The sequence below is a fragment of the Dyella tabacisoli genome (assembly GCF_003350925.1).
GTDB lineage: Bacteria > Pseudomonadota > Gammaproteobacteria > Xanthomonadales > Rhodanobacteraceae > Dyella_C > Dyella_C tabacisoli.
Genome location: NZ_KZ857182.1, coordinates 118,138 through 175,808, shown reverse-complemented (window position 1 = coordinate 175,808; position 57,671 = coordinate 118,138). Strand labels below are relative to the sequence as shown.

39 protein-coding genes (1 of these 39 running past the window's edge) are annotated in these 57,671 nt (G+C 60.5%); 15 read left to right on the top strand and 24 right to left on the bottom strand.

Annotation, left to right across the window (positions count from 1 at the left end; all coding sequences use genetic code 11):
• Together DVJ77_RS18315 and DVJ77_RS18310 are read left to right on the top strand one after the other, a co-directional pair.
• Nucleotides 1-1,264, top strand: the 3' portion of a protein-coding gene (locus DVJ77_RS18315) for a TonB-dependent receptor family protein (protein WP_114846981.1). The gene continues 848 nt to the left of window position 1, outside the view; only the last 1,264 of its 2,112 coding nucleotides appear in the window; its start codon lies beyond the left edge, outside the window; the stop codon is at nucleotides 1,262-1,264.
• Between the two features lie 130 nt (nucleotides 1,265-1,394).
• Entirely contained in the window at nucleotides 1,395-1,700 is a 306-nt protein-coding gene (locus DVJ77_RS18310; protein ID WP_114846963.1) for a hypothetical protein, read from the top strand.
• Between the two features lie 55 nt (nucleotides 1,701-1,755).
• Here the strand turns inward: DVJ77_RS18310 and DVJ77_RS18305 are convergent, their stop codons facing one another.
• The 6 genes from DVJ77_RS18305 to DVJ77_RS18280 all read right to left on the bottom strand — a co-directional run bounded on the left by DVJ77_RS18305 (nucleotide 1,756) and on the right by DVJ77_RS18280 (nucleotide 10,959).
• Nucleotides 1,756-2,028 (bottom strand): hypothetical protein, encoded by a 273-nt coding sequence (locus tag DVJ77_RS18305; RefSeq protein WP_114846962.1) that lies wholly within the window; start codon nucleotides 2,026-2,028, stop codon nucleotides 1,756-1,758.
• A gap of 484 nt (nucleotides 2,029-2,512) precedes the next feature.
• Nucleotides 2,513-2,890 (bottom strand): hypothetical protein, encoded by a 378-nt coding sequence (locus tag DVJ77_RS18300; RefSeq protein ID WP_114846961.1) that lies wholly within the window; start codon nucleotides 2,888-2,890, stop codon nucleotides 2,513-2,515.
• A gap of 2 nt (nucleotides 2,891-2,892) precedes the next feature.
• On the bottom strand, nucleotides 2,893-5,694 hold the full coding sequence (locus DVJ77_RS18295) for an RHS repeat-associated core domain-containing protein (protein ID WP_162791560.1): 2,802 nt from the start codon (nucleotides 5,692-5,694) through the stop codon (nucleotides 2,893-2,895).
• Nucleotides 5,695-5,699: 5 nt separating this feature from the next.
• Nucleotides 5,700-7,256, bottom strand: coding sequence for an RHS repeat protein (locus DVJ77_RS18290; RefSeq protein ID WP_162791559.1), 1,557 nt, complete (start codon nucleotides 7,254-7,256; stop codon nucleotides 5,700-5,702).
• 582 nt (nucleotides 7,257-7,838) lie between these two features.
• Nucleotides 7,839-8,570: a phosphatase PAP2 family protein gene (locus DVJ77_RS18285; protein ID WP_114846958.1), complete on the bottom strand. Its 732-nt coding sequence runs from the start codon at nucleotides 8,568-8,570 to the stop codon at nucleotides 7,839-7,841.
• 73 nt (nucleotides 8,571-8,643) lie between these two features.
• Complete coding sequence (locus DVJ77_RS18280) at nucleotides 8,644-10,959, bottom strand: TonB-dependent receptor (protein ID WP_225428079.1); 2,316 nt, start codon at nucleotides 10,957-10,959, stop codon at nucleotides 8,644-8,646.
• 500 nt (nucleotides 10,960-11,459) lie between these two features.
• Between DVJ77_RS18280 and DVJ77_RS18275 the strand changes: the two genes are divergently transcribed.
• The 7 genes from DVJ77_RS18275 (at nucleotide 11,460) to DVJ77_RS18245 (ending at nucleotide 27,795) form a co-directional block, all read left to right on the top strand.
• Nucleotides 11,460-14,264 (top strand): TonB-dependent receptor plug domain-containing protein, encoded by a 2,805-nt coding sequence (locus tag DVJ77_RS18275; protein WP_114846957.1) that lies wholly within the window; start codon nucleotides 11,460-11,462, stop codon nucleotides 14,262-14,264.
• A gap of 249 nt (nucleotides 14,265-14,513) precedes the next feature.
• A complete protein-coding gene (gltB, locus tag DVJ77_RS18270) occupies nucleotides 14,514-19,013 on the top strand; it encodes a glutamate synthase large subunit (protein WP_114846956.1) in 4,500 nt (1,499 codons plus the stop codon).
• 79 nt (nucleotides 19,014-19,092) lie between these two features.
• Nucleotides 19,093-20,529 (top strand): FAD-dependent oxidoreductase, encoded by a 1,437-nt coding sequence (locus DVJ77_RS18265; RefSeq protein ID WP_114846955.1) that lies wholly within the window; start codon nucleotides 19,093-19,095, stop codon nucleotides 20,527-20,529.
• A 160-nt stretch (nucleotides 20,530-20,689) separates the two neighbouring features.
• Entirely contained in the window at nucleotides 20,690-22,159 is a 1,470-nt protein-coding gene (locus DVJ77_RS18260; RefSeq protein WP_114846954.1) for a DUF3375 domain-containing protein, read from the top strand.
• Nucleotides 22,146-22,922 carry a DUF4194 domain-containing protein gene (locus DVJ77_RS18255; protein ID WP_114846953.1) on the top strand — a complete coding sequence of 259 codons (777 nt, stop codon included), beginning with the start codon at nucleotides 22,146-22,148 and terminating at the stop codon, nucleotides 22,920-22,922. The genes DVJ77_RS18260 and DVJ77_RS18255 overlap by 14 nt, the downstream gene beginning before the upstream one ends.
• Nucleotides 22,919-26,317: an ATP-binding protein gene (locus DVJ77_RS18250; RefSeq protein ID WP_114846952.1), complete on the top strand. Its 3,399-nt coding sequence runs from the start codon at nucleotides 22,919-22,921 to the stop codon at nucleotides 26,315-26,317. Before DVJ77_RS18255 ends, DVJ77_RS18250 begins: the two co-directional genes overlap by 4 nt.
• 110 nt (nucleotides 26,318-26,427) lie before the next feature.
• Nucleotides 26,428-27,795 (top strand): porin, encoded by a 1,368-nt coding sequence (locus DVJ77_RS18245; RefSeq protein ID WP_114846951.1) that lies wholly within the window; start codon nucleotides 26,428-26,430, stop codon nucleotides 27,793-27,795.
• A 131-nt stretch (nucleotides 27,796-27,926) separates the two neighbouring features.
• On the opposite strand, the gene DVJ77_RS18240 is transcribed toward DVJ77_RS18245, so the two are convergent.
• Complete coding sequence (locus DVJ77_RS18240) at nucleotides 27,927-29,540, bottom strand: eCIS core domain-containing protein (protein WP_225428078.1); 1,614 nt, start codon at nucleotides 29,538-29,540, stop codon at nucleotides 27,927-27,929.
• 371 nt (nucleotides 29,541-29,911) lie between these two features.
• Complete coding sequence (locus tag DVJ77_RS21505; RefSeq protein ID WP_114846950.1) at nucleotides 29,912-30,130, bottom strand: GDCCVxC domain-containing (seleno)protein; 219 nt, start codon at nucleotides 30,128-30,130, stop codon at nucleotides 29,912-29,914.
• A 206-nt stretch (nucleotides 30,131-30,336) separates the two neighbouring features.
• Here DVJ77_RS21505 and DVJ77_RS18230 point away from each other — a divergent pair, with 206 nt between their 5' ends.
• Nucleotides 30,337-31,566 carry a nucleoside recognition domain-containing protein gene (locus DVJ77_RS18230; RefSeq protein ID WP_114846949.1) on the top strand — a complete coding sequence of 410 codons (1,230 nt, stop codon included), beginning with the start codon at nucleotides 30,337-30,339 and terminating at the stop codon, nucleotides 31,564-31,566.
• An 87-nt stretch (nucleotides 31,567-31,653) separates the two neighbouring features.
• Here DVJ77_RS18230 and DVJ77_RS18225 read toward each other — a convergent pair whose 3' ends face one another.
• Both DVJ77_RS18225 and DVJ77_RS21500 read right to left on the bottom strand, forming a co-directional pair.
• Nucleotides 31,654-32,667, bottom strand: coding sequence for a hypothetical protein (locus tag DVJ77_RS18225; protein WP_114846948.1), 1,014 nt, complete (start codon nucleotides 32,665-32,667; stop codon nucleotides 31,654-31,656).
• 194 nt (nucleotides 32,668-32,861) lie between these two features.
• Complete coding sequence (locus tag DVJ77_RS21500) at nucleotides 32,862-33,890, bottom strand: hypothetical protein (protein ID WP_225428077.1); 1,029 nt, start codon at nucleotides 33,888-33,890, stop codon at nucleotides 32,862-32,864.
• A gap of 281 nt (nucleotides 33,891-34,171) precedes the next feature.
• Between DVJ77_RS21500 and DVJ77_RS18215 the strand changes: the two genes are divergently transcribed.
• Complete coding sequence (locus DVJ77_RS18215) at nucleotides 34,172-34,960, top strand: NRDE family protein (RefSeq protein WP_114846947.1); 789 nt, start codon at nucleotides 34,172-34,174, stop codon at nucleotides 34,958-34,960.
• On the opposite strand, the gene DVJ77_RS18210 is transcribed toward DVJ77_RS18215, so the two are convergent.
• Nucleotides 34,930-35,364, bottom strand: coding sequence for a YchJ family protein (locus tag DVJ77_RS18210; RefSeq protein WP_225428076.1), 435 nt, complete (start codon nucleotides 35,362-35,364; stop codon nucleotides 34,930-34,932). The two genes, DVJ77_RS18215 and DVJ77_RS18210, sit on opposite strands and share 31 nt — an antisense overlap.
• Before the next feature lie 141 nt (nucleotides 35,365-35,505).
• On the opposite strand from DVJ77_RS18210, the gene DVJ77_RS18205 reads away from it, so the two are divergent.
• Nucleotides 35,506-37,413: a CocE/NonD family hydrolase gene (locus DVJ77_RS18205; protein ID WP_114846946.1), complete on the top strand. Its 1,908-nt coding sequence runs from the start codon at nucleotides 35,506-35,508 to the stop codon at nucleotides 37,411-37,413.
• 36 nt (nucleotides 37,414-37,449) lie between these two features.
• On the opposite strand, the gene DVJ77_RS18200 is transcribed toward DVJ77_RS18205, so the two are convergent.
• The 5 genes from DVJ77_RS18200 to dinG form a co-directional block, all read right to left on the bottom strand.
• Nucleotides 37,450-38,049, bottom strand: coding sequence for a DUF938 domain-containing protein (locus DVJ77_RS18200; RefSeq protein WP_114846976.1), 600 nt, complete (start codon nucleotides 38,047-38,049; stop codon nucleotides 37,450-37,452).
• 6 nt (nucleotides 38,050-38,055) lie between these two features.
• Nucleotides 38,056-38,253, bottom strand: coding sequence for a hypothetical protein (locus tag DVJ77_RS18195; RefSeq protein WP_114846945.1), 198 nt, complete (start codon nucleotides 38,251-38,253; stop codon nucleotides 38,056-38,058).
• 36 nt (nucleotides 38,254-38,289) lie between these two features.
• Nucleotides 38,290-38,868 carry an NnrU family protein gene (locus DVJ77_RS18190; RefSeq protein ID WP_114846944.1) on the bottom strand — a complete coding sequence of 193 codons (579 nt, stop codon included), beginning with the start codon at nucleotides 38,866-38,868 and terminating at the stop codon, nucleotides 38,290-38,292.
• A 164-nt stretch (nucleotides 38,869-39,032) separates the two neighbouring features.
• Entirely contained in the window at nucleotides 39,033-39,596 is a 564-nt protein-coding gene (locus DVJ77_RS18185; protein ID WP_114846943.1) for a HutD/Ves family protein, read from the bottom strand.
• The gene (gene dinG / locus DVJ77_RS18180) at nucleotides 39,593-41,698 is read right to left on the bottom strand and encodes an ATP-dependent DNA helicase DinG (protein WP_114846942.1); all 2,106 of its coding nucleotides are present in this window, start codon (nucleotides 41,696-41,698) and stop codon (nucleotides 39,593-39,595) included. Before dinG ends, DVJ77_RS18185 begins: the two co-directional genes overlap by 4 nt.
• A gap of 201 nt (nucleotides 41,699-41,899) precedes the next feature.
• On the opposite strand from dinG, the gene DVJ77_RS18175 reads away from it, so the two are divergent.
• Nucleotides 41,900-42,721, top strand: coding sequence for an alpha/beta fold hydrolase (locus tag DVJ77_RS18175; RefSeq protein WP_114846941.1), 822 nt, complete (start codon nucleotides 41,900-41,902; stop codon nucleotides 42,719-42,721).
• Between the two features lie 391 nt (nucleotides 42,722-43,112).
• Nucleotides 43,113-45,527 (top strand): hypothetical protein, encoded by a 2,415-nt coding sequence (locus DVJ77_RS18170; RefSeq protein WP_114846940.1) that lies wholly within the window; start codon nucleotides 43,113-43,115, stop codon nucleotides 45,525-45,527.
• A 42-nt stretch (nucleotides 45,528-45,569) separates the two neighbouring features.
• On the opposite strand, the gene DVJ77_RS18165 is transcribed toward DVJ77_RS18170, so the two are convergent.
• The 7 genes from DVJ77_RS18165 to DVJ77_RS18130 all read right to left on the bottom strand — a co-directional run bounded on the left by DVJ77_RS18165 (nucleotide 45,570) and on the right by DVJ77_RS18130 (nucleotide 54,145).
• Nucleotides 45,570-46,223 (bottom strand): DsbA family oxidoreductase, encoded by a 654-nt coding sequence (locus DVJ77_RS18165; RefSeq protein ID WP_114846939.1) that lies wholly within the window; start codon nucleotides 46,221-46,223, stop codon nucleotides 45,570-45,572.
• 106 nt (nucleotides 46,224-46,329) lie between these two features.
• A complete protein-coding gene (locus DVJ77_RS18160) occupies nucleotides 46,330-49,266 on the bottom strand; it encodes a TonB-dependent receptor plug domain-containing protein (RefSeq protein WP_114846938.1) in 2,937 nt (978 codons plus the stop codon).
• A gap of 289 nt (nucleotides 49,267-49,555) precedes the next feature.
• A complete protein-coding gene (locus tag DVJ77_RS18155; protein WP_114846937.1) occupies nucleotides 49,556-50,062 on the bottom strand; it encodes a DUF1993 domain-containing protein in 507 nt (168 codons plus the stop codon).
• Nucleotides 50,059-51,378 carry a TCR/Tet family MFS transporter gene (locus tag DVJ77_RS18150; RefSeq protein ID WP_114846936.1) on the bottom strand — a complete coding sequence of 440 codons (1,320 nt, stop codon included), beginning with the start codon at nucleotides 51,376-51,378 and terminating at the stop codon, nucleotides 50,059-50,061. Before DVJ77_RS18150 ends, DVJ77_RS18155 begins: the two co-directional genes overlap by 4 nt.
• 63 nt (nucleotides 51,379-51,441) lie before the next feature.
• Complete coding sequence (locus DVJ77_RS18145) at nucleotides 51,442-51,774, bottom strand: EF-hand domain-containing protein (RefSeq protein WP_114846935.1); 333 nt, start codon at nucleotides 51,772-51,774, stop codon at nucleotides 51,442-51,444.
• A 5-nt stretch (nucleotides 51,775-51,779) separates the two neighbouring features.
• A complete protein-coding gene (gene folE / locus DVJ77_RS18140; protein WP_114846934.1) occupies nucleotides 51,780-52,382 on the bottom strand; it encodes a GTP cyclohydrolase I FolE in 603 nt (200 codons plus the stop codon).
• Between the two features lie 320 nt (nucleotides 52,383-52,702).
• A complete protein-coding gene (locus DVJ77_RS18130) occupies nucleotides 52,703-54,145 on the bottom strand; it encodes a DNA recombination protein RmuC (RefSeq protein ID WP_114846932.1) in 1,443 nt (480 codons plus the stop codon).
• A gap of 193 nt (nucleotides 54,146-54,338) precedes the next feature.
• Between DVJ77_RS18130 and alaC the strand changes: the two genes are divergently transcribed.
• Nucleotides 54,339-55,571 carry an alanine transaminase gene (alaC, locus tag DVJ77_RS18125; RefSeq protein WP_114846931.1) on the top strand — a complete coding sequence of 411 codons (1,233 nt, stop codon included), beginning with the start codon at nucleotides 54,339-54,341 and terminating at the stop codon, nucleotides 55,569-55,571.
• A gap of 745 nt (nucleotides 55,572-56,316) precedes the next feature.
• Here alaC and DVJ77_RS18115 read toward each other — a convergent pair.
• Nucleotides 56,317-57,537: a DUF2252 domain-containing protein gene (locus tag DVJ77_RS18115; RefSeq protein WP_114846929.1), complete on the bottom strand. Its 1,221-nt coding sequence runs from the start codon at nucleotides 57,535-57,537 to the stop codon at nucleotides 56,317-56,319.
• Nucleotides 57,538-57,671: the final 134 nt, after the last annotated feature.

Here is a 57,671-nt window from a genome sequence, read left to right as displayed (position 1 = left end):
GCAATCGTTTCATGCCACCGAACAACTGCGCGTCATGGGCTATTACGGTCAGCGCGGGGTGCAGCAGGTGCTGTCGATACCGGTGTCGGCCCAGCGCAACCCGCTCAGCGCCGGTGGCGTGGTGGATTTAGCCAGCGACTACTGCGGCCTCGACGCGCGTTGGACGCATCGAGGCGAGTGGTTGGGGCAACCGTTGGAGTGGGTGCTTGGCGGCAGCTATGACGCGCAGAATCAACGCCGTCGCGGCTTCGAAAATTTTATCGGCAACACGCTGGGTGTCACGGGTCGGCTGCGCCGCGATGAGGACGATCGCGTTTGGAATCTCGACCAGTACACGCAACTGTACTGGCACTTTGCCAACCAGTGGTCGTTACTGGCCGGCCTGCGTCATAGCGAAGTGCATTTCAGCGTGCGCGACGATTACGTGGCGACAACCAACCCCGACGACAGCGGCCGCGTGCGCTATGCCGCTACGACGCCGGTGTTGGGTTTGCAATATCGCCCAACCGAACAATGGCGCATCTACGCCAGCCTCGGCGGCGGTTTCGAAACACCGACCTTCAACGAGTTGGGCTATCGCGCCGACGGTGGTGCCGGCCTGGCTTTCAACCTGCGCTCTTCGCGCAGTCGTAACGGCGAGTTCGGTGCCAAGTGGGAGCTTGGGCGCGATTGGGCCTGGGACGCCGCGTTGTTTCGCGCCGATACGCGCAACGAGCTGGCGGTGGCGAGCAATTTCGGCGGTCGTTCCAGCTATCGCAATGTCGGGCAAAGCCGGCGCCAAGGTGTGGAAACGTCGCTGCGTGGCGAGCTGGGTGATGGCTGGCGCTTGGCGCTGGGGCTGACCCATCTGCAAGCAAGTTTTCGCAGCGCCTTTCGCACCTGCGTGAGTAGTGGTTGCACGGTGCCCGATACCTGGGTGCATGCCGGCGCGCGCATCCCTGGCGTGCCGAGTAATTACGGATCGTTGCGGCTGGAGCGCGGCGCTGCCATGGGCTGGCGTTACGGTGCCGAGATCAACGGTGTGAGTGCGGTGTCGGTGGATGACATCAATAGTAGTCGCGCGGCCGGCTATGCCTTGCTTGGCCTCGATGCCGGCTATGGCATGTCCCTGAGTACGACGACGCGACTGCACTTGAGTGCGCGCATCGACAACCTGTTCGACCATCGCTACATCGGCTCGGTCATCGTCAACGAAAGCAATCGTCGCTACTACGAGCCCGGCCCCGGCCGCCGTTTGATGCTAGGTGCGCAGTTGGATTTTTGAGACGTTTACGACGGGCGTGTCGGGCAAGCCTCGGCTTGGCCGGGTTCGTGTTTCCTCGGTTTTCCACCCCGGCACGTCCGCCACCCTGTGTTCGACAGGGCGGCGGCTCCATCTAAAAAGGAGCTTCAAGATGGCCGCAATTCATCTCACCGCGACCGAGCGGCGGATTCGCCTTAACGAAAGCTACGACATCAACCCGGACGCCACACCCGAGCGTTTGTTCGACGATGTCAACGAACTACTCGACCACGCCCGCGCCATCGCCCTGTCGTTGTGCCACGCGCTTACGCCGAATGCCCAGGTCGATTACAACCACCTCTCCAGCGTTTTCGCCGCCATCGCCAACATGATCGACATGGCCCAAAACGCCACCGAGCACGCTCACTTTCAGTTACTGAGCAAGCGCGTCAAATCCAAATCCAAATCCAAACTTTAAAATCCGGTAGGTTGGGGTGAGCGCAAGCGAACCCCAACATCCGTCACGTTCAGCATCACTCCGTCTCTTCAGAAGATTCGACTGAAGGCTGGCAAGATGCCTCCGCTGGATAAACGAGTGAAGCAAGAAAGGGGGCGAATTTGATTAATACAAAGCCAACAAGCAGATGCAGTACAGCCTGATTGACAATGGCCATTACCTGAGTTGACGCCGACGTATATAAGCCGTGCGTCATATTGAAACTGGTGAGGAAATACTCAACAGCACTGAACGTCACCCATGCGCCGATAATGCGAAGCGCCAAGCTAAACATAACAAACGGCGTCATTTATTTCTCCAGATCATCCATGGATTGGGCTTTCGGGAAGCGATGCCGAGGCGGCATATCAAAGCGGTAGCGAGATGTTTCAAGTGTCTCTGATCCTTGATTTCAATCGCTATAAAATGGTTGCCACAGCCGTTCGCACGGCTCCTTCGTACAGTTCGAAGGTGGAACCGGCTATTAAACGATCGGTTGGGGCTAAGGGCATGAGAAAGCGCGCCGTGGCTTCGAAGTATTCAGAGCAAGAAGACAGTGATGACTCGAATTCAAGCACGATGCTCCAAGCTTCGTGGGGCCAGGAGGCATCATCCTGGGCAAACCTTGCTACCGTTGAGTAGCGGGTGCTGGACGGGAGATTTGTCATCTTTGCCGGACTCCATTGAACCTGCACTCGAACTGACTTAGTCATATTCATTTCGCCTTCGCGAATCAAAGGAATCAGGGTGGACTACCCAATCCCTTTGACTCTATGGTCGTCAATTCGACTTTTTCACGAACTCAAAACGAAAGTGATCAGATCGCGAATCGTCCGTGGCGGGCTTTTAAGATGCAGGACGCCGTTGTCTTTCAGCCACTTTTCAAGCGCTTCTTGCCCTCGACCAAGGCTCCATGAATCTATCGCGCCAAGCGCCGAAAAAGGATCATCCAGCCTGAGAATTTCCGGTTTCAGGCCATATGATTCGCCAATCGCTCGAAGCACTCTCTCAGCCGCGCGACGATCAGTGCCGTCCGGTAGTCCATTCACAATGTCCGCCGTTGCCATGGCACTTCTTCCTTGCACTATTTTCCGGCGAGACCAATGGCGGCCCGCAAAATAGGACAGCGCAACAACCAAAACAATCGGCACTAAGATTTCGGCACTAGTCATGGCTAATTCCCGCATAGACATTTGGAACTCGGAGACGGAGCATCTTTAGCAGCATAGTAGAAACCCTCTACCTCAATGGTGGCGTCGTACATGCCAATCCCAACTGTGGCAACCCCAATCCCAGCCGCCCCTCCCTGTACTAGTGCAGAACTTCCACCAGGCATACCGAACGCACGCGGAACACTTGTCAGAACGTTTCTAGAGCCTAGGAGCGGACCACGGAACCCTCCGGCAGGTGCCCAGGACTTGGGCCAAACACCACCAGCTAACGCAGTAGCGGCCGGGCCAACGTTGATCGCGTAGTCAGATACAAAGGTCCGATAACGGTCCCAATAGGCACTGTCATTGCACCACGCCGGGGGCGCCTTGGGAATGTCCCCGCAATTTGCCCATGCAGAAGTTCCTGGGCCGCCACCGCACGCAGCACTAGGAGACTCCAGGCCAAGAGGGTCAATATTGCTCAGCGGATTTCCACTCACATAGGCATATGTGCTGGGTCCTGCCTGAGGGCCTAACGGATCGCTTTGTATGTACCGCCCCGTGCTGGACGCATAGTCCCGGTTGACGTTGTAATGCAGGCCCGTCTCGACATCGTAGTACTGCCCAGGAAAGCGTAGATTGAAGGTATAACCGGTACTCGATGTCGGCTGCTGCTCGCCAAATGGATTGCTCTGGTAGGACCACTGCCACTGTGTCACGCCGCTCGCATCGCTGATGGCACGTGGTGTCCCCAGACCATCCGCGTGCACGTAGTTCATCGTGTTAGTTGTGCCATTGGTATCCACTACAGCTACCGGCAAATTACCTAACCAAATGTAGTCGCGATTGGTCGTACCGTACTCACCCATCAACTGACTGGCTTCGTCATAGACAAAGCGCTGACTGATCGCCTGCGGTAGCGTGGCCGTCTTGGCAATGCGCTGGCCCAGGGCGTTATAGCTATAGCTGCCAACGGTGACACCGTTGCGCTGCACGACAATCAAGCGGTTCCGGCCGTTGTAGCCGTAGCCATAGGTATCACCACCGGTCGCGCTGGCGGTGGTATTGCCGTTCGCATCATATGTGCGTGCGGCATTGCCGATGCTGGTCAGCCAGTGCGTGCTGCTCTGATAGCCGTAAGTGCCGGTCGCCAAGCCACTGCTGGTCTTGCTTAGGCGGTCGCCCGTCTTGTTATAGGTGTAAGCCTCGATGGCCGTACCTGCGGCACTGTTGACGGCACCGAGGCGATACAGCGGGTCATAGCTGTAGGTTTCAGTGGCCGGATTAGCACCAGGGGTATTGCCCAAGGCGGTGATGTTGCCCATTGCGTCACGTGCGAAGTGCAGATTCAGCGCGGGACTGGTGATATCGGTCAGCAGATAGTTCGCGTCATAGCTACGGGCAACGGTTTGGCCGTTACCGAGGGTGTAACTGGTGATGGGGCCGAACGGCAGATAGCTGATCGCACTGACCACCGTTTGTCCGGCACTGCCAGATGGAGTCACCGACACACCGCTGATCTGGCCCAGCGCATCGCGGCTGTATTGGGTGACGACCAGGCTAGGACTGGTCACGCTGCTCAAGCGACCCGCCAAGGTATAGCCGTAGCGTGTGGTATCGCTCTGGCTGCCCTGGATTTGACGTTTCTGCGTGATGTTGCCGCGTGCGTCATAGCAGAACACGGTAGTGACCGCGTTCTCGATCAAACGGGTGAGGCGACCGAGCGGAAACGAACTGGTGCAACCGGTGGTCGCATTAGCTTCGTCGTACGCATAGGTGATGTTGAGTGTGGTGTCGCCGTAGCTCACCGAGGTCGCCCGGTTAAGGGCGTCGTAGGCGATGGTGCTGACGGTACCCTTGGCGTCGGTTCGCTGCGTTACGTTGCCTGCCGCGTCGTAAAGGTAGGTCGAGGTGCCCGTGTCCGGGCTGTGCAACCCGGTCAGGTTGCCCAGGCCGTCGTGATCGTAGATGGTGTTCAACCCATCGGGGTCGCTGACGCCTTCGAGGTTGTCGCTAGCGTCGTACGAGGAGACCGATTGCGTGTTCTGGGTGGCCGTGTCGGTGCCGTTGTAGTTACTGATGGTGCTGACTAAACGATCGAGTGCGTCATAGCCCTGTTTGCGCTGGACGCCGGCGGCATCCGAACTATGTTTCGGGTGACCCGCCGCATCGTAACCATCCGTCGTGTCATAGCTGAGCACGGTGCGATTGAGCGCATCGACCACCGTCAACACTTGACTCAGGCTGTTATAGGTTCGCGTGACGGTGCGCCTGACCTGCTTGGTGCTGTCAAAGGTCTCTTCCTTGAGTCGATTGCCCGCCGCATCGAGGGTGTAATGGATGTAATTGCCAGCCCCATCGGTGATATCCGTCAATCGGCGCGCATCGTCGTAGGTGTAGTTGACCACCACGCCGTCGGCATCCTTGCTCTGGATGACGTCGCCCACCTCGCTGTAAGTCAAGGTCGTGGTCGCAGGTGTACCGGTGCTATCGCGCGTGGTCGTCGCCAGCCAGCCTTGCGGGGTGTAGGTCATGACGGTGACGACCTGGTTCGGATCAACGACGCGCCCAGGATTGCCGTAGCTGTTGTAGGTGTCGTACGTGGTTACGCGCCCCAACGCATCAGTCAGTGTCCATAGGCGACCTTGTGCGTCATAGGTGTAATGCGTGATATCAGTGACATCGGTACGCGGGCCATCAACGGTATCGATCAGCCCTTGAGGGTTGTAGGTGATCGTCGAGGTGCGATCAGGTGTGCTGGCATGCGTACCGAAAGCAACCAACAAACCTAGAGCGATAAGACTCCAACGGAATCCGTTCTTCATGGTCATTATCCTTTGATCGCATGGACGCTCGTGGACTGCAAGCGCCCTTGAGTGTCGTAGGTGTAGGTGGTGACACGATCGGATGTCGTGACCGTCTTAGGCAGAAAGCGGGTGTCATACCAGGTAGTGGTCGTGGTGCGCTCTTGTGGCGTGCCTTGCGCTTCGATACGTGTCAGTTCACGCCCCAGCGTGTCGTAGGTGTACGCCGTGACGTGGCCCAGCGCGTCGGTCTTGGTCTGGACTTGGCCATTCGCGGTATAGGTGTAGCTGGAATTGCTGGCCGGACACCCAGCGGCGGGCGAGCCTTGGATCGCGGTTACTCGCTTGACACCTTGGATTACTTGATAGGTATAGACGGCGGTATTGCCGAGGGCGTTGGTGACCGTGGTCGAGCCATCACTGTTGTAGGTCATCGTGGTTTTCTCGGCACCTTTGGCGTGTTCGCTGGACAGTGCCCGGCCTTGGGCGTCGTAGGTCCACGTGGCATAGCGCACGCCACGCTCGTCGATGATGCCGGTAAGCAGCCTGGGGTTATGCGTATCTTCGTAGGCATACGTGCGTGTGGCGGTGTGTCCAGGCCACGTGCGCGTCACCGTCGTCAGTCGGCTGGACGTATCGAAGGTATAAGCCACGGCCAAGCCATTGGCTACGAAGCCTTTCGGCACTCCGTAATTTGACCTGGTGAACTGCAGTGTGTGTCCGCGCGAATCCGTGATGGTCGTAATGACATCGCCATTGGCAGCGGTCCCATAGGTCAAGGTCTGTGCGAGGCCGTTGGCTTGTTGCCAGCGTGTCAGATGGCCCTGCGCATCAAAGCTGAATTGCTCATTGGTGGGTGAGGTGTAAACCCACAGGCCATTGACCTGCGTCATGGCTCCCAGTTCGGTGGCTTCAGGGGTTGCCACACCGTTACTCAAGGTGAAGAGCGATGAACGGCCATCTTCGAAGGTGATGCTCAATCCTTTAGAGTCGATATACAACGACGTCGTATAACTGCGTAGCCATCCAGCCTTGGCGCTATTGTAATTACGGACGTAGCGCAGTTCGCCATCGCTATCTTGATAGTCGGTTTCAGACTCGAACAGATTGCCTATCCCCGCGTTAATGGGGTCGCCGCACGACACGATTCCGCTGACGAGCGGATCACTTGGATCACCTAACTCCTTGCGTGCCTGATCCTGATCGGGCGATTCGCAATAGCCGGTTTGAGGGTTATAGGTCTGCTTGGGTGTGCAGCCGTCCCCCTTGCGGGTAATGCCGTAGGAGGGTGTCGCCACTTCACCGGTTTTCGGGTTTTGGCCTCCTATGACGCAGCCATAGATTAAATACTTCGGCGGCTGGGAAAGAGTGATCGTCGGGTCTTTATAGGGGAACACCACCGTGAAACCGAGGCTTTGCATCGGCCCCGTTGTTTGGTAATCGTAGGCCGCGTGGCAGGCTGCGTCGGGCGACGGATAGTGGATATCGGCGAGTGGCGGAACTGCAGAGAGAACGTAGTAATAGTCCTCTGCGCTAGCTGATGCACTGGCGAGCGCCAATACGGAAAACAACAGGGCTCTCATATCCTTCCTTAGCATTTGTGGAGTTCAGTGATGATGGAAGATAGGCGTCTCGCGGCTTGCGACGAATGCACTTAACCGTCGCAAGCCTTTGACGATAAATCTCTGATCGGGCCGAATAACTGGCCGCGCCACCGCGTTGCGCGGCGGGGATAAAACCCAGTGCAAATGCTCATCCCTGACATATGCAATTCCTTGGCCCCTGAGTAGCAAGCGAATACGTCTGCGTGACGGCGATCGCCCACGCCTTGTATCGGGACGCATAGCTACATGCGACGGCGCAGTATCCGCGAGAGCCCATGCTCTTCGATGTAGGGGTTTTCTGAAAGCGCTGTCAGCCTTGAGCACGACCACTGGGCTGCTGTGATGGATTTCACTGTGCGCGATCCATCGTCGTATCGACCGCTGCGTACACGAATCACTTCGATAATCGCCGTAGGCACTGGCCTACATTGATATCAGGCAAGAGCTGATGGAACGTGGGCTGGATAATCCACAACGCACGTGCCGGGCGTTGTAGGTTGGGGTGAGCGCAAGCGAACCCCAACGTTGCGCAACGTTGGGTATCACTTCGTTCAACCCAACCTACTCTGCGATACCAGCGGCTTTGAGTTCGGCGGCTGCTTCATCGAGATCGTGCTGCAAGTTTGGGTTGGCCAGGAAATCTCTGGCTAAGGCCTGGCCGAATACGCGGCCGGCATAGATATCTTGCGGGGTATGCGCGCCGCGCACGACGCGGCGCCAGCCGACGTCGTGGGCGTACATGGCGAGTGCATCGGTTTTTTGCGGCAGCAGTTTGCCGAGCAGGGCGGCGAACACGGCCGCGCGACTGCTGTGGCCGCTGGGATAGCCAAAGCTTTTTTTCTTGGCGCTTTTCGCGTCGCCTTCGGGGTCGGTACTACAGGCGTCGAGTGGGCACGGGCGTGCGCGCTGATAGTAGTCCTTGGCTTCTTTGACGGCCTTGGCGGTTTCTTTCTGCACTTCGGTGAATAGCGCGGCGGTATGCGGTAGATGCTTGGCGTCGAAATTCGGGCCAAGTACTTGGGCAAAGGCGAACACGTCAAAGGTCTCTTCGTGTTTGGCCAGTGCGGCGTCGTTGCGGCCGCGCGCTTCGGCGTAGATGCGCTCGGTAATCGCGCGGTCGGCGAGATCTTCGGGCGAACCGGGCGGAGACGGTGGCGCCAGCACGATTTGCGCGGCGCGCAGTTGGCTGTCGTCGAGGTAATGCGGCGTCGTGCCATCGGCATGCGCGAGGCCGGCGAAAAGCAGGGCTGCGCCGAGCAGGGTGCGCCTGGCGTGCATGGAGAACGTGGTCATATTTGCTTATCTCAAGAAGCAGCCCGGCGAAAATCCTCCCCCCGCGGCATGCAGGGGGAGGGCGCTGGAACGATTAGAGTCCGAGCGATACCGAGGCGAACCAGCTACGACCTGGCAGCACCAGGTAGTAGGGGGTGTTGCTCTTCACCGAATCGACCACTTGCTGATGTTCGTCGAACAGGTTGTCCACCTGCAGGCGCACTTTGTAGCTCTTGATCCACGAGCCGCTGAGGTTCTGGCCGTAGCCCAGGCTCATCGCCGCGCGCCAGTAGCCATTCGATTGGCGGGTGCTGGTGACCGATGAGGCGACATCGGGATTGAAGCCGCTGTTGTAGACGCGTTGGCCGCCGACATATTTCTCGCCTATGGAGCCGAAGAAATTGCCGATGTCGTACATAAAGCCGAATGCGGCCGTGCCCGAGGGCACGGTGGGCATTTTCAGGTTGGAGTTTTTGAACTTCGCCTCGATTATCGAGCCGTTCGCGTACACGCTCACGCCTTCGCCGATGGCATAGGTGGCCTGCGCCTCGGCGCCTTTCATCGTCGCGCCCTTGGCCAGATAGAACACCGGATCATGGGTGACCGGGTCGACCGAGGACAGCGGGAAGTTTTGATAGTCGATGTAGAACACATCGGCATCGGCATTGAAGCGGTCGGTTTTATACACCGTGCCGAACTGGTAGTTCATCGTCTGCTGCGGCTTGGTGTTGTTTTCAGCCGGGTTCGGCACGTAGAACTGGTTGAGGTTAGGCGCGAGAAAGCCCTGCGCGACCTGGCCATACATGCTCCATTCGTTGCTCAGCATGTAGTTGGCGCTCAGATAGCCCAGCGCCTTGCTCCAGGTCTTCTGGTAATAGAGCGGCGTCTTGGTGGTCTGGTTGATCGGCGCACTGATGTAGCGGGTGAAGCTGACGTACTTCACGCCGGGTGTCACGGTGAGTGCGTCGGTGGCGCGCCATGCGTACTCGGCATACAACTGGCTGGTGCGCATGCGATCGACCATCGTGTACTTGTAGGCGCTGCTATAGCCGTTGAGCAGCGGCTTCTTCGGGTTGACGTCGTAGGCGCCGTTACCCAGGCCGTAATCCAGCGCGATGCTATAGCGGTCGTTGTGGGTGTACTCGTACCAGCCGCCGGTGCGGAACTGGCCGTGCTCGTCGGTGTGGGTCAGCAACAGCACATCGCCCCAGGCGCGATATTTATTGATCTTGTTGAAACCGCCCATGTTGGTCTTGGAGGCATTGGTGCCGACGTAAGGGCTTTCGTGACTGTCGTTGTCGTAGGCGTAGGTGTAGGTCTTGTTGTCGAGCTGCCAGGTGTCGGACAGCGCGCTGGCGACGCCGATGTATTCCAGGTCGGTTTCTTTGGTCTGGTAGTTGTAGCAGTAGCAATCGGTGCTGGTGCGATCGGTGTTGAGGCCGAAATTGCGGCCCAGCGTGTTGATCTGCTGCTGGGTCAGCGTGGTTTTGTCTGGGTTGTTGAAGCGAATGTGGTTGTAGTTGCTGAGGAAGGTGATTTCCGTGCTCGCACCGATCGGCTGGATGTATTTGACGTAGCCGGTTGTGCGTTTCATCGGCGAGTTGGTCAGCGCGGTGTCGGTATCGTTGTATTGCGCGCTGGCGATCAGCCTGCCGCCGGCCAGGCTGTCCATGCGGCCGCTGTTGACCTCCAGATGCGTGAGCGAGGTGCCGTAGCTACCGATACTTTCGGTGGGGATAAAAGAAAACGAGTCGCGCGGATCTTTCGAGCGCAAGGCCACCGTGCCGCCGAAAGTCGCTTCGCCGATGGTGCTGGCGTTGCCGGGGCCGCGATCGACGGTGACCTGGCCGATCATCTTGGCCGGGAAATAACTGCTGGTGTGGTGGCTGAAATCGTTAGTGTCGCCGAACGGAATACCGTCATAGGTGACGTTGTACTGGTTGTCGTTAAAGCCGCGGATAGTCATCTGCTTGGCTTCGCCCAAGCCAGGGCCGGCGGTGCTGATCGTGGACACGCCCGGTGCGATCGCCGCGATGTTGGCGTAGTCGGCGGTGGGCGAGGTGTGATTGCTGATGTAGTCGAGCCCGATCACCGACTGCGGTTGGGTAATGTCGAGCTCGGCTTGTGTCGGCGCCTGCGTGATGGCGGTGTGAATGCTATTGGCCCGCACTTCGACTTCTTCGAGTTGCTTGGTCGCGCTGCCCGGCGGTGTGACGACAGGCGCAACGGTTGTCGTCGTATCCGTCGCCATGGCGGGGCCAGTCATGCAGGTGCCGGCGACGAGTAGCCAACCCAACACATGCAGCGATTGCCGAATGCCAGCTACCAGCGGCCGTACATCTAAAGCGTGCGGATGGGAGCGGGTCGCCGGCCGGGAATCGGCGTGCAACGAGGCATTTTGGTTGGGCATAGGTCTCGGCTTTTGTTGGAGGTTGGTTAAACCCCAACATGCTCGGGAGACTTGTTGACCGTCCGGTTGCAGTGGCGTGACAAAGACATTCAGCTGTCATGCGGGTAGAAATTTAACATCGCGGCGCAAGAAGTTGCTTTTTATGCTGCAACTGCGTCCATGCCGCGTACCGGGCGAACCCCACGGCCAGGGCAGGTGAACTCTTTGTAAATTCGAACGTTTGGTCAACTTGATAAAGCGCGTATCGACGCGCTCGTCTGGACGGCCAAAATATTTTCGTCAAGTGTTGCCGCAAGATGTTGCCGTCTTCACGCGGCGGGTGAAAAATATTACGTGTGTCAATGACTTGTGACGAAAGTCATGGGTTGTGAAGCGAGCATTAACGTGGAAGACTCCGCTCGCATTCTCCCGGCACCAGCTGGTTTGAACGTGTCTACCTTTCCCCCACCGCCGGGAGGACTACAGAGCGAAGGATCGCTCTACCAAGAGAGGGTATACACATGAAGCGTAACAAGCTTGCCTTGATCATCGCAGGACTCTTACTTGCCCCTGTAACCAATGTGGCCTTTGCACAAAGCACTCCGGCCCAATCCTCTGAAACGCCAGCTCCCCAGCAGGCGAAACAATTGCAAACCATCACCGTGACTGGTTCGGCGATTCCTCGTGTGGACGTGGAAACGCCATCTCCGGTGACGGTGATTACGGCCGCGCAAATCCAGCGTAGCGGCCTGACCACGGTGGCCGATGTGGTTCGCTCCATCTCGGCGGATAACAGTGGTTCGATACCTAACTCATTTACCGCGGGCTTTGCCGCGGGCGCTGCGGGCGTGGCGTTGCGTGGACTGACCGTCAATTCGACCCTGGTGCTGATCGATGGACATCGCAGTGCCACTTATGCCGTATCTGACGACGGCATCCGAAATTTCGTTGACCTGAACACCATTCCGCTGGCAGCCATTGACCGAATAGAAGTACTTAAGGATGGTGCTTCGTCGCTATACGGCGCCGATGCGATCGCGGGTGTAGTCAACGTTATCCTCAAGTCCAACTATCACGGCGTCGAGGGCACCGCTGATATCGGTACTTCGCAGCATGGCGGTGGCTTTACCCGCAAAGCGACCTTGCTGGCCGGCGGCGGCGACCTGCAGACCGACCATTACAACGCCTACATCGGCGTGCAGTATCAAAAAGACAACCCGATCAACAATCGTCAGCGCGGCTTTCCGTTCAATACGAACAACCTCAGCTCGATCCATGGACCGAACTCGATCGGCGGTCAGCCGAGCCAGAACAACGGCTCGATCTACGGCACGGTAACCCCCGGCACGCTGGATCCGAACGGCAGCGGCAATTTCGTCAACGGCGTCCTGCCGGTGCCCGGCGCGGTTTCGCAGGTATTGGCACCGTTCGGATGCGGCCCCAAAGGCACGCTGGTTACCAACGATCCGGCCAATCCGGGTAGCTATTGCTCGGAAAACTATGTTTCGCAGTACGGCCAGATCCAGCCGGCGATGGAGCAGGGCGGCTTGTACGGTCGCTTCACGGTAAAGCTCAACGACACCACCACGGCGTATATGTCGGCCAGCTATTTCGAGGCCAAGACCCGAGTGATTGCGGCGCCGGCGCAAATCCAGACCAGTACGCCGAACAATACCAACGGCATCGCACTACCGCCTGGCAATCCATACAACCCCTTCGGCGGAGCGGGTCAGTACGCACTGATTAATTACGCGTTCGGCGACATTCCGGGTGGCACCAATCTCGACAACCACAGCGCGCGCATGGTGGGTGGCGTCAACGGCTCGTTCATGGATTGGAACTGGGACGCGACGGTGGTCATCAACCACACGTGGCTCAATACCAATCGTTATGGCGCGCTCAACTACAGCGCCTTGGTCAATGCCATCAGCAGCGGTACTTACAACTTCCTCAATCCCGGCGCGAACAGTGCGGCGGCGCGTGCGGCTATAGCACCGGACTACCGGAAGACCTCGACCTCCGATCTGGACTCACTGGATCTGGGAGCCAACCGTCAGTTGTGGGAATTGCCGGGCGGCAATGCGGGCTTGGCCATTGGCGCACAGTTCCGTCATGAAGCACAGGACGATCCGTTCTTGAACCCAGGCAATATGACGCAGGGTTTTGGTAATGCGATCACCAGAGGCACTCGCAACGTTTCCGCGGCTTATTTCGAGTTCAATGCGCCTCTGTTGCAGTCGTTGGAAGTCGATTTGTCCGGTCGCTTCGACCATTACACCGATATCGGCAACGGCTTTAATCCGAAGGTCGGCTTCAAGTACAAGCCATTTGACTGGGTCGCCTTGCGTGGCACCTACTCCAAGGGCATCCGCGCACCGAGCTTCTCGGAGAATGGTTCGAGTTCGAGCACGGGCTTCACGACCGAGCAGATCACCGATGCGGCGTTTCTAGCCGCGCACAACAATAATGGCTACACGCAGCCTTATGGCATTGCCTTGGGCACGGTGGCGAACAAGAACATCAAGCCGGAGAAATCCACCAACTACACGCTGGGCATCGTGCTGCAGCCGACCAGTTGGCTGAGCGCGTCGGTGGACTACTACAACATCAAGAAGAAGAACGTCATTGTTCCTGGCCAAACCGGCCCGGCTTTGGCGAACTACTTCGCCGGGCTGCCGAACCCGCCTGGGGTAACGGTGATTCCTGATCTGCCCGATCCGGCGTTCCCGAATGCGCTGCCGCGACCAGCCGAGATCGATACGGCTTTCGTCAACGCCGCGCAGCAAAAGACCACCGGTCTGGACGTAGACATCCAGGCGCATTTCGATTTTGCCAACAATATTCACTACATCAGCGAACTGAGCGGCACGCAGATTTTCAGTTGGTCGCTGACCCTGCCAGACGGTACCCGGCAGCAGTTCGTAGGCACCCATGGCCCGTACATCCTGTCGTCGGGCGCGGGTACGCCACGCACCCGCGGCTCGTGGGCAAACACGATTATGTGGGGTCCGGCCACCATCACCGGCACGCTGTATCACACCAGCGGTATGCGCAATATCGGCCTGGATCAGGACCCGACCGGCGGATGCCTCTCGACCCTGCCGCGTAGCCGTCCTTGCCTGATCGGATCGTTCACGTACTTCGACCTTACCGGCAGCTATGCGATCAACGATCACATCACGATCACCGGTTCGATCATGAACGCGTTCGACAAGAAGCCGCCGCTGGATCAAGCCGACTACGCCGGCAACAACTACAACCCGACCTGGGCGCAGAGCGGTATCGTCGGTCGCTTCTACAACCTGGGTGTCAAGGTCAAGCTGTAATTAGTTGATTTTGTAGTTATGCAACGGCGCGTCGAGTGATCGACGCGCCGTTTTCTTTTCTGCGGTTCCGGCCATGCTGGGATACACGAAAAATAGTTGCGTTCGATACCAATTTATTTGGACGTCCAGACTGCTTTGACGCGACGCAACAAGTGTGTTTTAGTCAGCACTCACTGTCTCGCATGTGACGATGATGCTTCGGCGTCAACGGCCACGTGCGCCCAGCAAACCATCCGCCGGGGAGGCACGATGAGTAAGCCAGGCTGTACAACGCAACCAGCACCGACGACTCTCTACGATGAAGCCTTCGAGCACGATAGCTGCGGCTTCGGCCTCGTCGCCCAGCTCGATGGACGCGCCAGCGCCCATTTGGTCGATACCGCATTCGCGGCGTTGGCGAAACTTTCGCACCGTGGCGGAGTAAACGCGGACGGCATCAGTGGCGATGGCTGCGGTGTATTGATTCACCGCCCGGACGCCTGGCTGCGCGCATTGGCTGCAGAGGCTGGCATCGTATTGGCGCAGCGCTTTGCTGCGGGCCTGGTATTTCTCGACCCGGCCGGTGACGACACGGGCGCGCAGATCCTGGAGCGGCACTTGGCCGAAGAAGGGCTGCGCATTGCCGGCTGGCGCGGGGTCGATGTCAACAAGCAGGCGTGCGGCCCGTTGGCCGCGGCGACCTGCCCACGCGTGCGTCAGGTATTCGTCAATGCCGGTGCCGAGATGGACGATGCGGTCTTCGAGCGCGCCTTGTTCCGCGCGCGTCGTCGTGCCGAGACGGCGCTGATCGCCGATGCGCATTTCTACGTGGTCAGCCTCTCGCTGCACGCCACCATTTATAAGGCGATGGCCGCGCCGGGACATCTGCGCGAGGTTTACGCCGATCTGCAGCACCCGGCCTTGGCTGCCGATGCGGTGGTATTTCATCAACGCTATTCCACCAACACCACCCCGCAGTGGCGCCTGGCACAGCCGTTTCGCTTGCTGGCGCATAACGGCGAGATCAATACCATCCGTGCCAACCGGCGCTGGATGCAGGCGCGCGAGGCGGTACTGCGTTCGCCGCTGGTCGATCTTTCCGATATCGGTCCGCTGGTACGACAGCAAGGCTCAGACTCGGAAAGCCTGGATAACGCCTTAGAGGTATTGCTTGCCGGCGGTCTCGATCTGCTTACCGCCATGCGCGTATTAGTGCCACCGGCCTACGCCGCACGCGAAGACATCGACGAAGACCTCGCCGCCTTCTACGAGTATTACGCCCTGCACAGCGAACCATGGGACGGCCCGGCCGGCTTGGTGATGTGCGATGGCCGCTACGCAGCCTGCACGCTGGATCGCAACGGCCTGCGCCCGGCGCGCTGGGCATTGTCGGACGACAACCAATTGATCGTCGCTTCCGAAGCCGGCCTATGGGATGTGCCGCCGTCGCGCGTGGTCGCCAAGGGCCGGCTGGGGCCGGGCGAAATGATCGCGGTGGATTTCGAGCAAGCGCGGTTGCTGCACTCCGGCGATATCGACAAAATCAATCGCGGGCGCGCGCCGTTCCGCGATTGGTTGCGCGCGGGGGTGAGTTATCTGGAATCGAATCTGATCGACCCCAGCCTTGCCGCCGAGCCGTTGCCTGCAGATGAGCTGCACCGCTATCAAAAGCTCTACGGGCTGAGCCGCGAAGAGCGCGAAAGCGTACTCAAGGTGCTGGCGGAAACCGAAGCCGAAGCCACCGGCTCGATGGGCGACGACACGCCGATGGCTGCGCTGTCGCGCCAGGTACGTCCGCTGTTCGATCGTTTCCGCCAAGGTTTCGCGCAGGTCACCAACCCGCCGATCGACCCGCTGCGCGAACGCCTGGTGATGTCGTTAATCACGCAGATCGGCTGCGAGGGAAATCTGTTTGAGCTTTCGGCCGAGAATGCGCGGCAGATCCTGCTCAACTCGCCGATCTGCTCGCAACGCAAGCTGCGGCAGATTCTCGCGCTGGAGCAATACGTCAACAACACCGTGCAAATCGACCTGTGCTATGCCATCGAGGAAGGGCTGGAAGCGGCGCTGCGTCGCTTCTGCCGCGAAGCCGAGGCCGGGGTGCGTAGCGGTGCGGCGATGGTTTTCATCACCGATCGTTATCCGCGCCGCGATAGTTTGTCGGCGCATGCCTTGCTGGCGGTGGGTGCCATCCATGCACACCTGATCGACACCGGCCTGCGCTGTCAATGCAATTTGTTGGTGGAAACCGGCACCGCACGCGACCCGCACCATTTCGCTTGCCTGATCGGTTTCGGCGCTACCGCGATCTATCCCTGGCTGGCTTATCAAAGTTTGTTTGAGCTGGGCCGCGATGGACATCTGCGCCATGGCGATGGCGCTACGCGCGAGATCGGCCGCAGTTATCGGCGCGGCATCCGCAAAGGTTTGCTCAAGATTCTCTCCAAGATGGGCATCTCTACCGTGGCCGGTTATCGCGGCGCACAGTTGTTCGAGATCGTCGGTCTCGCGCCCGAAGTGGTGGAGCTGTGTTTCCCCGGTACGCCATCGCGGGTCGGCGGCGCCGGCTTTGCCGAGCTGGAACACGACGCGCGCCTGCTCGCCGCCGAAGCATGGAACGAGGCGCAGCCGCTGCATGCCGGCGGCCTGTACAAATTCGTCTACGGCGGCGAATACCACATGTACAACCCCGATGTGATCGCCAGCCTGCAACTGGCGGTGCGCAGTGGCGATCCGGCGGATTACCGGCGCTATGCCCAGCACGTCGATACGCGGCCGCCTTCGGCGCTGCGCGATCTATTGCAGCCACAATCGGCCGGCGTCGCCGTGCCGCTGGACGAAGTGGAATCGGTCGAGTCCATCCTCAAGCGTTTCGATTCCGCCGGCATGTCGCTGGGTGCCTTGTCGCCCGAGGCGCACGAGGCCTTGGCGATCGCGATGAATCGACTCGGCGCGCGCAGCAACTCCGGCGAAGGCGGCGAAGACCCCGCGCGCTATGGCACCGAGCGCAGATCCAAGATCAAGCAGGTCGCCTCCGGCCGCTTCGGGGTCACGCCGGCCTATCTGGTCAATGCCGAAGTGCTGCAAATCAAGATCGCGCAAGGCGCCAAGCCGGGCGAGGGCGGCCAGCTACCCGGCCATAAAGTGGACGCCACGATTGCGCGCCTGCGTTATGCCAAGCCCGGCATCGGCCTGATTTCGCCGCCGCCGCATCACGATATTTATTCCATCGAAGATCTGGCTCAGCTCATCCATGACCTGAAAGAGGTCAATCCGACCGCGCTGGTTTCGGTCAAGCTGGTATCGCATGCCGGTGTCGGCACGGTGGCTGCGGGCGTGGTGAAGGCGGGTGCGGATCTGATTACTGTTTCCGGCCACGATGGCGGCACCGGTGCAAGCCCGCTCAGCTCGATCAAATACGCCGGCGCACCATGGGAACTGGGCCTGGCCGAAACCCAGCAGACCCTGCGCCGCAACGGTCTGCGTGGTCGCGTGCGGCTGCAAACCGACGGTGGCTTGAAAACCGGTCTCGACGTTATCAAGGCCGCCATGCTCGGCGCCGAAAGCTTTGGTTTCGGCACCGGCCCGATGGTGGCGCTGGGCTGCAAATATCTGCGCATCTGCCATCTCAACAATTGCGCTACCGGCGTGGCGACGCAGCATGAGGTTTTGCGCAAGCAGCACTTCACCGGCTTGCCCGACATGGTGATGAACTATTTCCGCTTTGTCGCCGAAGACGTGCGCGAGCATCTGGCGCGACTGGGCTTGCGCAGCCTGGAAGAGTTGATCGGCCGTAGCGATCTGTTGATTCAACCGGGCGGCCAGAACGAAAGCCGGCCGAACGATAGCGGCGCGCCGGTACGGCGTGCGCTTGATCTGTCGCGTTTGATCGCCGACGACGGCCTGGGCGTAGACGTGGACAGCGCCTGCGTGATGGCGCGCAACCCCATGCGCGATCCCGCCGAACTCGCCAACCGCATTGCCGCCGATACCGCGGCCGTGGTCGAACTCGGTTGCGGCGGTACCTTCCGCCATGACATCGCCAATACCGATCGCGCGATCGGGGCGCGTTTGTCCGGCGAGGTTGCCCGACGCTGGGGCGACAGCGACATGCCCGAGCCGATCACCCTGCAATTGCACGGCAGTGCCGGCCAAAGTCTGGGCGCGTGGAATGCCGGCGGCGTGCAGATCGAACTGGTCGGCGAAGCCAACGATGGCGTCGGCAAGGGTATGGCCGGTGGTCGCATCGTGGTGCGCCCGCATCCCGATGCGCCGTTCGCCAGCCAGGATGCCGCCATCCTCGGCAATACCTGCCTCTACGGCGCCACCGGCGGCGAGCTGTTCGCTGCCGGCCGCGCGGGCGAGCGCTTCGCGGTGCGCAACTCCGGCGCGTTAACCGTGATCGAAGGCGCCGGCGACCATTGCTGCGAATACATGACCGGTGGCGTGGTCGCCGTGCTTGGTTCGTGTGGCCTCAATTTTGGTGCCGGCATGACCGGCGGCTTCGCCTATGTGCTCGATCTCGAACGCGCCTTTGTCGATTGCTATAACCATGAGCTAGTCGACATCGTGCGTATTTCGCCCGAAAGCATGGAGCATTACATGCAGCATCTGCGCGGCTTGATGGCGCGTCATGCCGAGCTTACCGGCAGCGCCTGGGCGCGGCAGTTGCTGGGTGATTTCCGCGGCATCCTGCAGCGCTTCTGGTTGGTCAAGCCGAAGGCGGCGAGTCTGGATGCCCTGGCCGAAGAGCTGCGGAGGGCGGCATGAAGATTCAATACCCGCGCCACCAGTTCACCTCCCTGCATACGGGAGCGGGAACACGTCGCCAGCACGCCTGGAGTTTGGCATGAGCAACAAAGATTTCCGTTTTCTAGAGATACCGCGCACTCCGCCACGTGCCGTACCCGTGACCATTCGCGTACTCGGCTATGGCGAAATCAGCGGCGACTTCGCCCCCGAGGCCGCGGCAGGACAAGCCGAGCGTTGCATCGACTGCGGCAACCCGTACTGCGAATGGGAGTGCCCGGTACACAATTACATCCCCAATTGGTTGAAGCTGGTGCAGGATGGACGTCTATTCGAGGCGGCCACCTTAATGCACGAAACCAATCCGCTGCCGGAAATCTGCGGCCGCGTCTGCCCCCAGGATCGCTTGTGCGAAGGTGCCTGCACGTTGGAGCAAGGCGATTTCGGCGCGGTCACTATCGGCAGCATCGAGCGCTGGGTTACCGACGAGGCTTTCCGTCAGGGCTGGCGCCCGGATCTTTCCAGCGTGCGCGAAACCGGTCGCCGGGTCGCTGTGGTCGGCGCCGGGCCGGCCGGGCTGTCGTGCGCGGACCGGTTGCGCCGCGCCGGTATTGCGGTGGACGTATTCGACCGCCAGCGCGAAATCGGTGGCCTGCTTACCTTCGGCATTCCGCCGTTCAAGCTGGACAAGAGCGTGGTGCGCACGCGCCGCGAGGTACTCGAAGGCATGGGGGTGACGTTTCGCCTTGGCATCGACATCGGCCGCGACATCGCCTTTGAAACCCTGCTCGAAGACTACGACGCCGTCTTTATCGGCACCGGCGCTTATCGCTTTGTCGACGGCGAGCTGCCGGGGCGCGAGCTGGATGGCGTGCACGATGCGTTGCCATTCCTGATCGCCAACGTCGATCGCCTGCTCGACGATGCGCCGGTGCCGGCGGCACTCAATCTCGCCGGCAAGCACGTGGTCGTACTCGGCGGTGGCGATACCGGCATGGACTGCAACCGCACCGCGATCCGTCTTGGCGCCGCCTCAGTTACCTGCGTTTATCGCCGTGATGAGGCCAACATGCCCGGTTCCAAGCGCGAAGTCGGCTATAGCCGAGAAGAGGGCGTGCGTTTCCTGTTTCATCGTCAGCCCCTGGCCGTACTCGGCAGCGAAGGCAAGGTGCGCGCGGTACGCATCGTGAGCACCGAGCTGGTCGAGGGCGCGCATGGCCGCGCACAGCTACGCCATGTCGAGGGCAGCGAAACCGAGTTGCGTGCCGACGTGGTCATCCAGGCGTTCGGTTTCCGCCCCAGCCCGCCGGCATGGTGCGCCGAGCATGGCATTGCCCTGGATAGCAGTGGCCGCATCCTCGCCGGCCAGCATGGCCGCCTGCCGTTCCAGACCGACCATCCGCAAGTATTCGCCGGTGGCGACAACATGCGCGGCGCCGATCTGGTGGTGCGGGCGGTGCACGATGGCCGCGAGGCCGCCGCGTCGATCGCGCGGATGCTGGCCGAAGCCACCGTGCAAGCTGAATGCGCCGCCTGATCGCGTAGAAACCAGCGGTCGGCTGGAAGAGGGGGCGGCCCGGTCTGTTCGCGATCTCGGCGCGGCCGTTCAGGTTTGGGCATCGAGGGTCGCACGCAGCCCCTCGCTGACCCGTTACACTCTCGGCCCCCCAGCGTTGGTAGGACTGATTGATCGCTCCATGAAGGCAGGTGTTCGTATTGCTACGTATGCGCGCCTGCGCGAACAGGCTTTGTGGCGGCTGCTGGCGGCGGACCACGCGCCTGAATTGATCGGTTTGCTGCAGACCCTGTTGATGGATGACGCGCGGCGATTGCCGGCGTCGATCTTGCACGAACGGCTGCAACATGAGCTGGATGTGCTCAATGCGGCGCAGCCGGCGCGCAACTTGCCGCGCACGGCACAGGCGTATGTCGCCGAGTGGCTGGCGCAGGGGCATCTGGAGCGTCGTTTGCCCGAGGGTGCCAGTGAAGAGGAGTACGAGCTGTCGACCCAGGCCGCGCAGGCGATTCGCTTTGTAGCGGGCTTGGATACGCAGCGTAGCGCCGCGACCGAGAGCCGGCTTTCGCTGGTGATCCAGCAACTGCTGCAATTGGCCGAACAAACCGAATCCAGCCCCACCGCCCGGCTCGCCGTGCTGCAGGCCGAGCGTGACCGGATCGATGAAGAGATGGCGCGGATCAGCGCCGGCAAAGTGGTGACGCTGGCACCCAAGCGCGCGCTGGAGCGCACCCGCGAAATCATCGGCCTGGCCGACGACCTGACGGAGGACTTCCGCCGGGTGCGCGATGACTTTGAGCGGCTTAATCGCGATTTCCGCGAACGCATCATCGACGACGAGGGCCAGCGCGGCGAGGTGCTGGATGCCTTGTTCGAAGGGGTCGATGTAATCGGCGAGAGCGAGGCCGGGCGCAGCTTTCATGCGTTCTGGAACTTGCTCAACGATGCCGAGCAGAGTGCGCGGCTGGATGCCGCCCTGGATACCGTGCTTGCGCGCGGCTTCGCACGCAAGTTGAGCCGTCAAGAGCGAGCGTTTCTGCGTGGCTTTAGCCGCGTCATGCTCGATCGCGGCGGTCACGTGCACGATGTGCTGCAGAGCTTCGCGCGCAGTCTGCGTGGCTTCGTGCAGAGTCGGGGCTATCTGGAGCAGCGACGGCTCAACCAATTATTGAAGCAGGCGCAAGGCGAAGCCCTGCAACTGCGCGACGCGGTTCGCGCAGCGCAGCCGATAGGCTACACGCTGGCGTTGACCACCAGCCGCGCACGCTCGCTGTCGCAATGGCGCTTGCATGACCCGCGCCATAGCCGCGTGGACGGCCGCGTGCAGCGCGGCGATGCGGCTGCTATTTCGCTGGAAAGCGTCGGCGATCTGGTGGCGCAGTCCGAAATCGATTTCCGTGGTTTGAAGCGCGATCTGCGTGAGCTGCTGGCCGAGCGCGGGCAGTGGTCGATCGGCGAAGTACTGCTGCGGCGACCAGCGCTGCAGGGGCTGGGCAGCGTGATCGGCTATCTCTTGCTGGGCGCACGCCACGGCGTGGTCGCCGACGGTCAGCTAGAGGCCGTGCAGTGGCAGGGCGGCGATGGCGTGCAACGTCATGCACGGATTCCGTTGGTGTGGTTTGTGAAGGAAAAAAGCCATGAACTTGTCTGATCTTGCGCAGACGCTTGAAGAGCAAGCCGATGAAGGGCAGACCGATGAAGAGCGGGTCGCTGCAGAGCAGGCCAATGAAGAGCGGAATCTAGCGCCAGATGCCACGCGCACCGATGTCGATGCCGGCACCGAGCTATTTCCCGGCGACAGCGGCACGTTGCCGTTGGAGGCGCGCCGCGCACTGTGTCAATTGCTGGCTGGCCCGAGCATCGATGCACAGCGCCATGCGCAACTATGGCCGGCGTTATCGCGCAACGAGGCGGCTATTCGCATGCGCTTGGCCGAGCTGTTTCTGGAGCTGGTGATCGACCGCGAAGCCGGCGTCGCTTTTACCCGTCAGGCCGATACCGGCGAGCAAGAGACCCCCACGCTGTTGCGCACCCAGCCGCTGACCTTTATCGATTCGGTGCTGTTGCTGCATCTGCGCCAGCAACTGGCCGAGGCCGATGCGCAAGGGCGCCGCGCGGTCGTCGAGGAAGAAACGCTGAGCGATCAGCTATCGGTGTATGAGAAAAATCTTTCGACCGACCGCGCCGGTTTTATGAAGCGTGTCGCCGCCGCCATCGCGAAGATGCGCGACAACCATATTCTGACCCTGTTGCGCGGCAGCGAAGGGCGCTACGAGGTATCCCCGGTGTTGAAGTTGCTGTTTTCAGCCGAAGACGTACAAGCCTTGGGGCAGGTCTATCGCGAACTGCGCGAAGGGACCGATGCAGCCGAAAGTCATGCGGATGAAAACGCCCAGGACGTAGACCCGGCATGAGCACACCTGCAACCTCGGGAAAGCGCGTAAAAGCGGCGGTTACTGAATCGCTGTTTCTGTCTGATTTGCCCAACCCGCGTGACGAGCAGTTCCGCATGCGCCGTCTGCAGGTATGCAACTGGGGTACCTTCAGCGGCTTGTTCGAAATACCGATTGCCGAGCGCGGTTTTTTGTTTGTCGGCCGCTCCGGCTCCGGCAAGTCGACGTTGCTCGATGCGATGTCGGCGTTGTTGGTGCCGCCCAGCCTGATCGATTTCAATGCCGCTGCGCGCGAGGCCGAGCGCAGCGGCCGCGACCGCAGCCTGGCCTCGTATGTACGCGGCGCCTGGGCCGATCAGCAAGATGCCGATTCCGGCGAAATCGCCACCCAGTACTTGCGCAAAGGCGCGACCTGGTCGGCACTGGTGCTTGAATACCGCAACGCGCTGGGCGCCACGGTAAGTCTGATTCGTTTGTTCTGGATTGCGGGCAACAGCTCCGCATCCGCCGATGTGCGCAAGCACTACATGGTGGTCGAGCGCGCCTTCGATATAGCGACTGAGTTGGAAGGTTTCGACTTGGATCTGCGTCGGCTGAAGAGCCGCCTCAGTGAAGACGTGAGCCACTTCGACAGCTTTACCGGTTACGCCGAGCGTTTCCGCCGCCTGCTGGGCATCGGCAACGACATGGCGCTGAAGCTGCTGCACAAAACCCAGTCGGCGAAGAACCTGGGCGATCTCAATCAGTTTTTGCGCGGCTTTATGCTGGACGAGCCGGAAACCTTTGCTGCGGCTGAGCGGCTGGTGACCGACTTTGCCGAGCTGGATGCCGCGCACAAGGCCGTGGTCACCGCGCGCGAACAAGTCAGCACGCTGGCTCCGGCGCGCGACGACTACAGCCATCTGCTGGAACTGCGTCGTAGCAGCGCCGAGCTGCGCGAACTTCAGCTCGGCCTTGATCCGTATCGCGAGCAGCGCCGTTTGGCCTTGATCGACGCGCGTCTTGAGCTCATCGCTACCGAAGATCTCGGTCATGCCGGTGAAGAAAAGCAGCGCAGCGAAACGCTGGCCAATCACGACGACAAACTCGCCGAGCTGGAGCGCCAGCGCCGCGAGCAGGGTGGCGATCGCATCGACGAACTGGAGCGCGAGCGCGAACGTGTGCAGCGCGAGCGCGATGAGCGCGTCAAACGCCGGGGCACGGCCGAACAAGCATGCAAAGTGCTTGGCCAGGATCTGGCCGGCACGGCGCAAGGCTTCGCCGAGCAGATCGGCACGGCGCGGCAACTGCTGGAAGACGGTCGAGGCCATGCCGACGCGCTGGATGAGCGCATAGCCGAGCGCTTGGGCGAAAAGCGCGACTGCGAGAAGCGTTTTGGCGAAGTGCGCGCCGAGATTCAGTCGCTAAAACTACGCCCATCGAATATTCCGGCACATGCGCAGGCACTGCGAACGCGCATGTGCGAAGCCATCGGCGTATCCGAGCAGGCGCTGCCCTTCGTTGGCGAGCTGCTGCAAGTGTGCGAAGACGATGCTGCCTGGCGCGGGGCGATAGAGCGGGTGCTGCATGGTTTTGCACAGTCCATGCTGGTGGACGAAAAGCACCATAAAGAGGTTGCCGATTGGGTCAATCGCACTCATCTTGCCGGCAAACTGGTTTATTACCGGGTCGGCCGTGGCGATGCCTTGCCGGGACGCAAGCCGGATATGCGCTCGCTGGTACACAAGCTCGATATCCGCGACCACGCACACCGCGAATGGCTGGGCGGCGAACTCGCCAAGCGTTTTGATTACACCTGCGTCGATTCGGCCAGCGGCTTACGCAAAGCCGATAAGGCGATAACCCGCGAAGGCCAGATCAAGCATCCCGGCGATCGCTTCGAGAAAGACGATCGCCGCGCCATCGACGATCGTAAAAACTGGCTGCTCGGTTTCGATAGCCGCGACAAGCTGCATCTGTTCGAGCGCGAAGGCTTTGAGTTGGCCAAGCGCATGGGCGCCTGCGATGAAGAGGCGAGCGCGATCCGGCAGCAGCGCGAGCGCGGGCAGCAACAGCAATTGGCCAGCCATACGCTGGTCAACCTTGGCTGGGATGAAATCGATATCGCACCCAAGCTGCATCGTTTGGCCGATATCGAAGATCAACTGCGTCAATTGCGCGAAGGCGATGCTACATTGCGCGAGCTCGGCGAGCGCATCGAGAGGGCTCGTGTGGCTCGCGACACTACGAGCAAGGCGTTGGCCGAAACCCGCAGCGAACGCATGATGCTTGCACGAGAGCGTGCGGGCATCGAGCGCGAGCGCGATACCTGTGTTGCGCGGCAGACGGTAGCGCCGACGCCGTTTCAAATCGACGGCTTGAACCAGCTACTGGCCGAACTGTCTGCATTGAGTCTGCTCAACCTGGGCGATCATTTCCGTACTTTAGAGCGTGGCTTGAACGAGCAACTGGAGCAGTTCGCCGTCAAGGACAACGCCTTGACCCAGCGCGTGGTCGACAGCTTCCGCGACTTCCGCCGTCGCTGGCCGCAAGACAGTGGCGATTTCACCCCCACGCTCGATTCTGCCGAAGATTTCCTCGCCCGTTTACGGCGCCTGGAAATGGATGGCTTGCCCAAGCACGAGGCGCGCTTTTTCGAGTTGCTGCAAACGCAGAGCAAGAACAACCTGCATTTGTTGCAGCGGTATATGGGCGAGGCGCGCAAATCGATTGCGCAGCGCATGGACGAGGTCAATGCCAGCCTGGAGCAGGTGCCGTTCAATCGCGGTACCTTGCTGACGATTGAGCTATCCGATCGCCGCCTGCCCGAAGTGATCGAATTTCAGCAGCAACTGCGCGATGTACTCAGCCATCATCAAACCGAAGATCGCGATCGTGCCGAGGCGCAGTTCGCGGTGCTGCGCAGTCTGGTGCAGCGGCTTGGCGCGCAAGAGCCCGAGTTGCGCCGGTGGCGCGAGCAAGTATTGGATGTACGCCTGCACGTTGAATTCTTTGGCGTCGAACTGGATGCCCAAACGCGTGCACAGGTGGAGATTTATCGCAGCGGTGCCGGTAAATCCGGTGGCCAGCGACAGAAACTGGCGACGACCTGTCTGGCCGCTGCATTGCGTTATCAGCTTGGCGGCGACGACGGCGAGATGCCGCGGTATGCGGCAGTGGTACTGGACGAAGCCTTCGATAAGGCCGATAACGAGTTCACCGCGCTGGCGATGAATATCTTCGAGAACTTCGGTTTTCAGATGATTGTCGCCACGCCGTTGAAATCGGTGATGACATTGGAGCCGTTTATCGGCGGTGCCTGTTTTGTCGAGATCAACGGTCGACATGATTCGGGCGTGCTGTTGATCGAATACGACCAGGCCGGCAAACGCCTGCAATTGCCTGAGCGTGTTCGAGAGGCTGATGTCGCGATCTGACTAGCGATTGACGAGGCTGCGGTTGCGCAGATTCTTGCGAAAAATCAACGACTATTGATGTCGATTGATGAGAATGTATATCATTCGCTCGAATTTTCGGGGAACTTCAAATGAAGCAGATCGCCTTAGCGTTGGCTGTCGCCAGCGCTGTTTTCGTACATCCCGTTCACGCCAGTGAAGCCGAGCTCAAAGCCATGATTGCGCAGCTTCAACAGAAGCTGGATGCACAGGCGGCTCAGTTGCAGACACAGGCAGCCCAGATCAATGATCTGCGCGCACAGACGCAAACGCTGGCCGGTCAGCAGGCGAAGACAGCTACAGCCATAGCGGCGACACCGGTGCCATCCACGTCATCCCCAGCGATGGCCCCAGCCGCAACGACCACACCGCCGCCCGTAGCTTCAGATACCAGCTTCGGTGGTTATGGCGAGATCGCCTACAACCACTACACCAAAGACAGCAGCCGTTCTCAGGCTGACCTGAAACGCTTCGTACTGTTGTTCGGCCATCGCTTCAGCGATCAATTGAGTTTCAACAGCGAAGTGGAATGGGAGCACGCCGTTACCAGCTCGACCGATCAGGGCGAGAGCGAGATCGAGCAGGCGTACCTGAACTACCAGTTCAAGTCGGGAGTGAACCTCAAGGCCGGTTTGTTCCTGATGCCGTTTGGACTGCTGAATCAATCGCACGAGCCGCCGGCGTTCTACGGCGTCGAACGCAATGAGGTGGAGACACGCATCATCCCTTCGACCTGGCGCGAAGGTGGCGTGGGTCTTGATGGCACCACCGATGCCGGTTTGAAGTGGGACGTCGGCGTGACCACCGGTTTCGATACCGCCAAATTCGACGATGCCAGCTCACCACTGCATGCCAGCCATCAGGAGCTGCAATTGGCCAAGGCACACGACCTGGCTGGCTACGCGGCGCTCAATTATCAGGGCGTACCGGGCTGGACCATTGGCGGCGCGGTGTTCTCCGGCAATTCGATGCACGCCAATGCCGATTTCAAAGTAGATAAAACCAAGCCCGATTTCACCGGTATCAAAGCCCGCGTCACCCTATGGGACGTCCATACGCGTTGGCAGCAGGACGGCTGGGATCTATCGGCGGTATACGCCAAAGGCCACATCGGCGACGCGGACAAGATCGACAGCACCTTGCAAGCCTTCAACACCGCCAACGGAACCGCGCGCCCGTACATGCCGAGCGCCTTCTATGGCTGGCTGGTGCAAGGCGCCTACACCGTGTGGGAACACGGTGACATGAAGCTCACCCCGTTCGTTCGCTACGAGAGATTCAATACCCAGTCGAAAATGCCGGCCGGTTTCCTTGCCGATCCGGCGAATGCGGATAAGGTCACCACGGTTGGCGTGTCGTTCAATCCGCATCCGCAAGTGGTGTGCAAGGCCGACTACCAGAAGTTTCAGGACAACCCCAAGAACGACCGCTTCAATCTTGGTATCGGATATATGTTCTAAGAGACTCAAAGCATGTGTTGGACCGTTGCGGCAGGGGCCTTCGTTTGGTGTGTCGCCGGTCTGCATGGCTTGTCGCCAGACCTGCCAGGACACCCCTGATGGCCTCGATCCGCTGGGTGGATCAAGGCTGGCTATTTATCATCCGGATTCGGCACTTCGAATGTGCACTTGGCTTTATCCGGCTTTCCGTTAACTAGCACCAGGGTCTGCTTTGCTGTCGCCTTGACCTGGGGTTTGCCACATGCGGAGCATCCTGTGCCGCTGTTGACGATGACCCGAAACTCCAGCTTGCGCGTTGCGGTTCGCCCTGGCGTTTCGGCCAGCGAAGGGGGGTCAAGCAATTGGACTGTTTCCGGGCCGGGACACTTGTCGGTGACCTGCTGATTCCACTTTTCGATCGATCCGGCCTTTGGGTTGGTAACTTGCGTCCATGTGTTTGGCTTGGGTACCTCCGAGTACGTGATGTCGGTTTTCTCCCACCATTCCAGGGTGCACATGCTTGCCGCACCCGTGCCTTTGTAGCTGAGTTTGATTGACGGCCGGAAGAAATGGCCCGCCATTTTGGGATCGCCCCACTCGGTGAACCAGACATCGGACAGATCGATGCTTTCCGCGCAACAACAGCATGAGTTCTTTGTCGCTGTCGCCGATCCGCCTGGGGCCGCCGGGGCATTGGTGCTGGCGGCTGGCGCTGCGCTGCGCTTGGTGATCTCCTGCGTCGCCAAGATGGCCAGTTGCGATTTGTCGCCAACTTGCACATTGGCGACGGCGCCGTCACGCAATGCCTGCACTTCTTGATCCGATCGTGCTTTGAAGCGATCCAGAATGTCATCGCGGTTGAAGGCGTTGAGAAAGTACGCGGCTTGCGACCAATTTTGTTTCTTTAATTCGCTCTCGTAATTCATATCGAGATAGGTCGGTCGCGTGGCGATGGCGATAGCCGATTCGGAACCGACCTTGGGATTTTCAGTGGCACCTACGTAGATGGACGCGATCACACCGCGTTTCATTTTGTCGAGGGCATCTTTGATGGCCTTGGGGCTGTAGCCGTTCAAGATTTCGGCGACTTTCTTCCAGTCGTTATCGGCGATTGCCGCATCCACATCGGGCGTGCGGTGCAGCCGCAGCGGACCTGTACCGGCACGTTGTTGCACGACGTGAGCCAATTCATGAGCAATCAACTTTCGACCCGCTCCCGTCGCAGGCTGGTAATGCCCGGTGCCGAACGTGATGTGCGGACCAACCGCATAAGCAAGCGCCCCCACCGAGCTCGCGGAAGCCGCCGCCTGCTGATCGGTATGCACGCGAACCTGCGAAAAATCCTGGGCAAAGCGTGGCTCAAAGAACGCGCGCGCGGCGGGATCAAGCGACTGTCCTGGAGAGCGCAGTACTTCATGCACGATGTCCGGCGCTGCGGCGACGGCATGGGCGTCGGCCATATGCTTGGGGCGCAACTTTTCTTCATCATCCTTTTCACACGCTGCACATTTTCGACTCAGTTGCGCCGCGACGGGGCTGACGGCAAGTTGTGGATGGGGCATACGCATCACTTGCTCGGCGACGCTGTCGGCTTCGCGCTCCAATGGATCATCCACCGCTCCCACTGCAAGCTTGGGCTGCAACAGGCGTAGTTGCGATGGCAGGTTATTTGAGATCCCCTGCTGGTGCTGGTGCGAACGATCCGATGGAAATGCGGGAATCTTGCTGAGGTCTTCGGTTGCGCTGAATGCGTCAGATTGCGACAAGGCAGGTGCCGTACGTCGCGGCGCCAAGTTACGCGTATGAGCGGGGGAGGGCGCTGCCATTGCCTGAGACTTTGCGATCATCGGAGCAAACATGACGTAACCTCTGTGGGTGACGTAACGAGCAAAGCGATTGTTCTGCTGGCGACACGGAGTCGTTTACGGTGGGCGCCGAGAACCTTGCCTTTACTCGGTATCCGACGCCAGCAGATAGTGACGCATGGCACTTTGAGGTTAGATGCTGCTGCCATCTCGCTACTGTCGGCGTCTGTTGTCAAGTTCCATATCATTGGGCGTGGTGTGGATGCCCATGTCGACGGCGCCTGCGCGAAACAAAGCTGTCAGAGTCATTGCACCGCAGGCATATGGTCCGATCAGTGGCTGCCGCAGCACGATTTTTGTTCCTGGATCGGTGGGCATGGCACCGTGCCGTACGAGCAGAATACGCAGCAATCCCCTGGCTTGGGTCGCAACAACGTCCCACAGCCGGGGCAGTCATAGAAGAACTGGCATGCGTTAGTGGGCATCGTCTCGGTGACCTGATGCCCGCAGTGCGGGCAGGTCAGTGTGCTTTGCAATCGCAACTCAGCCATGGCTCGCTCCTGCCGATGCCGGGAAACCGGCGTCGGTAGTCGCCATATTAGGCTTTCCGGATGGCGATGTTGTATGTCAGGCGAATCATGCACATCCGACGGTGGCATGTGCTGGCCGATGCGTTCGGTTGTGCGCACAATGGCGCCATGCCACTGATCCATCGCACATCCTTCAGCCCTCCGTTTGCCACCACGGGTTTGCGCCTATGCTGAGTCGGCTCTGGTTCGGTTTCTTCATGGTGGCGGCCGTCGCTGCACTGGCGCGCTGGCTGGTGGGCGGCGATGAAAGCGTATTTGCCGCAATCGTGGCCGCATTGTTCGATATGGCCGAGCTGTCGGTAAAAGTCATGGTGCTGTTGTTCGGCACGCTCACCTTATGGCTGGGTTTCTTGAATATCGCCGAGCAGGCTGGACTGGTGGATCGGCTGGCGCGCCTCTTCGGGCCGTTATTTGCGCGATTGATGCCGGAGGTGCCGCGTGGGCATCCGGCGATCGGGCTGATTACGCTCAACTTCACCGCCAATGCCTTGGGCCTGGATAACGCGGCCACGCCGATGGGCTTGCGTGCGATGCGTGAATTGCAAAGTCTTAATCCTTCGAGCGATACGGCAAGCAATGCACAGATTCTGTTCCTGGTGCTCAATGCCTCGTCGTTGACGCTGCTGCCGGTGACGGTATTCATGTATCGCGCGCAAGCGGGCGCGCATGATCCGACCTTGGTGTTCCTGCCGATCTTGCTGGCGCATTTTGTGGCGAATATCACCGCGCTGTTGTCGGTAGCTTTTATGCAACGGTTGCGGCTGTGGGACCCGGTCGTGCTTGCCTGGCTGGGCGGCGGCGGGTTGTTGCTGGCGGCTTTTCTCGCGCTGCTCGCTTCGCTGTCTGCCGTGGCACTGGCCTCGCTTTCCTCCTTGCTCGGCAATCTGGTGCTGTTCGGTGTCATTCTGGTTTTCTTATGCGCGGGGGCGATCAAGCGCGTGCCGCTGTTCGATAGTTTTATCGATGGGGCAAAGCAGGGTTTCGATGTGGCGAAGGGGTTGTTGCCCTATCTGATTGCGATGCTATGCGCGGTAGGTGTATTGCGTGCATCGGGTGCGCTGGATTTCGCGCTGGACGGTGTGCGCTGGCTGGCACAGCACGCGGGCCTGGATACGCGTTTTGTCGATGCGCTGCCGACCGCGCTGGTTAAACCATTTTCCGGTAGCGCCGCACGCGCGATGCTGATCGAGACGATGAACCATTCCGGGGTAGACAGTTTTCCGGCGCTATTGGCCGCAACGGTGCAGGGCAGTACGGAGACGACGTTTTATGTGGTGGCGGTGTACTTCGGCGCGGTGGGTATTCGCCGCGTGCGGCATACCATCGGCTGTGCGTTGCTGGCCGATCTGGCGGGTGTGCTGGCCTCGATCGGGGTGTGTTATTGGTTTTTTGGTTGATTTAGACGCACCCCGAGCGCCTCATGATTTGCCCCTCCCCAACCCTCCCCTGCGAGCAGGGGAGGGAGCCATTGCGCACTGCAGGTATCAATAAGACAGCGTGGCGGTACTGGCCGTCGCGGCAATGTGGTAGTTGCATTGCGGCGAGCCCGAGCCGATCACATTGGTGCCCTGCCACGGCGGCGAGGCGACCTGTACGTTATTGATGTCGTAGACCTTGATGTTGGTGTAGTTGATCGGGCTGCCGGCGTACTGGCTGCAGGTGCCGATGCCGTAGGCTTCCAGCACGCCGCCGAAGACCCAGTTCAAGGTGTTGTAGGGGTTGGTCCTGAGCGTGGTGCTTCTGCCGTTGGTGGTATCGGTGGAGACGATGGCCCAGACCGAGCAGCTCACGCCGGGAGCACATGTGGAGTAGGTGTCGCCGAGCAGCTTGTCGCCTTTGGACACTTTGATCGGGCTGCTGTGATAGGTGGTGCCGCTGACGCAGCAGTTCCAGCTAGCCATGGTCCAGGCTTTATCGTTGTAGCCATTCCAGCCCAGTACCGGCTGCAGAATCGATTGCACGTTGGGCAATTGCTCCAGGCCGGGGAAGAAGTACACGACTTGACTACCGGCGCTGGTCGGAGCCGCAGGCACCGTCCAGTTGGCGACGATCCGGCCAATCGCTTTGTTGCTGCTGTAGCTGGTGTAGAGCACCCAGCCGCTGTAACTGGGCACGGTGCTCTTGTAGCCAAATGGCGCGGTAACGGCACCGTTCGGCTCTACCCGCATGCCGCCGGAGGTGTAGTGCGGCTGGGTGCAGGTCGCCGGCTTGCGGATGGCGCCGTCGGCGCGCTCGATGCGGCCGTCGGTATGCACTTTTTCGTCGGCCTGCACCAGTTGCACGCAAGCGGCCGAGAAATAGCCGTTGGGCGTGATGACGAAATCGCCGGGTACGCCCGGCGGGCGCAAGTTGGCGTCGAGGGTCCCGACCGTAGTGATGACCGCCTCGGGCTGGATGCTTTCTGCTGCGTGCACCGGGTTACTGGCGAATCCGAGCGTAGATAGGGCCACGAGCATGGATGCGCCGATCCAGGCCAGATGACGGCGGTTGTTTCGCATGAGTCTGTTCATAGGTTGCACTCTCTAAGATGGCGTAGGTGAGTGAAGGCATCCTGCTGCGAAAGCTGCTCGCCCTGAGGCACCAACGGCAACGACGGACGCAAGGGCGATTCCTTGGGATGCGATGGTCCGTGTCGTAACGCCGCCACCCTGAAGGTTTTCAGGGTGGCATGGCTTGAATCAACGCGTCGGTATCAGTAAACCAACGTGCTTGTACTCGATGTCGCCGAGACACCGTAGTTGCATTGCGGCGATTGCGATCCGACCGGGTAGGAGTTGTTCCAGGGCGGCGAAGCCACCGGGTTTCCGTCGAGGGTATAGACGCCTATATCGGTAAAACTGATCGAGCCGCTGGCCGGATATTGGTCACAGGTATCGACGCCGTACGCCTCCAGCACGCCGCCGAATACCCAGGTCAGCGCGCCGTAGGGGTCGGTGTTGAGCGTGCTGTTCTGGCCGGTGCTGACGTTGGTGGAGACGATGGCCCAATTCGAGCAGCTCACTCCGGGCGCACAGGTCGAGTAGGTGTCGCCGATGACCTGATCGCCATCGGAGGCATTGATCGGATCGCTGTGAAACGTGGTGCCATCGACGCAGCAATTCCAACTGGCCAGGGTCCAGGCCGCATCGTTATAGCCGTTCCAGCCGAGTACCGGCTGCAGGATCGATTGCACATTGGGCAATTGCTCCAGGCCGGGGAAGAAATAAATGACCTGGCTGCCCGGATTCGACGGTGTGGTCGGCACCGTCCAACTGGCGACGATCCGGCCGATAGCGCTGGAGCTGGTGTAGTCGGTGTCGATAACCCAGCCATTGATCGTGGGGTTGGTGCTGCGGTGGATTGCCGAGATGGCCCCATTAGGCTCGACTCGGGTGCCATCCAGGCGGTAATGCGCCAGCGAGCAAAGCGCGGGTTTGCGCACCATGCCGTTGGCATGCTCGATGCTGCCGTCCTTATGCAGTTTTTCATGGGCATGCACGGTCTGCACGCAGGTTGCCGAAAAATAGCCGTTGGGCGTCACCACGAAATCGCTTGGTACGCCGTGTGGACGCAGGTTTTCTTTGAGCGTGCTGACGGACGTCAGTGCTCGCTGGGCAAGGGCGGTTTCGGGTTTTATGTTGTCTGCTGCTTGTGCCATGCGACTGGTTACGCCAAGCATGGTCATGGCGATAAGCATCGATGTGCCTATCCACGAGAGCTGTTTACGGGTGAATCGTTTCATTGATCGCGCACTCCTCGATTGCTGAATGAGTAAGCGCGTTCCATCGCGTATATCAGGGTGCACACCCCTTAACACGTAGCGACACGATAAGCCCCCCGGGTGATCCCTCGATGTGCCATCCCCATGGCATGCTTGGTGATACCAAAGCCCGAGTACTGTTGCCGCTCATACGTACAATGGATGTGAATAGAAGGTGCAGATGCCTTCACTGACCATGGCGCGCCGTGTGATGCGGTGCGCTGTTTGAGCTTTGAACAGGCTCTTACGAACGGGGCAATCGCATGTGTTTGATAGCTTTTGCGTGGAATGCACACCCGCGTTGGCGCTTATTGCTGGCCGGCAATCGCGACGAGTTTCATGCCCGCCCCAGCGCGCCGCTGGCATCGTGGAGCGACGCGCCCATTTATGCCGGCCGTGACCTGGAGGCCGGCGGTACCTGGCTGGGGGTCGATGACAATGGACGCTGCAGCGTGGTGACCAATGTGCGCGATCCACGCGATCCGCAGCTTGGCCGTTCACGTGGCCTGCTGGCGCTGGATTATCTCAAGGGCGCTGCAAGCGCCGAAATCCACGCACGGCAGCTATTGGCGACCGCAGCGGCTTATCGCCCCTTCAATTTGCTTACCTTCGATGCAACCGATGCGTTCTATCTGGGTAACCGGCCCGAGCCGCGGGCGCAATGGATAACCCCTGGCGTGCACGGTCTTTCCAACGCGGACTTCAATACGCCCTGGCCGAAAACGCGCGCCTTGATGCAGCGCTTGCAAGCGTGGCTGGATGCGGCTGGCGGGGACGATCTCGCGCCGCTGTTCGAGGCGCTTGCCGACGAGCATGTCGCCGCCGACGCCGAACTGCCCGATACGGGGATCGGCCTGGAGCGCGAGCGTTGGTTGTCGTCGGCGTTTATTCGCGGCGAGTACTACGGCACGCGCGCCAGTACCGTCGTTGCGCTGGATCATGACGGGTGCGGCAGGGTGGTCGAGCGGCGCTATGGTCCGCACGGACGTTACGAGGGCGAGACGACACTGACTGTTGGCCTTCAGGCGTCGGGAAACATGCCATCCAGGTAATACCAGCGGCCGTCCTCGCGCACGAAGCGGCTGACTTCGTGCATGCGCTGCGCTTTGCCGCCGCCGTAGCGTAGCCGTGCGATGAACTCGACTACGGCGTGATCGCCGTTGCTCTCATGATGTTTTACGGTAAGCCCGAGCCAGCTCGGCGCCGGCTGTTGCGCAGCGAGCTTGAGGTGGGCCGGGCGGGTGCTGCTATGCCAGGTGGCCAGCAGGTAGTCCTCGCGCTTGAGTACGTAGGCGCTGTAGCGCGAGCGCATCAATTGCTCTGCCGTGGTCGCCGCCGCGCCCAGATGCAGCGGCTCGCAACAGCGGGCATAGCCGTCGATATGGCCGCAAGGGCAGGGAGTAAGTGTGTCGACGGCTTGCACGGTTGGATTCAGTGGCTGCGATGGCTGAGGCATCGTGAACCATCGCGGCGGAAAATCAAACCGCCATCTGCGCGAAAAGATAGTAAACAGGCTTTATAGTCGGGGCGCTGCGGGGAGACGCAGCCATCCACGAACCCATTACGGCAGGCCGCACCCTGCCGGTCCGGAGGCTTCATGCGTACTGGTTGCTATTTGATATCTGTTGCCCTGCTCGCCGCTGGTGTGGCCAGTGCGCAAACCGCGCCGCTGACGCCGGATATCCCGGCCAAATTCACCGCGCCTACCGCGAACAACGATTACATCAAGCGCGAGGTGATGATTCCGATGCGCGACGGCGTGAAACTGCATACCGTCATCATCATTCCCAAGGGCGCCAAACACGCGCCGATTCTGTTTACGCGCACGCCGTATAACGCCAGCGGCCGCACCGAGCGGCTGGCATCGCCGAGCATGTTGTCGCAATTGCCGCAGGGTGACGAAGTCTTCGTGCGGGGCGGTTACATCCGCGTGTTTCAGGATGTGCGCGGCAAGTACGGCTCACAGGGCGACTACGTCATGACGCGTCCGTTGCGCGGGCCGTTGAATGCCAGCCAGGTAGACCACTCCACCGATGCTTACGACAGTATCGACTGGCTGGTGAAAAACCTGCCCGAATCGAACGGCAAGGTCGGCATGCTCGGTTCGTCTTATGAGGGCTTCACGGTAGTGATGGCCTTGATTAACCCGCATCCGGCCTTGAAAGTCGCCGCACCGGAAAGCCCGATGGTGGACGGTTGGATGGGCGATGACTGGTTCCACTACGGCGCCTACCGGCAGACCAATTTCGACTACATCCAGGGGCAGACCGCGCAGAAGGGCAAGGGCGAAGGCGTAACGCGTGCCGGTTACGACGATTACAACAATTTCCTGCAGGCGGGTTCGGCGGGGGACTACGCGCGTGCCGCCGGTCTTGAGCAGTTGCCGTTCTGGCGCAAACTGGAGGAGCACCCGGCCTACGACACGTTCTGGCAGCAGCAGGCGCTGGATAAAATCATGGCGCAACAGCCATTGAAGGTACCCACGATGTGGCTGCAAGGCCTGTGGGACCAAGAGGATATGTGGGGCGCCATTCACAGTTATGCGGCGACCGAGTCCAAAGACGCCGGCAACGACAAGAATTACCTGGTGATGGGGCCGTGGCGGCATAGCCAGGTGAACTACGACGGTACCTCGCTGGGGCCGTTGCAGTGGCAGGGCGACACCGCCGAGCAGTTTCGCCGCGATGTGCTCAAGCCGTTCTTCGATCAATATCTGGTCGACGGCGCTGCCAAGGCCGATACGCCGCCCGTATTGATCTACAACACCGGCGAGAATCGCTGGGATCGCTACAAGTCCTGGCCGCTTAGCTGCGATGAAGGCTGCGCGGCCAAGCCCAAGCCTTTGTATCTCGGTGCCGACGGGGCGCTGTCATTCAATGCGCCTGCGGCGGCTGCGGCGAAGTTCGACGAGTATCTCTCCGACCCGGCCAAGCCCGTGCCTTATCTGCCGCGCCCGGTGCATTTCGCCGATCACGACGCCTGGACGCGCTGGCTGGTCAGCGACCAGCGCTTCGTCGATGGCCGTCCAGACGTGCTTACCTATATCAGCGCGCCGTTGACCGAGCCGCTGCATATCGGCGGTGCGCCGGTAGTGAATCTGTACGCTTCCACCAGCGGTACCGACAGCGATTGGGTGGTAAAGCTGATCGATGTCTACCCGGATACGGTGGCGTCGAATGCGACGATGGGCGGCTACGAGCTGGCGGTGTCGTTGGATATCTTCCGTGGCCGCTACCGCACCAGCTTCGAGCATCCGCAGGCGATCACCCCCGATCAGCCGCTGCTTTATAGCTTTGGCTTGCCGACGGCGAATCATGTGTTTCAGCCGGGTCACCGCATCATGGTGCAGGTGCAATCCAGCCTGTTTCCACTGTACGACCGCAATCCGCAGACCTTCGTGCCGAACATTTTCAATGCGAAGCCGGCCGATTATCGCAAGGCGACCCAACGGGTCTGGCATACGCCGGGTACGGCCAGTTTCATCAGTCTGCCCATCGTGCCGTAGTGTTCTGATGACGGTAGGAGCGCACCGGGTGTGCTCCTACCGGTCACCGCGTCGCTGCCAAACACGGCAGCGATTGTTCGCGGGCATCGCAACATCGTCGATGAGCTGAAAGCCTGCCGTTTGTGCCAGTCGATCCACTGCTTCCGCGTCGCGGATAGCCATCTGCTCGCCACGCGCCTTGAGCGATTGATCGAATGCGGCATTGCTGTCGCTGGTGTAGCGGCCTTGATAGTTGAAGGGTCCATAGATCACCAGCACGGCATCGTCACGAGTGATATCCGGTAATTTTGCAAACAGTTGCTCAACCTCGGCCCAGGCCATGATGTGCAAGGTGTTGGCGCTGAAAATGGCGTCGTAGCGTTCTGCGGGCCAGGCGCCGCCGACATCGAATGCCAACGGGGCTGGCGTATTCGGCAGCATCGCCTCTTCCAACCATAGGCGAATACCCGGCAGGTTCTCGGCGCGATCCGAGCTTTGCCAGATCCATTGCGGCATGGCGGCCGCAAAGTGCGCCGCATGCTGACCGGTGCCGCTGCCGATCTCCAATACGTGCCGGCGATCGCCGAAGTATTTGCTCAGCACCGCGAGGATCGGCTCGCGGTTGCGCTCGCATGCCGGCGAGTGGGGTTTATTCAACACAGGTCAGCCATGCCGGCCGCGCAACGCGCGCGCGGGCAACATCAGGATCGCGCGCAGCAGGGAGAGCACGGCTTCGACAGAGATGCCTATCAATCGGAATGGCAGTGCCAGCAGCCATACGATGGGATACAGCACCAGTGCCAGCAAGGCGAGCGGCCAGCAGAAGATAAGCAGCAAAAGCCAGAGCAGAAAGGTGAGCATGAGTCAGTTCTCGCAATAGGTTAAGAGCTGTGATTTTCAGCGCATCGGATTGACGCCGATCAGCCAGGCATGCAGCACGAAGGCGAATACCGCCCAGCCCAGCACGCCGGCAAATACGGTCAGCACATCGCCTTTGATCTCGCCGGCGGGATAAACCGTGCCGGCGAGGCGGTCGCGTCGACGGCAGACGACAAAGTCCACCACGGCCCATAACAGGAAGGCGCCGAACAGCAACACGTCATGCAGCATGCCGGTAGCGAGTAGATGGCCAAATGCCCAGATTTTCACGCCTGCCAACATCGGATGGCCCAGCTTGGCCTTGAAGTGATTGCGGGGCACATGAGCGGCTGCGATCAACACAAAGGCGAGCAGGGTGAACAACGCATTGAGATGGCGTAGCCACATCGGCGGCACATACAGCAGCACGGGTTGCTGCCGAGCCAGGCCAAAGCCCCAGACGATCAAAATAAAGCCGGCAATGGAGATGACCGAATACAGGCCTTTCCAGCCTTTTTCGCCCAGCCTGGCGAGCTGCCGGCTGCGCCAGTCATTGGCGAAGATACGTACCGAATGCACACCGAGAAAAAGCACCAGACCTAAGATCAGTACGAGCATGACGGGTCACCTGTACGGCGATGGGGTGGGCCAAGTATAGGCGCCGGAACTCGGCTCGAATGTAGGTAAAGAGGCAGGGCTGGGAGATATGCCGCAGGCGCGGACCCCTCTCCAGCCCTCCCCTGCAAGCAGGGGAGGGAGTCGCTTTTGTAGGAGGGGGGGCTTTAAGCCGTGGCGCCTTCGATCCACACGGCCAACGCCGCCGCGCCGTCAGGCAAGACGATCGTGGCCGCCGGCGGAAACAACCAGGCGTCGCCGGTATGCAAAGCGCCATCGTGTGTGTCGAAACTACCGCGCGCGCAGTAGATAAGCACGATGCCTTTTTCCACCCGATAGTCGCCCGGTGTCGCCCAGGCTGTGATTTCGCCGCGCCCATGGTCACGCCGTGTCATCAGATTGAAATCGCGGGTCGGGCCGTTGGCCAGGGTTACCGTAACCTGGGCTTCGCCGGGGAAAGCGAACGGTTTGAACGGTGTGCATAGCGCATGCTGGTGGCGATCATCGAGGGTCATGGTGAAGCCGGCGCCATCGAGCAGTGCGATATGCCGGTCTATGCCGGGAAAAGCAGAGAACGGTGCGGCGCTGTTGACCTCGGCCACGCTGACGCGCCATAGAAAATGTTCGCCGTCGGCAGCAGATGGGTGCCGCGCGATCTCACGGGTCAGGCCCTGGCCGTTTTTCCATGGCACGGGTGTGCATGCATCGGCCCGGATGATACGTGCGCTCATGCCACTCGCTCGATCACGCGGGTAAAAGGCGGCAGCGCTTTCAGCATGCCTTCGCCGTAGCGCTTCAACACCACGCGACGGTCGAGCAGGACGATGCGGCCATGGTCGGTTTCGGTACGAATCAGGCGGCCGCAGTACTGGGTGAGCAGGCGGGTCGCTTCGGGTACGGTCACTTCGATAAAGGGGTTGCGGCCGCGTGATTCAAGCCATTCGGCGTAGGTGGCGCCGACCGGGTCGGTAGGCACGGCGAACGGTAGCTGGGTAATGACCACCGTTTCGCATAGCTTGCCGGGCAGGTCCAGACCTTCGCCGAACGAGGCCAGGCCAAACAGCGTGCTGCCCTTGCCGGCTTCGATGGCGGCAATGTGTTCGGTGACCAACTGCGCCTTGCCCAATGAGCCTTGCGCACGCACTCGGCGCACATGTTGGATCGGCAGCTTTTGCAGTACGCGGTCGAGCTTGGCGCGCGAGGTAAACAACACAAGATTGCCGGCGTCCCAGTCCAGATGCTCGGCCAGCCAGTCGGTGATCTCCTGCGCATGTTCTTCGCGTGCTTCGGGCAGCGCGCGCAATGCCGGGACTTCCAGACGCGCTTGCGCGGCGAGGTCGAACGGCGAGGGCAGGCTGAGCGTTACCGCATCGTTGGGCAGGCCGACCGAGTCGGCAAAGCCGCGAAAATTACCGCCGGCGCTAAGCGTTGCCGAGGTCATCACCACGGCGCTGGCGTTGTCCCAAAGCACGTGACGCAACAGGGCGCCGGCAGAGACCGACGAGGCATGGCAAACCAGTTGCTGATCGCCGGCAAGCGTCACCCAGCGGGCCAGCGGCGGGGCATTCTCGGGGTCGTCGCTGGACCAGGCCTGCCAGGTGCGGGCCTGTTTATCCACGCGCTCCAGCGCCATGCCCAGCTCGCGCGTCAGCGCTTCCTGGGTCGGGCCACCTTCGCTCATTTCCATCACGGCACGGCGCACGGCGCCAAGCCAGCGTTGTATCTCGGTGGTGTAAGCGGACAACAGGCGCGCATGATCCACCCATGCCTCCGGCAACTGGCCGAGCGAGGCGCGGAACATGGGTTCGCTGTCGTTCGCGTCCGGCAGCCAGCCCAACCGGATGTCCTTCTCCAACTCCTCCAGTGCGTCGCTGAGCTGCTGCAGTTTCTGGTCGCCGACATCAAGGCTGAGCTTGCCCAGGGTTTCCTTGTCGGTGAGCGAATAGGCGGCGTGTACTTGGCGGCCGAGTCGGCTGAGCTGGCGCACCGTGGCGCCAAGAAAAACCTCGGTGGCGCCGCGATCGATCGCCTTGCCCGGTACGTGGTGGCCTTCGTCGAAGATGTAGAGCGTTTCTTCCGGCTTGGGCAGAATCACGCCGCCCTGGCTATCCGGGCCGCTCGACATGGTGAGGTCGGCCAACACCAGATCCTGGTTGGCGACGATGATTTCGGCGTCGCCGATCGCCCGGCGTGCGGCAAATAACGGGCAGATCATGAAATGCGCGCAACGGCGCCCGGTGCATCCGCCAGCAGTGGTGGTGACCATGGGGCGCAACAAGTCGCTGATGGGCTCGGGCGCAGTGTCTATGTCGCCATTCCAGGTCTGGGCGTCGAAAGCGATAGCCAGCTTGGACAGGGCCTGCTTGTCGCGTTCGGCCGGTGGTTTGGCCCACAAGGCCAGATCCGCATCGAATCCGGCCAGGCCCATCTGCGCGGAATCTTGCAGGCTGTTGGTCGCCATGCGCAGGTTGCGCAGGCAGAGATAACGGCCCATACCTTTGGCCAGCGCTACTTTCATGTCATAGCCGCTGAGCTTCAGATACAGCGGGATATCCCGTTGCACCAATTGCTCTTGCAGCGCCACGGTGGCGGTGGCGATCAGTAGTTTTTTCTTCTGCGCGCGCGCCACTTCAACGCCGGCGATCAAATACGCCATCGACTTACCGGTGCCCGTCGGCGCTTCAATCACTGCCGCGCCGCCAGTGATCGCCAGCGCCTTGGCCACCTCGGCGATCATTTTCCCCTGTGATGAACGCGCGCGAAAACCCGGCAAGCCGTCTTTCAGGCGCGCATAAGTGGCACGGATGGTGGCTTTGGTATCGTCGGTGAGCATGTGGCCGGGTTGTAGCGAGGAAGGCACACGCGCGGCAGTCCTTGGAGGGGATCCTGGCTGCGTGTAGAAAGGCCATTGTACGGAGTGATGCGCTGACGTGCTTTCATGAGCTGGCGTGGGCCATGCCGGGGGTAGCCACCTCGCTAACTTTGCCGAAGTACCGGGAAGAATCATCCGACGTCATCCAGGGGAATACGAACGATGCCTTACGTAACGATTCAAGGACAGCCGCTGCATTACATCGACGAAGGCGCTGGCGAGACGGTGTTGCTCGGTCACGGCTATCTATGGGATGCGACGATGTGGAGATCGCAGATCAGTGCGTTATCCAGACATTATCGGGTGATCGCCCCCGATCTTTGGGGACACGGCCTTTCAGGTGCGCTGCCCGCTGGCACCGCCGACATAGCGGATCTGGCGCAGCAGATGCTCGCGTTGCTCGATGCTTTGGCGATTGAGCAATGTTCTGTCGTCGGGCTCTCGGTGGGCGGGATGTGGGGTGTGGAACTCGCACTGGCACAGCCGGCGAGAATCAAGCGGATGGTGTTGATGGATACCTATCTGGGGGCCGAGCCGGAGATATCGCGTGCACGCTATTTCGGCATGCTTGCCGGGCTGGAACAAACAGGTGTGATGTCGCCGCCGCTGCTGGATGCCATCGTGCCGCTATTTTTTGCGTCGGATGGTGACCCCGATTCGATATTGCGCAAAGATTTTCGCGAGGCGCTTGCTGCGATGCCGGCGAAAACCCTGCGCGAAAGCGTCGTGCCGTTGGGGCGCATCATTTTCGGTCGGCGCGATCGGCAGGCGGAGCTTGGCAAACTAGATCGCGATAACATCTTGGTGATGTGCGGAGCGAAAGATATTCCCAGGCCGCCAGCGGAGGCGCGGGAAACGGCGGCTGCGATCGGTTGCGATTATGTTTTGGTACCGCAGGCCGGGCACAGCGCCAATATAGAGAATCCATCCTTTGTCTGCGGTATTTTGCAGTCGTTTCTTAATGATGGCATCTATATCAAATAAATCGGTGTCAATTATCACCCAACAATTCTCAACTACAGCGCGCCGCTGCCCAATGGCTGCAGTTTGCTCTATGAGAATGTGGACCCCGCCGTGCCCGAAGTGGTGCGGTGTTTGATCGACCCACCGCGTGCGGTCGCTGTCGTTGTATCTACATAGCAACTACTCAGCCTTAATCTCAATTCTTCGGCAGTGGCCGAAGGCAGGCAGCGACGGTCGTGATCTTCATCACGATATGGCTACACATCACGGCGTAGCGTTTCGGAAGTAATCCGCAGTGTTTGTATCTTGGCGGTGTGGCGCATGCACCCGACGTGGATCGAACGACAGCCGGAAACCCGTCAGGTGGTCACGTTACTTCCGCCCCTTCCCTTTGTTGAAGGAGGACGGAACGATGTCTGTGCAAGCTCGCCAATCCACGCTAGCGTCTAAGCGCGCCGGCCATTTACCCGCACGCCATCGATCGATGATGCGCCTTGCCGGATGGCTGATAGTGTTCGTCTTCGCCTCGGCTGTGTCGCTGGCGCGAGCTAGCGCGGTCGACTTGTTTGTAGTCGCTGATTCGCCGAGTGCAAAGCCCAATACCAGCACCACGATGCATTTGTTCGTCGGTAATGTGGGTGCGGCCGGCACGGGAAACGTCGAGCTGACCTTTGTCACGCCGGCTTATGTCAATGTCCACTCGCCATTGCCGTCGGGTTGCCAGCTTCTCTACGAGAATACCGAGCGCAGCGTGCCCTCGATCGTGCTGTGCACACTGCCGGCGCTGGGCCAGTTTGAAGTGCGCGAGGTGGATTTGAATCTGGACGTCGATGCGTTGGCGCCGCCGGCATTGACCTATGGCAGCGTGATGATTTATCCCGCTGCAAACAGCGTCGATATTGAGCAGGACATTCACGACAATGCCATTGCGCCTGGCGTCGAAGTGGCTTTGGGCACGCCGGTTTCGGGGGCGAATATCAATTTGTACGCGACGGGCAACGCACCGGCTATTCCCGAAGTAGGCAGCCGCGATCAAGCTTCGGAAGTCTTCACGATCGGCAACAATGGTTTGAGCGCAACGACCGGCGCTGCGCATTTCGGTATCGCCACGCCGTTTTTCATCAACGACGTCAGCGCGCAATTGCCGAGCGGATGTATCGAGGCGTACTCCAACCCACGGCCTAACGTGCCTGAAGTGGTGATATGCACGGTTCCTGCCGGTCTGGCCCCTGGCGACACGGTGCAATTTCCGTTGCGCTTCAGGCTGATCGCCGGCGGGCCTACCGGGCCGCAATGGGGCGTCGGCGCGGTGTCGCCGGTACCTGGTTCAACCGACGTGGACAGTGATCGCGCGGACAATCTCTTCGAGCCGCTGGTCAATGTGACGGGGCCGGCCAGTACCACCCCCTTCTTGGTGCGGGTGCCTAAAGACAAGGCCCCGGTGAAGGAGCGACTGCTCCACGCGCTGACCAAAGCAGCCCCCCTCGCGCCGGCTAAGCCGCGTCTACCTAAGTTGGTGCCGGATGCCAATGTCGATTTGAACTTGTCGACCAATCACCCGGTGATTGCACCCGGTGCGATCGATCAGCAAATTCTCACGGTCGGCAACAACGGCCAAAGTGCCAGCGGCAATGTGCGCATCGTTTACGCCTTGCCGTTGTATGCGAATGTTGCGGGTGCGCTGCCGAGTGGCTGTGTCTACCTGTACAACAACCCCGATTACACGATCAATCAGATTGTGCAATGTCTGGTGGCCGGCCCTGCGCAAAATCAGCAGGTAACCCTGACTATTCCGATCCAGGTTTCACCGAATGCACCTGCTGCGGCGTATTACGGTGCCGGCATTGTGGTGCCTGCAGCACCTGGCGATGTCGAGCAGAACGTTAGCGACAATGTGACGACGCCGGGTTTTACCGCAACCGCAGGTGCGCCGGCGCCGGTGGTGGGTAGCCGCAATGCGGTAGATCTATACGTTGCCACCAGCATGCCTAATTTGTTGGCCAATGCGCCGGCGAACGTGGAAGTTACCGTAGGCAACAAAGGCCCGCATGCCACCACCGAAAAAGTGCTGGTGACGTTCATCACGCAAGAATTCGTCAACCACAGTGCGCCGCTGCCCGATGGCTGCAGCTTGCTTTATGAGAATGCGGACCCGGCGGTGCCTGAGGTCGTGCAATGTCTGATCGATCCGCCGATTGACGTCAATGGCGAAGTTAACCGCAGCATTCCGATCAGGCTGGTGCCCGGCGCACCGTCTGGCGTGCCGTTTCATACCGTGATGGTCAGGCCGCAGACATCGGTCAACGATGTCGAGATAGATCCCAGCGACAATATGAGCTTTATCGGCGCACGTACCTCGCGTTTGCCACTGCACACACTGACGCTGTATCTGCATGGAAACGATATTGCCGGGACGGCGGGCGGTTTCACGATGAACACGACGCCGGCCTCGTCACAGTTGCTTAGCCTTGATCTCATAAACAGTCCGAGCTGGTTCAGCGACCCGCCCCTGGTCGGCAATTTCACGACGGGTGCGGCGTTTTCAGTGACCTTGCCGTGCACGCTGTCCCTGGGTGTGAGCGTGAACTACAGCCTGGCCTCCACCGCGCTCGACGGCAGTGACAGTCAGCCGGTGGGATCGGCTAACGAACTGCTTTCGCTATGCCTGCTTGGATCGCATACGGTATCGATACCGGTGACAACGCCGCTGGCGTTCGATAACCGGCGTTTGAAGCTGACGATATCGACGCTATTAAGCCTCAACCTCAATCTGCAGTTGGGCTCAGGTGCGTATGTACAAGGGACCAACTACGAAGGCACTCCATAGCGGGTGATTGGACCTGTCCCCGGCTGTTGCCGGGGACAGCGATCAGACCTCTGCGGCGATTCTGCGCAGCGTTTCCTCGAACACTTCAGGCGGCTGACCACCCTGGATCAAGTAACGCTCGTTGACGATGATGGCCGGCACGGAGTGAATGCCTTGCGCCTGATAGAAGCGTTCGCGCTCGCGCACTTCATCGGCATAGCGATGCTCGGCAAGTACCGCACGCGCTTCGTCGGTATCGAGTGCGGCTTTGCCGACGACGCGGAGCAGCACATCGTGTGAACTGATGTCTTCGCCCTCGGTGAAGTAGGCCTCCAACAGCGCCAGTTTCAGTGCGCCTTGTTTGCCTTGCAGCTCGGCCCAATGCAACAAGCGATGCGCATCGAAGCTGTTGTAGATGCGCCGACGCTTGTTCATGTCAAAGGTGAAGCCGACCGCCGCACCACGCTGGCGGATTGCTTCGTGATTTTGCGCGAACTGCTCCGGGGTACTGCCGTACTTGCGGGCCAGATGTTCGCCGATATCTTCGCCTTCCGGCGCCATCTGCGGATTCAACTCGAACGGCTGGAAATGCAGCTCGGCGGTTACCTGGCCGTCCAGATGCCGCAGCGCCTGCTCCAGCGACTTCAGGCCGACAGCGCACCAGGGGCAGACTACGTCGGAGACGAAGTCGATTTTCAATGGGGTAGGGGTGGTCATTGCCATGTTCGATGGGGGTATGGCCATCAGATGGGGATGGATGGGCAAAAAAAATAGGGCCGGCAAAAGCCGGCCCTATTGCTTCAGTTAACCCTGATACGCGCTATCAGAAGTTGTAGTTGAAGCCAGCGTAGTAAGCGCGACCCACGGCATCGTACAAGCCGCCACCGAAGGTGGTGCCGAAACTGTTCACCGGCGGATTGCGGTCAAATACGTTGGTAATACCGAGATAAGCCTGCCAGCCGCTGTTGCCGAATTTGTAGCCGGCTTTGACGTCGTTGAAAAAGCCCGAGGACGAACGGATCGGCGTGGTCTGGGTCGGGTTGGAGCGATAGCTCTCGTTGCTGACGCGCAGCATCGAGGAGAAGTAGCGCGCATTCCAGTTGAACATCCAGTTGTTCAATGTGTAGGTCGCGCGCAGCACGGCCTTCCATTTCGGGAAGCCCAGTGTGCCGTTGTCCTGCACGGTATTGCTCGGATCGTCCTGGAACGGGTGCTCGGTATAGGCGATGACCTTGGTCGCATCTATGGCCCAGTTCATCCGTCCGCCGAACATCGGGTGCGAGTAGTACGCGCCGATATCGACGCCGGAGGTGCTCAGCGAGGAGATGTTCTGGTTGAGCGAGCTGACGTAGACCAGTTCATGCGAGGTGCCGTCACGCTGAGTGTTCTGGCAGTACACATTGCCGATACCGGTGGTCGAATCCACGCAGTGGTTGGCCATGTCGGTGCCGGTGGGTGCGGCGACGGCATTGCTCAGCTTGATGTTCCAGTAGTCCAGGGTTACACCGAAGCCGCTCAGGAACTGTGGCGTCAGCACCATGCCGGCGGTCCAGGTACGGCCTTGTTCCGGCTTCAGGTTCGGGTTGCTACCGGAGACGCCGCGAATGGTTGCGCCGTTGGTGGAGGTCCAGCCTTGCGGAACGCCCAGGGCCACGCAGTTCGCCTGGCGCACGGATGGATTCGGGCCATTCTTGATCTGTGCGGCCGTGCAGGGATCAGTGATGGTGAAGAAGTTTTCCCGCTGGCCGCTGTACAGCTCACCGATATTCGGTGCGCGCACGGCGCTCGACATGGTGCCACGCAAGCGGACGTTGTCGTCGATCGACCAGTCCAGGCCCCAGCGCCAGGCCTTGGTGTGGCCGATGGTGGAGTAGTCGGAGAAGCGGGCTGCGGCGTCGAAGGTCAGGTTTTGCGCGAACGGGCGGCCGGACAGCAGCGGCAAGGCTGTTTCGATATAGCCTTCCTTGACGTCGTAAGCGCCGCCTGAAGGCGGAATCGCGTTGAGGAAGGTCAGGCCAGCCACGTCCAGCGGATCGGTTACCTGGCGGCTGCTCTCGCGGCGGAATTCCACGCCGGCCGCGATGCTGGCGGCACCGGCTTCGAACGGCATCTGGAACAGATTGTTGTTGGTCACCGAACCGCCGCCGACGAACTGGGTCAGGCGCGAGCGGGTGGTGGTGGTGGTGTTGAACCAGTTGGCCGCAGCCGCATTGATTGCGCCGTTGCCGAAAATGCTGGTCGGGACACAACCGCCGCCCAAGGCAATCGGATTGAGTACGCGCGGCCTGCCTTTTGAGTCCAGGGCATTCGGGTTGGTCGCACCTGGATTGATGGTGGAGCGGCAAACGATATTGCCGCTGACCGGATCGCGCACGGCATCGAGCGAGGCCGCAAAGCGGTCTTTGATGCGGTTGTTGAGATTGTGCCGGGTCTCGTCGGTGACACCGTAGTCCACCGAGGCGTCGTAATCCCAGTCGCCGGCGATCGCGCCGTTGATGCCAAACACCGCACGGGTGGTATCGCGGCTGGTGTCTTCACCGCGCCGGCCGCCGTCGACATCGAAGCGTCCGACCTTGATGCTCTTTGCGCCGTTGGCCTTCATCAACGCAGCCAGATCCGGCGAAATGTAAGGATTGTCGCTGGTGATCGTATAGGCCGAGGCGCCGCTGCCGAAACCGGGCTGGCCGTATTTCTTGACGTCGACGTGGCTGTAGTTGCCCTCGAAGTAGAGGTGGTGGTCCGGCGTGATATTGAAGCTGGCGACCGTGCTCAGGCTGGTACGGCCGTAGCGCGGCTGCAACTGGTTGACCTGATTCAGATCGGCGCGGTCGCAATCGGTGCAGCGACCGGTATCGTCATAGAGTCCGCCGAAGCGCTGCGCACGCACGCTGCCGTTCGGATCGAACACATAACGCTTGGTGATGTCCGTGGGTTTGCCGAAGGAGAACGTGCCGCCCTCGGTAATCGTGTAGCTGCCGGCGTTACCGAACAAGGCGGTGTCGGTGGGGCCGTTCGGCGTCTTGATCGAGGCGTAGGACTGATGGCCGAAGCGGTCGCTGAATTCCTGCGAGTCTTGATCGCTGTGTTCGATCGACACGGCGACGTTGCCGCGATCCTGGGCGAAGTTCATGCCGCCGGTCAGCGAGATCAGTTTTTTGTCGAAGCCGCCATGCTCGGAGGTGCCGTACTGCGCATGCAGGTTGGCGCCCTTGTAGTTCTTCTTGAGGATGAAGTTGACTACGCCGGTTACCGCGTCGGCACCGTAGACCGCCGAGGCGCCGCCGGTGATGATTTCCACGCGCTCGACCCAGTCAGCCGGGATCAGGTTGACGTCGACGGCGGTATTGCCGGCGGTGGCGCCGACAAAGCGGCGGCCATTGACCAGCACCAGGGTGCGGTTGGTGCCCAGGTTGCGCAAATCCTGCCTGGCGATGCCGACCGTGCCGATGAACTGGCTGGAATTACCCATGGTGAACGAGGTCGCCAGTTGCGGCATCGTCGTCATCAGGTCGCCGATATTGATGGCGCCCGTAGCTTTGATGTCGGCGGCGGTCAGCACGCTGATCGGCGTCGGCGAAATCACGTTCGGATTCGAGATGCGACTGCCGGTGACCGTAATGCTTTCCAGGCTGGTGGCCTGTTTTTTGGTGGCGTCGTCGGCGGCATGATCTTGCGCCATCGCGGCCGTAGTATTTAGCGCGGCCAGGCACGCGAACGCGAGAATCTTGCGGGTGTACGTGTAACGGTTCCTTGTGTTCAAGGCACTCTCCCCCTAACGGTTGTGGTCGTAAATCTTTTTGATATCAGCGCATCGCGACGCCGCCCCTGCGAGATGGCGATGGCTTGTAGAACGGGTTGTTGACCGCGGCCACGCGAGTGGCCCATCAACAAGTTACGATTCGACCACAAGAACCTGACGTGAAACTTGCGAATGTGAAGAGGGCGTGAGTTAAAGCTGTCGCCAGGCTTGCGGGGGGCGGAGATGCCCGCGCATGCAAGGTGGCTGTTGCCGACCTTGCATGTTCTTGGCTGCTATGGGCGGCCTGTCGTCAGACTTTGCCGATGAAATCGGCCTTGCCTAGTTCGGCGCCTGCGGTGCGCAGGATCGCGTAGGCGGTGGTGCTGTGGAAGAACATATTGGGTATGACGTAATGCAGCAGATAGTGCTCGCCTTCGAACTGCAAATTGCCATTGCGGCTCTTGATTTCGATCGCGCGGGTTTCGCTGCCGTCGATCTGTTCGGGCTTGAAGGTCTTGATGTAAGCGATGACACGTTCGAGGCGTGCGTGTAGTTGCGCGAAGCTGGTTTCGTCGTCTTCGATCTTCAATGGCTCGACGCCGGCGAGGCGGGCGCAGGCGTTTTTGGCCATATCGGTGGCGATCTGTACTTGCCTCACCAATGGATACATGTCGGGGATCAGTCGCGTCTGCAACATCACCTCGGGCGAGATGCCGTTAGCCAAGGCATGCGCCTCGCCTTTTTTCAGGACATGGCTGAGGTTGCTGAGCGTGCGCAGGAAAACCGGTACGGAAGCTTGGTACATGGACAAGGTCATGGCGATGGCTCCAGTGGATCGGCAATCTGAGGGGGTAGTGGCGGTGGTTTGGCACCATCGGCTGGTATCTCGGCCAGATCGGTGGTGCGGCGGGTGATCCATATGGCGATCACTGTGCCGATCAACAGCAATTCGGCCGCTAACACAAAAGCCAAGCCGGGCAAGTGCACCGGCGATGATTTCATGATTGAAAAGACAAAGACATGGGAGAACAGGAACGGGCCGAAAATACCGGCGAAACTGCCCAGGCTGCTGATTGCGCCTTGCAGGCGCCCTTGTTCAGTGGGGTCGACCTGGTGCGTCATGATCGATTGGATGGGCGGCCCGCTCAGCCCCCATAGCGCCATCAGCGGTATGCCGAGCAGAAACACTACGCCATTGCTGGCCAGCCCCATGAGTACAAATGCGCCGATGCCGAACAACATGCCCGCGATCAGTACGCGGCGCTCGCCGAAACGCGGGGTCAGCCGACCGATCAACACGGCCTGCACGAAACCGTCGCAGACGCCCACCAGCATCAATACCAGGCCCACCGCTTCCGTGCCCCAGCTATAGCGATAATCGGCATACAGCACGAACACGGTTTGCAGCACGTAGTGGGCCAGGTAAACCAGAAACATCACCACCGCCAAACCCAGTACCTGTGGATAACGGCGCAGCAGCTTGAGCGAGCCTAGCGGATGCGCGCTATGTAGCTCGAAGCGCGGCGTGCGGCGTTCTTTCGGCAAGGATTCGGGCAATACAAAGCAGCCGTACAAAAAGTTGCACAGCGCCAACCCTGCGGCCACCCAGAACGGCAGGCGCAAGTTGATGGCGCCCAGCCAGCCACCCAGGCCCGGACCAAGGATAAAACCGAGGCCGAAGGCGCTGCCGAGCATGCCAAACGCCGCTGCGCGCTTTTCCTTGGGCGTGATATCGGCGATGTACGCGTTGGCCGTCGTAAAGCTGGCGGCCGTCATGCCCAGCAAGATGCGCGCGACAAATAGCAGCCACAGGGTGGGGGCCAGGGCCAGCACGATGAAATCCACCGCCAGACCGAGATTGGAGATCAAAATGACCGGGCGGCGGCCAAAGCGGTCCGAAAGCGCGCCCTGCACTGGCGAGGAGACGAACTGCACGATGGCGAACACCGTGCTGAATACGCCCACCCACCAGGCTGCTTTCGCGATGCCGCCGCCGGCCAGTTGCTCGACCAGGTGCGGCAGCACCGGAATCACGATGCCGAACGCCAGCATGTCCAACAGCACGGTGACAAAGATGAAGGCGACCGCGGCACGACGGCGCGGTTCGGCGACAACAGTATCGGGCAGGTCCATGGGGCGATATGGAGGGTTGGGGAGGACACCATAGCGCAACATCCCGCGCCAGGTGATGTCAGCTTAACCCTGTGGCGGCGCAGCCAGTTCCTTAGCGCTCAAATAGCCATCATGGTTACGGTCGAGCTTGTGAAACTGCCGGCGCAGGTTGTCTTGATAGCTGCGAAGCGTGATCGGTTTGCCGTGGCCGCCGGGGAGTTCATCGGCTTCGAGCACGCCGTCGCCGTTGCTATCCATGCGGCGAAAGCCGTTGCTCATGTACTCCACATACTCCGCTTCGCTTATCTTGCCGTCACCGTTGCTGTCCATGCGTTGAAGATATTCGGCGGGCGTTTGCGGAAAATCTTGTGCCGCCGCGATGAGCGGCAGCAAAAGCAGAGCGGCGAAATAGCGCATAGGGGCTATCGACGTCCGCCATGGATGCCGATGAACTGCAAAAACTCGGCGCGGGTACGGGCATCGTCGCGAAATGCGCCGAGCATCTGGCTGGTAATCATCGATACGCCGCGTTTGTGTACGCCGCGGGTAGTCATGCACTCATGACTGGCGTCGATCACCACGGCCACGCCGGCCGGATGGAGGTTTTCCTGGATGCATTGCGCGATTTCCGCGGTGAGCTTTTCCTGCACCTGGAAGCGGCGCGCAAAGGCGTCTACCACACGTGCCAGCTTGCTGATGCCAACGACGCGATTGGTCGGCAGGTAGCCGACGTGGGCACGGCCGACGATCGGCGCCATGTGATGCTCGCAATGGCTTTCGAACTCGATGTCGCGCAACACCACCATTTCGTCGTAGCCGGCAACCTCTTCAAAGGTGCGGCTCAAGTACTCGCCTGGGTCGACCCGGTAGCCGCTGAACCAATCGCGGTACGCCTTGACCACGCGCTTGGGCGTATCGAGCAGACCCTCACGCTGCGGGTCTTCGCCGGACCAGCGCAGCAGAACGCGCACGGCTTCTTCGGCTTGTTCACGGGTGACTTCGGTCGAATCGGGGAGATCGCTCATGCAGATTCCTTGGGGCATGCATAGACGGGGGAGTTTAACGGGAGGGAGATGAGAGCGGGGAACGGGGGATGGGGAACGGGGAACATGCGGCTTGAGTGGTGGCTGTGGTGTTGCGGTCTTTTTTAGGCGGGGAACGGGGAATGGGGAATGGGGAACATGAAGTTCGAGGGGATATGGCAGGTCTGCGTTCTTTTTGATTTTTCTTTGTTTTTTCTCTTGCTTTTTTGCTTGTGCTTTTTAGGCTTTTCCCCGTTCCCCGTTCCCCGTTCCCCGTTCCCCGTTCCCCGTTCCCCGTTCCCCGTTCCCCGTTCCCCGTTCCATCAAATCTCGACGTCATCCTCGTCGTTTTCGATGCCTGGCAAGTTGTCGCCCAGGAGGGGGCTTGTCTGGCCGGGCATGGTCTCGACGTCGCGCAGTTTGCGTTCGATGGCGCGTGTGCGCTGGCCAGCGCTGTCGATGCTGTTGCGCACGGTGTCCAGTTGTTTGCGGGTCTTGTCCAGCACCAGACCGAACTTGCCGAACTCGGTCTTCACCGCCGCCAGCAACTGCCAGACCTCGCTGCTGCGTTTCTCGATCGCCAGCGTGCGGAAGCCCATTTGCAGGCTGTTGAGCAGTGCGGTCAAGGTAGTGGGGCCGGCCAAGGTGATGCGGTATTCGCGCTGCAGCATGTCGGACAGGCCGGGGCGACGGATGACCTCGGCATAGAGGCCTTCGGTGGGCAGAAACAGAATCGCGAAGTCGGTGCTGTACGGCGGCGCTACGTATTTGCTGTGGATGCGTTTGGCTTCTTCGCGCACCCGTGTTTCCAGCGCGCGGCCGGCGATTTGCGCGGCGTCGGCATCGGCCGCTTCCTGGGCATCAAGCAGGCGTTGGTAATCTTCGACCGGAAATTTCGCATCGATCGGCAGCCATACGGGTTGACCATCTTGTTGGCCGGGCAGACGTATCGCGTATTCGACACGCTCGTTGGAGCCTGGCACGGTGGCTACGTTGGCGGCGTACTGTTCCGCCACCAGGATCTGCTCCAGCAAGGCGCCCAGTTGAACTTCGCCATACGTGCCGCGTGTTTTCACATTGGTCAATACGCGTTTGAGATCGCCCACACCGGTGGCCAGACTTTGCATCTCACCAAGGCCGCGCTGCACGGCCTCCAGGCGTTCGGACACCAATTTGAATGACTGCCCCAGCCGCGTTTCCAGCGTGCTCTGCAGTTTTTCGTCGACCGTGGCGCGCATTTGTTCGAGCTTGGCGGCGTTGTCGTTCTGAATCGCCTGCAACTTGGTTTCTAACGTGGTGCGCATGTCGGCCAGGCGCTTTTCGTTGTCGGCGGTGAGTGCGGCCAGGCGCTGTTGCAGCAGTTCGCCGAAGCGATTGAGGCTGAGCGTGGATTCCTCGCGGCCTTTGCGAGCGTCTTCGGCCAGGCGCTGTGCGAGGGTTTGCAGGCCGGCGTCCGTACGCTCGGTAAGCAGTTCAAGTCGCTGGCCGAAGCCGCTGATGCGCTCCTGTTGCTGCTCGCTCGTGGCGCCGAGCTGCTCATGCACCAGGCTGCGAAACTGGCCCAGGGTCTGGGTCAGCTCGCCACGGCCGGCGCGCTGCTCTTGCGCCAGTGCCTCCCGTAGATGGCGATTGTCGTCTTTCAATGCATCCAGCCGTGCGGTGAGTCCGCCGTCACCACGGGCGCGTAGCAGTGAGGCGATTTGCAGCACCAGTACGGCCAGCACGGCGATGATCAAGACGATCAGCAGGGTTTCGACAGCGGGCATGGTTATTCCAGGGGATGCAGGCTGGCAAGTTTACGCGCTGTCGGCCATTCACTCGACAAGCCGCCCGGCATGGTCGTAACGTTGCATCACCCCGGCGAATCGACGCGAACTGCGTAGGCGGCGGGGTAGGTCGCCACAGCGGCCGGCGTCGCTCGGACGGTTCCGGGCGCTTACGTTAACGAGATCACTCAGCATGACTGACCCAGTTGGTTTGCCTACGAGCAGCCCGCGCCGCTTTACGCGCATCGAACGTCTTCCGCCCTACGTTTTCAATATCACTGCCGAGCTGAAGATGGCCGCGCGCCATCGCGGCGAAGATATTGTCGACCTCAGCATGGGCAATCCCGATGGGCCAACCCCACCGCATATCGTGGAGAAGTTGTGCACGGTAGCGCAGCGGCCCGATACCCATGGCTACTCCACGTCCAAAGGCATCCCACGCCTGCGCCGCGCTATCGCCCATTGGTATGCCGAACGCTATCAGGTGGAGATAGACCCGGAAGCCGAGGCGATCGTCACTATCGGCTCCAAGGAGGGGCTGGCGCATTTGATGCTGGCTACGCTCGATCGCGGCGACACCGTCTTGGTGCCCAACCCCAGTTACCCGATTCATATTTATGGCGCGGTGATTGCCGGCGCGCAGATCCGCTCGATCCCAATGGCGCCGGGCATCGACTTTTTCGCCGAGCTGGAACGCGGCATCCGTGAAAGCTTCCCCAAGCCGAAGATGATGGTTTTGGGATTCCCGTCCAACCCCACGGCGCAATGTGTGGAGCTGGATTTCTTCGAGCGGGTGATTGCGCTGGCCAAACAGTATGACGTCCTGGTCGTGCATGACTTGGCCTACGCCGATATTGTCTACGACGGCTGGAAAGCCCCCTCGATCATGCAGGTGCCTGGCGCCAAGGACATCGCGGTGGAGTTTTTCACCTTGTCCAAGAGCTACAACATGGCCGGCTGGCGCATTGGCTTCATGGTCGGCAATCGTGAGCTGGTTGCTGCGCTGGCACGCATCAAGAGCTATCACGACTACGGCACCTTCACCCCGCTGCAAGTGGCGGCCATCGCGGCACTGGAAGGCGACCAGCAATGCGTGCGCGATATCGCGATGCAGTATCAGCAGCGCCGCGATGTATTGGTACGCGGTCTGCACGAAGCGGGCTGGATGGTCGATAACCCGAAGGCGTCGATGTATGTGTGGGCGAAGATTCCCGAGGCTTACGCGGCGCTGGGCTCGTTGGAGTTTGCCAAGAAGCTGCTCGCCGAGGCTAAGGTCTCGGTATCGCCGGGGATAGGGTTTGGGGATTACGGGGATGACTATGTGCGGTTTGCGCTGATTGAGAATCAGGATCGGATTCGGCAGGCGGTGCGGGGGATTAAGACTATGTTTCGTGGGGATGGGGTGTTGAAGGCGAAGCTTGGCTAAGTAGGTGGGGGTTATGGCGACCTGGGTCGCCTGCGGCGGGCTTTCGGCCACCTGCCGGTGGTCGAGTCACTTTCTCTTGAATGGCCAAGAGAAAGTAACCAAAGAGAAGGCCACCCCCATGCAGCGCTCTCCGGGCATCCTGCCCTGCGAGTGCGTGAGGCTAGGCCGGGCTTTTCGACAGGGCATCCTGCCCTGGCGAAAAGGCATCGACATCCATGTCGATGCCCCTGCGGGCCTTGTCGTCCAAGCCTGACCGCTGCAAAGGGGCCCCGAAGAGCAGCGCGCGTCCAGCGCGCACTCGGGAGCGACTGCCAGCAGTCGCCGATGAATGAAATGGTGAGGCAGCGTGGCTCCCTCCCCTGCTCGCAGGGGAGGGTTGGGGAGGGGTTCAATCTTGCGGCAAGGTTGGACCCCCTCCCAGCCTCCCCCTGCAAGCAGGGGGAGGGGCAAAAGCGGCGCAGCGGCGGCTTTTGACGTTGCCGTTGCTCTTGACCTTTGGGGCCCCTGTGCGTCGGTGAGGGTCGGACGATCAGGCCCGCAGGGGACTCGGCATGGATGCCGAGTCCTTTTCGCCAGTGCAGGGATGCACTGTCGAAAAGCCCGGCCGGCCCTCACGTACCCGAAGGGCGACTCACCGGGGTGCTCTTTCTTTTGATTACTTTTCTTTGAGCAAGCAAAGAAAAGTGACTCGGACCCCGGCAGGGGTTCGAAAGCCCGCCGCAGGCGAACAACCTAGCGACAACACTCACGTCTCACCAAACACCCCCGAATCATAACCCCGAGCAAAAACCTTCCAATCCCGCCCCACCTGCTGCGCACAATCCCCAGACAACTCCAACAACTTCGCCGGCCAACGCGCCTTGCCGCCATAGGCAATCAACTCATCCGCACCAGCCGAGCCATGGCGCCCACTACTGCGCAATTGCGCCCAGGCAATAAGCTGCCCCATCGACTGCAACACCCCTTCTAGGCGATCCAGCTTGCCGTTCCAGTTACCAAGCGCCACGCGATCCTCAGTGGGCTGCAGGCCACGCAACACGTAAGACACGCCATCCATGTTCACAGCTTTCAGAAAGGCCGGCGAGATGGCCTGCATACGCTGTTGCACGGTGACGACACGCTCGGCTTCGCTGTGCCAATCGGGTTGGCTGAGTTTGATGCCGCGCTTGAGCAGTGCAGGCGCCAGTGAGGACGGTATCGCCTGCTTGAGGTCGAGCAGGTAATTGCCGTCGGGCGAGCCCTTGCCCTCGATCAAGACCACGTAGCGATCCACGCCAAGGCTGCCGGTGCCGGCGATACGCCGTGCGACATCGAGCACACGGTAAAAGCGCGGGTTGGCTTCGTTTGCGGCGACTTGTTCGATCAGGGCGGTGACCTTGTCGCGCTGTTTGCCGGTGACTGGCAGCGCTTTTTTGCCATCGGTGCGCAGTGTGCGTTTTTTGCCCTTGCGCTCGGTGCGGCTGTCGAGGAAGGGTGGGCGTAGACGTCCGCGCAGGCTGTGCAATAAATCGCCCACCATGCCGTCGGCAGTGTCTCGTTCGATCCAGCGTGCTTTACCGTTACTCAGGGCGGCGGTATAGGCGTCTAAAAAGCTGCGGCACAAAGACTGTGCCTGTGCGGGTTTCAGTTTCAGGCTGCTGGCGCCGATGCGTACGCTGGTAAGCAAGCGCACCAACTCCCAGGTGCAAGGGGCCAGGGTGGCTTCGTCGAAATCGTTGAGGTCGAAATAGACCAGCCGATTGTCGCCTTTGTAGCTGCCGAAGTTCTCCAGGTGCATATCGCCGCAGACCCATGCCGGCGGCGCCTTGCTGAGCAACTTGGCTTGCGGCAGTTGGGCATAAAACAGATGGCAGCTACCGCGCAGGAAGGTGAATGGATCGCGCCGCATCGCCGCGTATTTTCGTTGCAGACGCTCGGGATCGCGGCCGGTGTTGTAGCTGCGGATGGTTTCGATGACATCGAGCATGGCGGGGCCTTTTGGAGCGGGGAACGGGGGATGGGGAACGGGGAACATGCAGACTGGTGGGTGCCTGCGGCGCCGCGTTCTTTTTTGATTTTCCTTTATTTTTTCTTGCTTTTTTGCTCCTGCTTTTTAGGCTT

What these genes read in the sequence shown, in the direction of transcription:
- DVJ77_RS18310 (WP_114846963.1), top strand. Translation starts at nt 1,395, where the DNA reads ATGGCCGCAATTCATCTCACCGCGACCGAGCGGCGGATTCGCCTTAAC.
- DVJ77_RS18305 (WP_114846962.1), bottom strand. Translation starts at nt 2,028, where the DNA reads ATGACGCCGTTTGTTATGTTTAGCTTGGCGCTTCGCATTATCGGCGCA.
- DVJ77_RS18300 (WP_114846961.1), bottom strand. Translation starts at nt 2,890, where the DNA reads ATGACTAGTGCCGAAATCTTAGTGCCGATTGTTTTGGTTGTTGCGCTG.
- DVJ77_RS18295 (WP_162791560.1), bottom strand. Translation starts at nt 5,694, where the DNA reads ATGAAGAACGGATTCCGTTGGAGTCTTATCGCTCTAGGTTTGTTGGTT.
- DVJ77_RS18290 (WP_162791559.1), bottom strand. Translation starts at nt 7,256, where the DNA reads ATGAGAGCCCTGTTGTTTTCCGTATTGGCGCTCGCCAGTGCATCAGCT.
- DVJ77_RS18285 (WP_114846958.1), bottom strand. Translation starts at nt 8,570, where the DNA reads ATGACCACGTTCTCCATGCACGCCAGGCGCACCCTGCTCGGCGCAGCC.
- DVJ77_RS18280 (WP_225428079.1), bottom strand. Translation starts at nt 10,959, where the DNA reads ATGCCCAACCAAAATGCCTCGTTGCACGCCGATTCCCGGCCGGCGACC.
- DVJ77_RS18275 (WP_114846957.1), top strand. Translation starts at nt 11,460, where the DNA reads ATGAAGCGTAACAAGCTTGCCTTGATCATCGCAGGACTCTTACTTGCC.
- gltB (WP_114846956.1), top strand. Translation starts at nt 14,514, where the DNA reads ATGAGTAAGCCAGGCTGTACAACGCAACCAGCACCGACGACTCTCTAC.
- DVJ77_RS18265 (WP_114846955.1), top strand. Translation starts at nt 19,093, where the DNA reads ATGAGCAACAAAGATTTCCGTTTTCTAGAGATACCGCGCACTCCGCCA.
- DVJ77_RS18260 (WP_114846954.1), top strand. Translation starts at nt 20,690, where the DNA reads ATGAAGGCAGGTGTTCGTATTGCTACGTATGCGCGCCTGCGCGAACAG.
- DVJ77_RS18255 (WP_114846953.1), top strand. Translation starts at nt 22,146, where the DNA reads ATGAACTTGTCTGATCTTGCGCAGACGCTTGAAGAGCAAGCCGATGAA.
- DVJ77_RS18250 (WP_114846952.1), top strand. Translation starts at nt 22,919, where the DNA reads ATGAGCACACCTGCAACCTCGGGAAAGCGCGTAAAAGCGGCGGTTACT.
- DVJ77_RS18245 (WP_114846951.1), top strand. Translation starts at nt 26,428, where the DNA reads ATGAAGCAGATCGCCTTAGCGTTGGCTGTCGCCAGCGCTGTTTTCGTA.
- DVJ77_RS21505 (WP_114846950.1), bottom strand. Translation starts at nt 30,130, where the DNA reads ATGGCTGAGTTGCGATTGCAAAGCACACTGACCTGCCCGCACTGCGGG.
- DVJ77_RS18230 (WP_114846949.1), top strand. Translation starts at nt 30,337, where the DNA reads ATGCTGAGTCGGCTCTGGTTCGGTTTCTTCATGGTGGCGGCCGTCGCT.
- DVJ77_RS18225 (WP_114846948.1), bottom strand. Translation starts at nt 32,667, where the DNA reads ATGCGAAACAACCGCCGTCATCTGGCCTGGATCGGCGCATCCATGCTC.
- DVJ77_RS21500 (WP_225428077.1), bottom strand. Translation starts at nt 33,890, where the DNA reads ATGAAACGATTCACCCGTAAACAGCTCTCGTGGATAGGCACATCGATG.
- DVJ77_RS18215 (WP_114846947.1), top strand. Translation starts at nt 34,172, where the DNA reads ATGTGTTTGATAGCTTTTGCGTGGAATGCACACCCGCGTTGGCGCTTA.
- DVJ77_RS18210 (WP_225428076.1), bottom strand. Translation starts at nt 35,364, where the DNA reads ATGCCTCAGCCATCGCAGCCACTGAATCCAACCGTGCAAGCCGTCGAC.
- DVJ77_RS18205 (WP_114846946.1), top strand. Translation starts at nt 35,506, where the DNA reads ATGCGTACTGGTTGCTATTTGATATCTGTTGCCCTGCTCGCCGCTGGT.
- DVJ77_RS18195 (WP_114846945.1), bottom strand. Translation starts at nt 38,253, where the DNA reads ATGCTCACCTTTCTGCTCTGGCTTTTGCTGCTTATCTTCTGCTGGCCG.
- DVJ77_RS18190 (WP_114846944.1), bottom strand. Translation starts at nt 38,868, where the DNA reads ATGCTCGTACTGATCTTAGGTCTGGTGCTTTTTCTCGGTGTGCATTCG.
- DVJ77_RS18185 (WP_114846943.1), bottom strand. Translation starts at nt 39,596, where the DNA reads ATGAGCGCACGTATCATCCGGGCCGATGCATGCACACCCGTGCCATGG.
- dinG (WP_114846942.1), bottom strand. Translation starts at nt 41,698, where the DNA reads ATGCTCACCGACGATACCAAAGCCACCATCCGTGCCACTTATGCGCGC.
- DVJ77_RS18175 (WP_114846941.1), top strand. Translation starts at nt 41,900, where the DNA reads ATGCCTTACGTAACGATTCAAGGACAGCCGCTGCATTACATCGACGAA.
- DVJ77_RS18170 (WP_114846940.1), top strand. Translation starts at nt 43,113, where the DNA reads ATGTCTGTGCAAGCTCGCCAATCCACGCTAGCGTCTAAGCGCGCCGGC.
- DVJ77_RS18165 (WP_114846939.1), bottom strand. Translation starts at nt 46,223, where the DNA reads ATGACCACCCCTACCCCATTGAAAATCGACTTCGTCTCCGACGTAGTC.
- DVJ77_RS18155 (WP_114846937.1), bottom strand. Translation starts at nt 50,062, where the DNA reads ATGACCTTGTCCATGTACCAAGCTTCCGTACCGGTTTTCCTGCGCACG.
- DVJ77_RS18150 (WP_114846936.1), bottom strand. Translation starts at nt 51,378, where the DNA reads ATGGACCTGCCCGATACTGTTGTCGCCGAACCGCGCCGTCGTGCCGCG.
- DVJ77_RS18145 (WP_114846935.1), bottom strand. Translation starts at nt 51,774, where the DNA reads ATGCGCTATTTCGCCGCTCTGCTTTTGCTGCCGCTCATCGCGGCGGCA.
- folE (WP_114846934.1), bottom strand. Translation starts at nt 52,382, where the DNA reads ATGAGCGATCTCCCCGATTCGACCGAAGTCACCCGTGAACAAGCCGAA.
- DVJ77_RS18130 (WP_114846932.1), bottom strand. Translation starts at nt 54,145, where the DNA reads ATGCCCGCTGTCGAAACCCTGCTGATCGTCTTGATCATCGCCGTGCTG.
- alaC (WP_114846931.1), top strand. Translation starts at nt 54,339, where the DNA reads ATGACTGACCCAGTTGGTTTGCCTACGAGCAGCCCGCGCCGCTTTACG.
- DVJ77_RS18115 (WP_114846929.1), bottom strand. Translation starts at nt 57,537, where the DNA reads ATGCTCGATGTCATCGAAACCATCCGCAGCTACAACACCGGCCGCGAT.